Here is a 56,709-nt window from a genome sequence, read left to right on the forward strand (position 1 = left end):
GGACGGCTCGACGGACTCGGCCTCGGTCACGTTCTCACTGGTCATCGATGCATCTTCCTTGATCAGGAGTTACACCGATCGTTTTACAGTCCCCCTAGGGGTGGTAGATCTCCTGCATGGCAGTGATCTGGCGCTGGCCGTTGAGACGGTAGTAGAAGTGCGGGCTGTTGGTGAGTTTGTGGTTCACCAGCCACTTCGGGGCGACCGACTTCACGGTTGTGGTGTCGATATCGCTGAAGACCTTGACAGAGGCGCCTGCGGCGAAGACATACGACCGGGCCGCTCCCGTTGGGGTGTAGACGACGTCTTCGTCGTTCTCCGTGTTCACGCTGCACGTCTCCGGGGTGACGCGAACGACGATGCTGCCGTGGACGTTCTTGGCGGAGTCCAGCTCGAAGAAGTGCTTGTACCCCGCGGGCAGGTAGCACGGCTGCCAGGCCGTAGCCCCCGTGGCCCTGGCCTGCGCGTCGGCGGTGGTGGGCGTAGCCGAACCGCGGGTGACTGTACCGGCCGTGGTGGACACGGCCGCGGTGCTTGCCGCCGGGTTCGGGCTGGCGCCGGAAGGCCCGCCCGCGGCGGCGAGGAGCGCGGCGGCGGAGGTGAGGACGACGGCGGCGGAGACATAACGGTGGTTCATGAGCATCCTCTGCGACGAAGATTGGCTGACACCAAGGGAGATACCGGACCATAGGTAAGGGTTTCACCGACCGCCGACCGTGACCGCACAGTGACAACCGTCACACCGCGGAGACAATCGGCCGGCCCAGCACTCCTGGACCGGGGCGCCCTGCCGCCCGCCCAGAAGCGGATGGCGCCGATCCCTGCCTCTGTGGTCGCCGCCACCGTCACCGCAGCCGCGGTTGACCTGGCCCGGCTCGACGCCTGGGCCGGGGACAGGCTCAGAACCCGGACCCGTACCTCCCGCCTGGCAGCACTTCGCCCCGCCGAGCATCAAGTCGACTCGACGGGGCAAATTGACCAACCGCATCTCTTACCGGAGTGCCCGGCCTTCGGCCGGTCCGTCAGCGGCCGGCTTGCCCTGCCGGCCAGGCCGCCGCGCGAGTCCGCACCCCGAGTCAGATGCTGAGGCGACAGGAGCACCGGCAGTGGCCGGTGCGGCTGATCAGTCAGCGGGCTCGAAGCGGCCGAGCCGGTAGGCGACGGAGCTGGTGCCGGACAGACCGACCCGATCGCCGATCTGCCGGGAAGAAGGGCTCTCACCGGTCTCGGTGATCCGGCCCGGGATCGTGCGCAGGATCGCTTCCTGCCGGGCGGACAGGACGTCCGGCAGGGTTATGCCGCTCTCGTCCCGCGCTGCTCCTGGCAGTGAGCGAGCCGCCGCAGCTCGACCCGGGCAGCAGGCGTGCCGGGCGGGGTGGACCAGAACGGATGCCACAGCAGGTAGACGGACAGGTCCAGGAGGCGGCGGCGCAGGGCGGTGGTGTGGCGGGGGCCGGGTGCGGCGAGCTGCCGATAGGTGGCGAGCCAGTCGCGCTGGGCCCGGACCAGGTCGTCGGGGAAGGGGGAGGCCGTACCCCAATTAGAGCACTTGTTCGATTTTGTGTGCGACTCGATCCGCGGCACTCCGCACGGACGGATGACGTCGCCGGGCGGCCGGTGCCGGCCTGATCGCATGACTGGACTACCGCGGCGACGGGTGCCGGGTGTACGGATCCCGCTACGACGACCCGACCCCTACGCGCGGCCCGACCACGAGTACGTCGAGCTCGTCGGCGGGGCCCTGGACCCGCTCGTCGACGTCACCCACTGGACACCTGAGAAACGGGCCACCGGGGCCACGCTGATCACGAACGGGATCACGAACGGGAGCACGTACAGGAGCGCGTACGAGGGGCAACGACCGCGCCGACTCCGAGGCCCGCCCCGACGAGCCCGGCCGATGGGACTGGGCCGGCGACATCCCCTGAACCCGCTCGCCCTCCGCTTCCTGCCCTCGCCATAGGGTGATCTCCCACCCTGTCCCTCTGCTACCTGGAGGAGTGCATGCACGACACCCTTTACGACCAGCCGCCCCGCAGTCGTCTTGATGCCGGTGAACTCGGAGTGACACTGCCCGCTCAGTTACCGGAGGCGTCATGACTCAGGCCGCCCGTTGGGGGCACTGGCGCCCGCAGTTCCGCTCCGGCGAAGCGGTGAAGCGCGTCCGGGCCTGGAACCGGCGCGTGGCCTGCCCGAACTGCAACGCGACCATCGGCCGCGCCTGCCGCACCGCCGCCGGCCATCCCACCGACCACCACCGCGCACGCCGTGACGCCGCAGGACCGCCTCCGTACGAGGAATGGCGGAAGGAAGGACTGTTCCAGACCCCCGGACCGGCATCGATCCCGGCGATCCTCGTGGACAGCCACACGAGGTGCACCGATTTCCGCATCGACCAGCCCCTCGGTGACGCCGTGGCGATCGTCTCCCACGTCCTGGCAGACCGGCTCGGCATCAGCCTTGGCGACGAACCCGCCCTCGACCGGCTTGATGACGCGGCCCGTGCTCTGGCCCTCGCACGTGGGCCCATGGGGAGCGCCGATCTGGTGACGGTCCTAGCCATGCAGGTGGCCGTCCTCGCCAGCACCATCGCCGGGCCGCACGGCGACCCGGAGGCGACTTTCACCGGCCTGTTCCGCGACCAGGTCGACCGTGTGCGCCGACAACAGAACCCGCCGAAGAGTACCTCCGAGTAACCGACTGGTCCCAAGCGGCAGTCACCCAGGCTGCCTTCACCCAGCAGCAGGTACCGCGCCCTCTCCGAACAGCGGCACGTCGGCCGCACGACGGCGCTCCGCACCCCGACACCGGGCGTGGGCAGGTGGCGCCGTCAACCACCGCCCCGCCGGGCGGGGCCTCCACTCGCTCGTACGGATGGCGGCACGGATCCGGCGAACCCGGCCGGGTAATGGCCGAGCTGGCGAGCACGGGCACAGGCACGGGCACAGGCACAGGCACCAGCACAGGCACAGGCACCAGCACAGGCACAGGCACCAGCACCAGCACCAGCACCGATGGGAGCCGCACATCACCAGCCTGCTCTGACCTTGTTCTTTAGCCGAAGCAGCGGGGACGGTCCCTACCGCAAGGCCCAGATCTGGGGTCGGTACCTGAGGGCCGAGCCGGTACGCGAAGGGTAAGGATGCCGCAGCGATCCCTGGGGCAAGTCATGTTGCCGTGCTCGAATCGTCCGTCGAGCCAGGCCGTGTATCGAAAGTGGATCTTGGCGATGCACCGGCCCTACTTCAGAGGTAATCGTCTCGGCCTGCCTGCGCCGGCAGAATTGGCGATCTCTCCGCGTCGGAGGACGCGGACCAGGACGGAGAGGTCAGCCATGTCCATAGCCGCATCTACGAACACGCGCACTGTGGTCGAGGAGTTGCTGCGCAGAATCGGCGAGGGCGACCCCGAGCGCATCGCCGAACTGTATGCCGAGCAGGGCGATTGGAAGCTCAACTGGCCGGAGACCGAGCACGGCCGTACTGCCACGCCGTGGATCCGTCACCGGTCCACCCGGGCCGACGCGGCCGCCCACTATCGCGAGCTTGCCGAGCACCACTTGCCGGAGCACGTGGCGACTGAGGTCGAGCGCATCCTCATAGACGGAAACGACGCGGTCGTGCTCGGCGAGATCCGCCAGACCGCCCGGCCCACCGGACGTGCGTATCGCGCGCGGTTCTCGCTGCATCTCACCATCGAAGACGGCCTGGTCACCCGGCACCATGTCTACGAGGACAGCCTCGCCGTCGCCCAGGCATTCGACGAGGAGCATCGGTGAAGGCCCACCAGGTCACTTGCGAAGATGCTGCCCACAGCCACTCACTGATAGCCGCTACGAGGCCAGTGGCCTCGTAGCGGACGGCGAGTCTCTCGTAGCGGGTGGGTATCGCCCGGTGCCTCTTGAGGCGATTGATGCCGCACTCCGAACAGGCCGCACCGTAAGGCAATCGGCCGGGTAGGAGTGCACGGCATCGTCGGCGCGCGGACCGGTGCGGGGAGAGTGAGTCTTCGCCAACTTGAAGGCGCAGGTCAAAGGGCTGGCGTGACGGTCTTCCGGGTGCTCCCGTTGGTCGTGGGCGGCAGTCTGCGGGGTAGATCGTCCGTCAGAGTGGTCGGCTATAGACCCGGCTTGGCGGGGTCGTGGGTGATCAGGTCTCCCGGCTGGCACCGCAAGACCTCGCAGATCCTCGACAGGGTCGAGAAGCGGATGGCCTTGGCCCGGCCGTTCTTCAGTACGGACAGGTTGACGACGGTGATACCCACCTGCGCGGACAGCTCGGTAAGTGTCATGCCGCGCTCGGCGAGAAGGTGGTCGAGGTGGATCCGGATCGCGTGAGGTTCCTCTTCGGGCATCAGATGGTCCCTTCGAGGTCCTCTCGCATGCGCACGCCCTCACGCATGATCCTCCCCATGATCACTGCGGCGAGGCCGGCGAGGACAAGCACCAGCGGCCCGGAGACCGTCGGCTCAGAACCCACGATCGGTGCCATGCTCCCGACGAGCCAGGACTGCGACCAGCCGACGATGAGGCCCGCCAGCGGCGTGCCCACGGTGACGAACCAGCCGAGAACGGAGAGCCGTTGCGCCACCGCCTCGGTGAACGGCCCCTGCAGCAGGACGGCCTTGAGCACCCGGGAGAAGAGCAGCAGCGCGAACGCACCGAACAGCAGCCAGGGCAGTTCGCCACCGAGATCGGCGGCGCGCTGCCCCCCAGAGGGACTGTCCTGGCAGAGGCGCGTGGCACTGCTGGACACCTTCACGTCCGTGCCCACCGGCAGTGGGTCTGCCAGTGAGGCGTTGTGCCAGAAGTCCGTCTGCACGCAGACCGTCCCGTCGTCGAGCATGTGCGTGACCCCCGTGCCGATGAAAACGAGCCCGCAGAGCGCCGCCAGCGCAAAGGTCACCGAGGCCAGGGTCCTCGTGAGTCGCGTATTCATTGCATCCCTCCCCATCGATTTTCGATATGCCCAAGATAGAGGAGCATATCGATATTCGACAAGTACATGGCCGCTGTGAATGAGCCAACAGCTCGCCGACGAACGCGCCTCGGCCGTGCCGACACCCCCGGGCAGGTGGGCGGACGAGCGGTGACGCTGATCCCGCACCGCACGTCAGGCACGGAGGAGACCACACTCCCGCCGGACTACCAGCGCATTCTCGCCGCCGTGCAGAAGGCCGCCGGGCCGGTCATGGCCCGGCAGGTCGGCGACACGCTGGGAGTCGACGTCAGCATGCGGGCCAAGCTGGAACCGCTGCGCGGGAAGCTGGTCGGACCCGTCGATCGCGGCTGGCTGCGCGCCGGCCTGCGCGGCGAACAGGGCGATCAGCTCGTCGCGCCAGCGGCGGACGGAGGAATCGGACACGTTGTTCCCGCCGGCCATGTCGGCCAGGCGCTGGTCGTGACGCAGCACGGCCAGGACGATCACCGCGATCCGCCCGGGCGGCAGGATCCGCCACCTGAACCGTATCGCCTTCAGGTGGCGTCGTAGCAGGTCGGCGAGACGGTTGACGTGTGCGTGGACAGCGGCAGACGGCACTGGTAGATAAGCGGGGCAGGTGTCCTCGGCGCGTTCCTTGGTTCTCGTCACACAGTTCCAACGGCCGTCGGGGGCAACCCGGTTACGCCCGCGCCGCAGTGTTGAGGCTCTCTGGATTGGTTCTGACCTTATTTTCGTGAGTCCAAAGTCGGCTGGTGAGGTGTAGTCCCCGGCTTGCTCCCAGTGGACCCCGGCCGTGATCGCCGGGGCCTGCTACGTCAGGGATCTGATCGAGGACTGGGGGTGGTGGGGCTCAGTCGCCCTTCCAGTTCGGTCATCAGACGTGTCGTGAGCGGCACGTGGATGCCGTGTCGCTCTGCCGCTCGGAGCAGGGCTCCGCCGATCGCGTCGAGTTCCAGCGGGCGGCCCGCTTCCGCGTCGCGCTGCATCGACGATTTGCTGCTGGATGGGAAAGCGTCATAGCGCGCCAGGATTCGGGTGGCATCCGCCGGCCCACCGCAGGCCCTGCTGACAGCGGTGGTCTCCTCGACCAGGGCCGCCAGCTCCTTGCGTCGCTCGGACCGGATTTCGCCGATCGGCAGGCCGTAGCGGGTGGTGAGGAGTGCGAAGGGGGCCAGGAATGCCAGCTTGGCCCAAAGTACAGCGTTCTCGTCCGGGATGACGCGGGTGTCCGCGCCGGCGGCGGTGAGCAATGCGGCGAGCGGGATGAGGGGCTCGTGCCGGACGGCCAGGTCGATCTCGAGGAACGGGCTGCCGTGTTCGATGACGCCTGGGGCGGTGCGGGTGGACTCGACGCGGATCACGGCTGGTGCCACCCGTTCCGCACCGAAGCGTGCCTGCAAGGTGTTCAGGTGCTCGATGCCGTTGAGCAGGGGCAGAACGAGGCCGTCATTGAGGAGATGAGGCGGGATACGGTCGAGCGCCGCGTCGAGCGCGGTCTGCTTGACCGTCACCAGACACAGGTCGACGGGCTCACGCAGAACGGTGTCCGCCTCGACCGCAGCGGTGAAGTCGCCGAATTGCCCGCTGCGCACGCGGATGCCATCGCGGCGCAGGGTGTGTGCGGTCTCCTCGCCGGCGATGCAGATCACGCGGTGTCCGGCGCGGGAGAGCAGCGCGGCGAGCAGGCCACCGATCCCTCCGGGGCCGAGCACTGCCACCTTTGAGCGAGGCGGGACGAGACCGGAGCCGCTGATGAGCGGTGCGGTGTGGGGCATGGTGGTCCTCTCAGTTCATGGGTCGGCACCCGTCCCGCTGCCTCGGCCTCGTCCGGACATGGCAGGAGGGGCGGGACGGGTTGCCGCCTTGGGCCCGAGGTGATCATCGATGGGATACGAAAGGCAAGTCAATCCTCAGATTTCCTTAGGCACCCCCAAGGAAATTCTTAGGTGTGGGGTGGCCTACCTTGGTCTCGTGCCCATGACCTTCGAGGACCTGCGAATCTTCGTGGCGGTATGTCAGGCCGGAAGCCTGAGCGCCGTCGCCCGCGACCTGTCCTGCACCCAGTCCGCGGTCAGCCAGCACGTGAAACGGCTGGAACAGGCGACAGGGGTGCGGCTACTGGAGCGCCGGCCTCGGGGAGTCGTGCCCACTCCGGAGGGGCGTGTGCTCCAGAGCGCGGCCATGGAAGGAATCACCGGCCTGGACCTGGCACTGCGCCGGCTCGGCGAACTCGCCCGTGGCGAAGCCGGATCGGTGAGGGTGACGACTGGCGCCACGTCGGTGCGCCACTTCATGTCCGAGGCCGTTGTCGCCTTCCGTGAGCAGCATCCGGGGGCGGTCCTGGAGTTCCGGACGGAGACCTCCAGCAGGAGTTGCTTCGACGCGCTCGCCGAGGGTGCTGTCGATCTGGCCTGGGTCACTATCGGTCCTCCAGTGCGGGGCATCGAGCAGCGGCCCGTGGTGGAGCTGCCCTGGGTGCTGGCGGTCCGGGCCGACGATCCTCTCGCCCGCCGGACGCGGATTACGCCTGCTGACCTCTCCGGTGTTCGGCACATCCGGTTCCCGGAGGACTCCTCCTCCCGTACCCATGTGGACACGGCCTTCGCCCGCCTGGGCGTCCACCTCACGTCGGACACCGGTGTCGCCGACTGGGACACCGCCATCTTGCTGGCCGGACTCGGCGTCGGGCATGCGGTCGTCCCTGCCCTGCCCGGACAGGACTCCGCCGGTACGTCCGCTGGCCCGCTGAGGTTCCTGCCCCTCCCGGACCTGCCACCCCTCCCCGTCGGCTGGGCGGCCCGACGGTGGGAAGCACTCACCCCACTGGCCCGCTCCTTCGCCGACCTGGTCGGACAGCAGCGCGGGGCGGCCTCCGGGAACACCGACGTAGCAACAGTGGCCGGCGAGTGACCGGTCTTGGCCCAGTGAGGGCGGCATAACACCGGCTTTCGACCGGACAGCACACCGCAGGGTCCGGTGACGTTCTCCAGCAGCTCGCCTCATCGGCATCGGGGCCAGAACTCAGCGCCGAGCACGCCCAGTCCTTCGTACGGCGCAGGCGCAGGCACAGGCGCAGGAAGATCGCGCGCCGCGGCTCTGGGAATTCACGTAACTCCGGGCAGAGCCAATTGCAGGGAGCCCCAACAGCACCGCTCCGGGCAGCGGCATGCCTGGTCACATGCGGGTGGTGAACCGGCCGTCGGGCAATTTCCGCGACCAGCCGCGGTCGGCCAGTCTGACCAGCCTCCCGCGCAGCGGTTCCAGCCTGACCCGAACGCTGACGTCCACCCCCCTAGCATCTCGCCCACCTGCCGGGCCATGACCGGTCCTGCGGCCTGTCGCACGGCGGCAAGGATGCGCTGGTACTCCTCCTCCACGCCCGGCGTGCGCCGGCGAGTTGCTCGCTCACCCGCACAAGGACCCGTTCGGCGACAGCGATTTCGTCCCGCTCGGCCCGTACCTCCGCCAACTGCTCAGCCAGTTGTCTCTCGAGTTCGTCCAGTTCCGCACGCCGCGCGGTGATCCGTTCCAGCAGCTCGGGATCCAGCATGCACCGGATCGTAGAAGACCGGCTGGCCGCAGCGAGCAAGAACCGGCGAACTGACCGCTCCGTCAGACGATCTACTCCACAGACTGCCGCCCACGACCAGCGCGAGTACGACGCGGGCGCGGCCCCGGGAGGCCAAGCAGCAGGGCGGCCCCGGGCGGTCGGCCCGTGGCGGGCCGAGCGGCCCTGCCGAGTAGTGGTGAGCTGGCCCGCGCCGCGCGGCGTAGCGGAGTGGGCGGAGATGGTGGCACCTGCTCCGGCATGGACGGCGGCGGTCCGCGTTGCCGGGGCGAGGGAGGCGGCTGCGCGCTACACCGACTTAAGAGCAGGCAGTGGTCTCTTCTGTGCTCGATCGGACATTCCCGCCGCACCCGGGTCGGTGGAGGACCCCGGCCTGGTCGTGGCTAGCGGTGGTGCGGCGGGTGGGGTGGCGGTGGCTGCGGCGGTGGCGGCGGCGGTGGCGGTGGCGGTGGCGGTGGCGGTGGCGGTGGCGGTGGCGGTGGCGGTGGCGGTGGCGGTGGCGGTGGCGGTGGCGGTGGCGGTGGGATGGTGGTCGTACTGGGTGCGGTCTCCGGCCAGACCAGCAGGACGGGGCAGGGGGCGTGGTCGACGATGAAGCGGACGGCGGGGCCGAGGCTGCGGGGTCCCAGGTGGGTGCGGTCGCCGTCGCGGGCGAGGATGAGCAGGTCGGCGTCTTCTGCGGCAGTCACGACTTCCCGTTCGACGCGGCCCGAGCGTTCTTGCCGGGTACACGGTCGTCCCAGCCGCTCGGCCGCTCTGGCCAGGAGCTGTTCGGCGGAGGCGGCGGCCAGGTGTTCCACTGCGGTGCCGGGGTCGCGGTCGGGGCGTGCGCGGCCCAGCAGTCCGGCGTAGGCACCGTGCGCGGCGCCCGGCACCTCGTGGCCGGTGACGTGGAGCAGTACCAGGTCGGCGTCCGCGGGCGCGTGGGTTCGGGCGGCGTCGACGCAGGCGGGCCAGGTGCCCTCCACGATCCAGACGATGACGGTCACGGTGTTCAGCCTCCGATCGCTTGGAGCGAGACCCACAGTGCCACCACCGAGAGCAGCAGGGAGATGGGCACGGCGAACAGGCCGAGTCGGGTGAACTCGCCCAGGTCCACGTCGGTGTCGTGTTCGCGCAGGATGCGCCGCCACAGGAGGGTGGCCAGCGAGCCGGCGTAGGTCAGGTTGGGACCGATGTTCACGCCGAGGAGGACCGCCAGGACGGCACCCGGGCCGGTGGGGGCGGTCAGGGGCAGCAGGACCAGGACGGCGGGCAGGTTGTTGATGACGTTCGCCAGTACGGCTGCCAGTGCCGCGAGGGCGAGGAGGGCCGGGAGGCCGGTGCCGCCGGGCACCAGGTGGCCCAGTGCGTCCGCGAGGCCGTTGTCGACCACCGCCCGGACCACGATGCCCAGCGCCAGCACGAAGGCGCAGAACGGCAGGGCCGCGGCCCGGACGATCGCCGTGGGGGTGGTGCGGCGCTGGGCCAGGGCGCGGGCCGCCAGGACGGCCGCGCCCGTGGCCGCCGCCCATGCCGGGTTGATGCCGAGCGCCGAGGTCAGCACGAAGCCCGCCAGGGTGCCCGCCACCGTGAGCAGGGCGAACAGCGGCAGTTCGCGGGGCTCGTCGGTGGGCGGGGCCTCGGCGCCCGCGTCCAGGTCGGTGGCGAAGAAGCGGCGGATCACCACGTACTCGGCGCCGATGGCGACCATCCAGGGCAGGACCATCAGGGCGGCGAAGCGGGTGAAGGTCAGGCCGCTGGCGGCGAACGCCAGCAGGTTGGTCAGGTTGGATACCGGCAGCAGCAGCGAGGCGGTGTTCGACAGGTGGGTGCAGGCGTAGACGTGCGGTTTGGCGCGGGCGCCCAGCCGGGCGGCGGTGGCGAACACCACCGGGGTCAGCAGCACCACCGTGGCGTCGAGGCTGAGGACCGCGGTGATCAGTGAGGCGGCCACGAAGACGAGGACCAGCAGGCGGCGGGGGCGGCCGGCCGCTCTGCGGGCCATCCAGGCGCCGCAGGCGTGGAACAGGCCCTCGTCGTCGCACAGCTGGGCCAGGACCAGGACGGCCGCAAGGAAGCCGATCACCGGGCCCAGCCGGGTGGCCTCGGCCGCCGCGTGGTCGAGCGAGATCACGCCGGTGGCGATGACCACGCCGGCGGCGGGAACGGCCACGACCGCCTCCGGCCAGCCCCACGGCCGGATCACCGCGCAGGCCAGCACCGCCAGGAGCAGGACGATGGAGAGTGCTTCTGCGAGTGAGGCGTTCAGGGTCTGAGCCTTTCCGGAGTGGAATCCTGGCGCCGCAGCATGGGGAGCCGGGCAGCGGCACTGAGAAGTTCGGACCATCCGGCTTCACCCAAGTTGATCAGGGACACCGCGTGGACCACGTTGCCTCCTGGCCCACAGCAACGAGCCGACGGCCTGATGGCCGTCGGCTCGTCCACGTGCCCGTCTCGTCGTCGTAGCGAAACGGCAGCACCTTTACGACCAGGGCTGGAGCGATGGTTGGCCACTGCTCCAGGATGCTGCCACCGAAGTCAGCCATCTCCCACCTCACGCCCTGGGTCCGGTTCGCGCGCCGGGGAGGATCGCATCGGTTGGGCCGGTGCGGGACGAATGGGAGCGATGGCGGCGGGCGCGGGCCACGAGCAGCGGCTGGAAGAAGCCCGTCTCCTGCGGCATCCGCCACTCGGGGTCGACGAACCCGGCCTCGGCTGCGAGGCCGGCCAGTCGGTCCCGGCCGAGCGCCCAGTAGGTGGTACGGCGGACCTGGACGCGCCATTCTCCGCCTGCCGGAAGGAGTTGGAAGTGCTCCAGGTCGTAGTGCTCGCCGTCGTCGTGCCAGTGCCAGAGCTGGAAGGTGACGGTTCGTTCTTCTCCGTCGGCGCAGTCGACGTTCCTGTGGACTTGTGGAGGCGTCGAGGCCGGGTGGTCGCGCAGCAGGTCGTCGTAGTGGCGAGTGCTGACCAGCAGCAGGCCGTCGGGACGCAGCACGCGGCGCATCTCGGCCAGGGCGGCGTGCACATCCTGCTCGGTGAGCAGGTGGGGCAGCGAGTTGTCGGCGCAGACGACCGTGTCGAACCGGCCATCAGGAAACGGGAGGCGCCGCATGTCGGCGGCAGCCGTGCGCAGGCTCAGGTTCCGACGGGCGGCCTCACGGGCAGCGCGGGCTGCGGCGCGGGGGCTGAGGTCGGTCCCGGTGACCTGGTGCCCACGCAGCGCCAGGCCGATGGCCTGCGTGCCGATGCCGCAGGAACAGTCGAGGACCGCCGCGCGGTCCTGGCCGATCAGGGCGTCCAGAGCATCCCCCTGCCGGCGGATGCTCATATCCCAGTCCGGGTAGATCAGGTGGTAGTCGTCGGCCAGTTCGTCGTAGAAGTGCGCCACTGATGTCTCGGGCATGGCTGAGACTACCGTGCCTGATTCCCCGGAGGTGCCGGTCACCCCGGTGCCTCGACCCGCTCCGCACCGCTCTCTCGCCTGGGAGACCCACTGCGCGGCGGGGAGCCCCGCGCGAGGCAGACACCGGTCCTCGGCGTCACGTAATTGTCATGCTCTGTGGTTTCCCGACCTCTACCGCGCACCCGACCTCTACCGCGCAACGGATTGGCTGCACACCTGGCCGACAAGCTGTAAAGGTTCCGGGGCTTTCTCAGATCGCCGGAGCATTCATCGAGGCGCGAGTTGCGGCGGAGATGAGAATGCCGCGGGGCACCCGCGCTGCGGAGGCAAGGGCGCGACCCACCGGGTAGGCGTGGGCGCCTGCTGGGAGATCTCCGCGGCGCCCGCTGAGTACCACGTCGATGGAACCCGTGGTGCTGTGCGATTCTGTGGTTCGGTCCAATCGCCGAAGTGCTTGGCGGGCGACTGCCTCCGCGCTGTCGTACAGAGTGGTTCCGGTGGGCAGGCTCTGCAGAATCTCTTGTGCCACCAGGGGATAGTGCGTGCATCCCAGCACCACGGAGTCGCAATTCCGGGGGGTCCGCTTGGCCGCGTCGGCGGGCGCGGCTGGCGAGCTGCTTTGCGGCAGGCGTGGAGCGGTCCGCGATGGGGGCGATCTCCCTGAAGGGCACGGCGAAGACGTCGTGCAGCACGAAGGCAGCCCGCGCGTCCGGAGCCAGCCGATCCAGCACGACCAGAAATGCGCGTCCGCCCGATTCGGCCAGCACCGCCTCCTGCTCCGGGTCGCTGCCGGCACGGGGTTTCGAGTGGTCGTCCACTTGGATTGGCGACGCTGTCGACATCCGTGCGTGCCAGGCGCAGCCAGGTCTCCTGGACCGCATCGTCCGCCTCAGGCAGGGAACCGAGCATCCTCTGTGCCACCGCGTGCAGTCGATCGCGGTGGGTCTCGAACAGATCGGCAAGTCCGTCGTGCTGATCCACCTGTCACCTTCTTCGACTGCCAACCGTCACCACGATAGAGAACGCGGAACTGCGGGTGGCTCAGAAGGCCCGCACGAGCAGATGGGATGCTGCTGCTCCGCGCCGAAGGTCTGCACAGCTGCCCACAAATGGCGTGGTCGGTGTATCACCGAACCGTCGCCGAGGTCGTGTCGCCGCCGAAGGAGCTGATCCTTTTCGGCGGCCTGTCAGTCGGCTTCGAGGACGCGTCCGCGGCGTACGCCCGTATCGACCGCGCCCCACTCGCCGAGACCGTTACCTTCCTGGGCGGTGCAGGTTCTTAGCTGCGCAGCTTGTTGACCGCGTCGGCCACGCGTTTCCCGAACTGGGGGAGTTTCATGGGTCGTCCTCGTTCAGCCCGTTCGGGGAGGAGCTGGCCCCACGTCACTTTCGGGTCGGGTGAGCTGTCCTGTCAGGGCAGCCTGTGTGGTGCCGAGAGCTTGGGTTGCCTTTCCGAGTGTGGGGTGGGACAGGGCGGCAGCGAAGCGTTCGGCGGAACGTACGCCACGGCGGTGCCTGTCCGCTCGCCGCTCGCCGCTCGCCGCTCGCCGCTCGCCGCTCGCCGCCACAACCAATCCGCGATCGGAAGCATCAAAGCGAGCCCAATATCCAGGAATGAGACAACCGAAGGGCCGCCAACCACAACCATCGGTTGTACCCATAGGGTATCGGCATGGACCTCGACACCGTCCGGACCTTCGTCGCCGCCGCCGACGCGGGACAGTTCCGAGAGGCCGCCGCCGAGCTGGCGGTCACCCAGCAGGCCGTCTCCAAGCGCATCGCCGCGCTGGAGCGCAACCTCGGCGTGCAACTGTTCACCCGCACCCCGCGCGGCGCCGAGCTCACCATCGACGGGCAGGCGTTCCTGCCCCACGCGCGCGAGCTGCTGCGCGTCAGCGAGCGCGCGGTCGCGTCCGTGCGCACCGGCCGCCGCCCGCTGCGCGTCGACGTGATCGCCTCGCGCAGCGCGCAGTCGGGCCTGATGCGCGACTTCCACCGCGCGCACCCCGACATCGAACTCGACGTGCTGATGCTGTTCGACATCGAGGCGGCCGTCGCCGCCATCCGGTCCGGTGCGATCGACGCGTCCTTCCGCGCCGTCGCCGTGCCCGGCCGGCCCCTTCCCGAGGACATCGAGTCCGTCCGGGTGCTCGACGAGCCGCTCCAGCTCCTCACCGGGCCCGCCCATGCGTTGGCGGGCGCCCGGTCGGTGACCGTCGCCCAGCTCGCCGGGCACCGGATCTGGATGCCCGGCATCGTGCCCGGTACCGAGTGGGCCGCCTACTACGACGACCTCGTCGCCGAGTTCGGCCTCACCATCGAGGCGACCGGCCCCAACTTCGGCTCCGACGCGCTCCTCGACACGATCGCCGACACCCCGGCCCTGGCCACCTTCATGGGCGGGCAGACCCGCCTCATCTGGCCCGCCGACCACGGCCTGCGCCGCATCCCGGTGACCGACCCGATGCCCGTCTACCCGCACTCGCTCCTCTGGCACCGCGACAACCCCCACCCGGCGCTGGCCACCCTCCGCGCCCACCTCGCCGCCACAGCGGCCGGCCACGACGCCGCCGGGACCTGGACGCCGGGCTGGGTGATTCCGCGCTGAACGCCGCCGCGTCTACGATCATCGCGGCCGGATCCACGGACGAGGTGATCGCGGAGGAGGCGGTGGCCGAGCTCGCCGACGTGCGAGTCGCGGACCGGGTCACAACACGTCCCGGGATGCCGCCGTGTTGGCATCCGTACGTTCGCGTCCCGAGGACAGCCGACCGACGAGTTCCGCGGACCGGGTCCTGTATCGCGCCACTGATGCCATCTTGATCTCCTCGTAGCCGCGCACGGTGTCGGGCAGTGAGGCGATCTCTACGGCCAAACCGTGGCTGCCTTCGTCGAGATTCCGGCAGACCTCGGTGATCGTGGCCTCGTACTCGACGACCAGGGCCCGTTCCGTACGCCGCACACGTGCCGCTCCGAAGGGGTCCAGGCGTGTGCCACGGAGCCTGCGCATCGCGGCGAGTGCTTGGAAGGCGGGCTTGAACCAGGGGCCGAGTTCGATCTTGCGGTTCATGCCGAGTGCCCGCAGAACGGGCGGGTGGAGACGGTAGGACATCCGCGCGCCGTCCCCGAAGCGTGCCTTCACCTCCCGCTCGACCTCGGGGTCGAGGGAGAGCCGGGCCACCTCGTACTCGTCCTTGTACGCCATCAGCTTGTGCAGGTGCCTGGCCACGGCCTCGGTGAGTGCGGTCGAGCCGGGGACACGCTCGCACTCTGTTTGACGTACCTGTGCGACGAAACGTGCGTACCTCGTGGCGTAGGCGGCGTTCTGGTACGCGACGAGGTCCGGTACACGGACCTCCAGGAGCCGGGCGAGCTCCGACCCGGGGGCGGCCCCGACCAGTTCGAGGGTGTGCCGGGCCGCGGCGGACAGACCGCGCCCCGGCTTCGGTGCGGCGGCACGCCCCTCCAGGAGGGCGGCGAAGGCCTCGGGGTCGGCGACGGCCTGGCGGCCGAGACGGAACGCCTTGAGGTTGGCCTCGACCTTCACTCCGTTGAGGGTGATCGCCTCCTCGATGGCATGGGCCGGCAGCGGCAGCCCACCGCTCTGGTAGGCCACGCCCGTGAGCAGGAGATTGGCGGACTGGTCCTCACCCAGGAGGTCGTTGGCGAGCCGGCGCGCGTCGAGGAAGACCGCGTCCCTGGACTCTGCCCGGATCCGTTCTTTGAGATGTTCGGCAGGCGGGAACGACACCTCCGGGTCGATCACCATCTGTCCGGTCGGGACCTCTGCCGTGGAGACGACCGCCACTGTTCGCGCCGGGGCGGCCGTCGTCAGTTGTCCCGGTTCGGCGGCGACGAGCAGGTCACAGCCGAGGTAGAGATCGCACTCGTCCAGGGCCGCCTTGCCGGCCTGTTCCGTCGCCACCTTGGTGATCTTGATGTCGGAGACCACCGCGCCGCCCTTCTGGGCCAGTCCGGTCTGGTCGAGGGCCCGGACGTGCAGGCCCGCGAGTGAGGCCGCGGTACTGAGGATCTGGGCGAGGGTGACCACGCCGGAGCCTCCGACGCCGGTGATCCGGGTGGTGTGGGTGGTGTGGGATGCCGGTACGGCAGGCTCCGGATCGGGCAGGGCGGCGCCGTCCGGCATCGGGACGGGGGTGAAGGCGGGCTTTCCGCCGGCGGGGACGACGGTGAGGAAGGAGGGGCAGTCCCCCGCCAGACAGGCGTAGTCCTTGTTGCAGGAGGACTGATCGATCCGGGTCTTGCGGCCGAACTCGGTGTCGACGGGCTGCACGGAGAGGCAGTTGGACTGCTGTCCGCAGTCGCCGCATCCCTCGCACACCCGCTCGTTGATCATCACGCGCTCGGTGGGTTCGGGCGCGAGGCCGCGCTTGCGCTTGCGTCGGAGTTCCGTCGCGCATTCCTGGTCGTGGAGAAGCAGGGTGACGCCGGGGGTGCGGGCGAGCGCCTCCTGGGCCTCGGTCAGCCGGTCGCGGTGCCAGACGACGACGCCCTTCGGAAGCGTGACCTTCCGGTAGCGCTTGACGTCCTCGGTCGTGACGATGATCCGCTTGACGCCCTCCGCCAGGAGGCCTTGGGCTATCGCGGGCACGGGCATGACGCCGACGGGCTGCTGTCCGCCGGTCATGGCCACCGCAGAGTTGTAGAGCAGCTTGTAGGTGACGTTCACCCCGGCCGAGACCGCAGCGCGGATGGCGAGGCTGCCGGAGTGGTGGAAGGTGCCGTCGCCGAGGTTCTGGATCAGGTGGTCACGTTCGAGGAACGGCTGCATGCCGATCCACTGGGCGCCCTCTCCCCCCATCTGCGTCATGCCGATCACGTCCCCGGCCTGGGCGGGGTCCATGAGCGTGACCATGGCGTGGCAGCCGATCCCGGCCCCGACGGCGGCGCCCTCGGGTGCCTTGGTCGAGAGGTTGTGGGGACAGCCGGAACAGAAGTAGGGGGTGCGGGTGAGCAGGGGCAGGAGTGGCAGCGCCCTGCGCCGGGTCGTTACCCGAGTGGTCTCCAACCAGCCCTGTACGGTGGGGAATTCACCCAGTGCGTTCAGCGGGGGCGCGAGCCGCGCGGCAACGGTGTCGGCATCGAGTTCTCCGTCGAGGGGAAACAGGGCCGAACCGTCGGGTGCGCGCTTGCCGAAGACAGCCGGCCGGTCGCGGCGGCCGTAGAGCAGGTCCTTGAGGGCGGTCTCGATGACAGGCCGCTTCTCCTCCACGACGACGATGTGGCGCAGTCCCCTCGCGAACCGTTCGACGACCGTGGGTTCCAGCGGGTGGATCATGCCGAGGTGCAGCAGGCGCACACCGCACCGCTCCAGTTCGGCGTCGTCGAGTCCGAGGATGCGCAGGGCCTGGCGGAGATCGAGGAAGGTCTTGCCCGCCGCGACGATGCCGATGCGGTCGTCAGGCCCCGTCCTGACGATTCGGTTGAGGTTGTTCGCGACGGCGTAGCGACGGGCGATCTCCAGACGGGCGCCGTCCCGGCTGCGTTCCAGATCGCCGAGGACCGGTTGCACCATCCGGCTGCCTACGGTGTGGCGGTACGGCACCCCGTCGACCGCGAGGTCCGGAACGATCGGTGACACCCGTCCGGCGCTCACGTCGACGGTGCCGGAACCGTCCGCGACGGCCGTCACGATTTTCAGCGCCACCCACAGTCCGGATGCCCGGGACATCGCCACACCGTGCAGCCCGAAGTCGAGGGCTTCCTGCGGGTCGGACGGATAGAGCGTGGGCAGGCCCAGGTCGGCGAGGAGCAGTTCGGAGGCGCCGGGAACGGTCGACGACTTGGCGGCGGGATCGTCGCCGACCAGGGCCAGTGCGCCGCCGTCCGGGTGGGTGCCCATCAGGTTGTTGTGCCGGATGGCGTCCGAAGCGCGGTCGAGGCCCGGGGACTTGCCGTACCAGATGGCCGTGACGCCGTCGACGCGCTTGTCCGGCTGCGCCGAGGCGAGTTGGGTGCCCTGAACGGCCGTCGCCGCGAGTTCCTCGTTGACGCCGGGGCGGAAGACGATGTCGTACTCGTCGAGAAGGGAGCCGCAGCGCGCGAGTTCCATGTCGTATCCCGCGAGCGGCGAACCCTCGTATCCGGAGACGAATCCCGCGGTGTCGCGGCCCTCGCGACGGTCGGCGCGACGGATGTCGAGCGGCAGGCGGGCGAGGGCCTGGATGCCGGTGAGGTGAAGGGTGCCTTCTTCGCGTACGTATCGATCCTGGAGCGTGGGGCGGGAGCCGGTTGCTTTCTGGGGGTTCACCACTGCGTTCCTCCGGGTGGGCATCTGTGGTCGTCGGGGCGGACGAGGAGTCGGCCCGGTACGGCAAGGGCGGGCGCCCGAAACGGCCGTGTCGGCAGGGCGCGGCCATGGTGCGCGTGTCGGCTCCGGTCGGCGGCGGGCGGCGCGGGCGGCGTTGGTCGCCGGCGGGCGGCGCGGATGGATAGCGGCCGGGACCATTCGGCGTCGGCCGGAACTGTGGCATCCGTGAGGCAGGCGGGGCAGACCGAGGCCGCCGGACCCGGCCTTCCGGGTGTTTCGGGCGGGAACGCCGGAGCGTCGGAACGCCGCGGTGAAAAGGACGCCGAGCGGGGCCCGTTGGGCGGACGGGCCGTGCCGCCCAACGGGCCAAGAGGCCGGGACGAGGACGGCCGGGAGCAAGGTCCTGGACCAGGGCCGGGAGGGCGCCGGGCACGCGGCCCGGCGCCCCTCACGCGCCCCGCGCCGGGCTAGGCGGACCGCTCGGCGGCGTTGACCAGGGCGGCGAGTGCGGAGGCAGGGGATGATCCCTCGGCGCTGTGCCAAGCGATGTGGCCGTCCGGCCGGACGAGAAGGGCTCCGTCCTCACCGATCCCGAGCAGCTCGGGGCAGTGGCCGTCCGGGCTGGTGACGTCCCGGCCGATCACGACGGTCCGCTTCGCCACGCCCTCCCCGGTCGCCGCGAAGGCATCGGCCCAGTCGGCTCCCCCGGGGGCCGCGATGAGGGTGAAGCCCGGGATGAGGAGGTCGTGTGTGGACACCCGCTCCCCGTCACGTTCGATCCAGGCATGCGGAAGTCGTGCTCCGGGGACGGCGGTCGGTGTGTGGTCGGTGGCCGAGAGCGGGGCGTCGTCGGCGTGCCGGGCTGCTCCGTAGATGTATCCGATCTCTTGGTTGAGCGCGTCGAAGTGCGGGCGCTGTGGAGGAATGGCCTGCGCGATCCGTCGGCGTTCCGCCTCGGCGACTGCCGGGTCGGGGCTTTCGAGGAGGGCGGCGATCCTGGTCGTCTCGGGCCCTATCCCGACCTCGGCCATCTTGATGGCGTTGAGCATGCTGTGGCGGGCGTTGTCGACGGCGACGGGACGGCGTTCACGCTCGTAACTGTCGAGCAGGGCGTCGGAAGCACCGTCCCGCAGCACGGCGGCGAGTTTCCAGCCCAGGTTGTCCGCGTCGGCGAGGCCGCTGTTCATCCCCAGGCCGCCTGTCGGCGGGAACTGGTGCGCCGCGTCGCCCACGAGGAACACACGGCCGCTACGGTACGTCTCGGCGGTCCGGGCCGTCATGGTCCACGGCCCCACGGAGCGGATGTCCAGGTCGAGTTCGGTGGTTCCGACGGCGTCCCGGATGATCCGGGCGCACCGTTCGGGCGGGTAGTCCTGCGGTGATTCGACAGCCGGGTCGAAGCTCCGCTGGAAGGTCCACCGGCGAACACCGTCCATCCCGATGAGGAGCCCCGGGGAGGCACTGTTGATCAGCCAGACCAGCAGGGCGGGGTCCTCGCTCGTCCACGGGGACAGATCGCCGTGGAAGTAGATGTTCAGCTGGTGGCCGAGAACCGCGGAGCCGTCCATCGCGATGCCGAGCGTGTCGCGAAGGCCACCGGTCGCCCCGTCCGCCGCCACGGCGTAACAAGTGCGCAGGATCCGCCGCTCGCCCGCGCCTTCCACGGTGACGTCGACGTGATCGCCGTGGTCCGTCACCTCCACGACGGTGGTGCTGTAGTGCACGGTGGCCATGCCCTGGGCGAGAACCGCGTCGAGGAGGTGTTGCTGCACACGGTCCTGGGCGCAGGAGATGAGCTGCTCGGCGGAGGCGTGGATCCGGCGCAGGAGCTGGTCCTCCGGGCCTTCGAGGAGGTCGATCCGGCCCAGTGGTTCCCCGGCGAGGGTCTGTTTCCACAGGATGGTGCCGGCCGACACCGGGTCGACCGCGTCCGCACGGACAGCGTCCGCGATGCCCCAGGTGCGGAACAGTTCCATGGACCGGGTGTTGACGACATGGGCCCGGGGGTGCGGATTGATCCCGTCGTACTGTTCGAAGACCACGCTGCGGACGCCGTGCCGACCCAGGACGAGCGCGGTGGCGAGCCCCACGGGGCCGGCTCCGACGATGACGACCGGGGTGTCGATGCCGGTCATGCGCGCCTGACCAGTTCGGCGAAGGACTCACCCGAGTTGAAGCGGCGCACCAGGTCATCGGGGTCGAACGCGACGCCGATCGGATTGGCTTCGAAGGCTCCGGACCGGAACCACTCGTCGAGGGCTTCCTCGGTGGCGAAGTTGTCGATCTGGAGTTCGATGTGATTGCCGTCGGGGTCCTCGTAGTACATCGAGGTGGTCGGACCGTGGTTGATGCACCAGAAGGGGAGGATGCCGTCCCCCTTCAGCCGCTGGTACGTGCCGAGCAGATCGCCGATCGTGGCGTAGGTGAATGCCGCGTGGTGCAGACCGGTGTGTGTATCCGCCGGGCGTTCGGACGCTCCGGTGGCGACCAGCGCGACACGGTGGTGCTCGTCGTCGTAGGTCAGGAAGGCGAGGGCGTCGTTGGCGAAGGTGACGCGGCCTTCGAGGACGCGTATGTACCAGTCGGTCATGGGCGACAGGCTGCCGGTGCGCAGAACGATGTGGGCGAGTTTGTGCGGAGAAGCCATGGGGCGACGACCTCCTCGTAGAGGGCATGGCAACCCTCTTGGCTGCCATACAAGAGAACAGTAGACAGGCTCTTGTATGGCAGTCAAGAGATCGCGTCAGCGCGCCGCCGCGACGGCCACCAGCGCCTCCATGAGGAGATCGACGAACGCCTCGGTCGACCGGTCCAGCTCCCGGGCACTGACCAGCAGACCCTCGAACAGCACATGGGCCATGTCCGCCACGGGCGCGATATCGGCCCCCTCGGGCAGCCGGCCTGCAACAGCGGCGAGAAGGCGGCCCTCCAGCCACTCCCGCATGCGGGAGTAGACATCGGCGAGCGCCGGCGACTCGTCCATGCGGTCGTACGCTTCCCGGTGCAGCCCGCGATACGACTCCAGGTCGGCAAGGAACGTCACCAGCTGACGCCGCGGATCACCTCCGATCACGGGGTCCGCCTCGACACGCTCCCGCTCACGCAGGAAGAGGCGGTCCAGCGCGGCGGCGAACAGGTCGTCCTTGGTCGGGAAGTACCAGCGCACAGCATTGGCCGCGACGCCGGCCGCCTTGCCGACCTCGGCCAGACTGGTCCCCTTGTATCCCTTGACGGCGAAGAGCTCCCAGGCGCTGTCGACCAGGACGGCCTCGCGCTCGGCTTTCGGGATCTGTTGACGGTTCCGTGGCATAGCAGCCCAGCCTAAGGGCTGCCCCGTAATCCCTGGTGGGTCAGCGTGCGGCGTCGGATGCGGTGCATCGCAAGGCGGAGGAACGCCCGAATACTGGGTGTATTCGGGCGTTCCAACAACGCGGCGAGGTGCCGTAGCTGTCGCCGCACGCCCGCCAGGGGTCACGGGACAGCCCTCGGGCGGCGCGGCCCCGCCCCCATCCACCGCGTTCGAGAACAGCGACTCGGCAACCGACGAGCTCTTGACTCCGGAACAAGGAAGCTCTTGACTTCAGAACAAGAGAACGTGTCGCCAACATGTGGGAGTCCGTGATGCGCCTGTACAGCACAGCCCTGGGCATCGCCAGGGAGGAGAGCCCCGGCGAGCTCTCCGTACTCGACCTCCCCTTCGCCGACCTGGGCGCCCTCCTGCATGGACCGGGTGTCGACGCCGCACGCGCGGCGCCGGTCGTCCGGCGGGTCGCCCTCGACGAGGTCCGGGTGCACGCCCCCGTCCCCCGGCCCGGGAAGATCCTGATCGTCGGCCTCAACTACCCCAGCCATGCGGAGGAGGCCCTGGAGATGTTCGCTGCGATGGGGCGGCCCGACATCGCCCTGCCCACGGAGCCGAATTTCCAGCTGGTCGCCGGATCCGCGGTCACCGCACCGGGCGACGACATCCGCCTGCCGGCCGGCGCGGCCGACCAGGTCGACTACGAGGGCGAGGTGGCCGTCGTGATCGGCCGGCCCGCGAGCGCCGTCTCCGCCGCCGAGGCCGCGAGCCACCTCGCCGGCCTGACCATCGCCAACGACGTCTCCGCGCGTGACATTCAGCAGCGCGCGATGTCGGGCGATCCGACCGCGTCCATCGGCGTGGCCAAGAGCTTCGACACCTTCAAACCGCTCGGCCCCTGCCTGGTCACCCCGGACGAGTTCACCGCCCCGCTCGACCTGCGGCTGCGCACCCGGGTCAACGGCGAGGTACGCCAGGACGACCGCACCAGCAGCTTCGTCCACGGCGTGGCCGAGCTGGTCTCCTACCTCTCGCACTACCAGACCCTCGAACCCGGAGACGTGATCCTCACCGGAACACCGCGCGGTGCCGGCGTATTCTCCGGTCGCCATCTGCGCCCAGGCGATGTCGTCGAGGTCGAGGTCGAGCACATCGGCACGCTCCGCAACCGCGTGAGGGCCGCCCCCGAGGGATGCCGCCGAGGCAGGTCGCGGACTTCCGCCCGGCCTGCTTCATCGGCAACGGACCACACGGCAAACGCGGTCTGACGCGGCACCAGGGTCTTTCGTCCGGATCATGCCGGGCCCCGCGAGCCCGGCATGATCCACACGAGAGGATCCACGTCGGGCCGGGGCCGTCAGCGCAGTGCGGCCGAACCATGTCGATCAGTGCGTCGACGCCGGCATCGACCATCGGCTCGCCGGTCCTGCCCATCCGGTCGATACCTCAGGCAGCGAAATCATGTCGCAAGGAGCGACCATGAGCGAGGCCACCGTTGGACAGCGGCCGCCGGAGCCGGACTGGTTGGCGATGACGACCCAGGACCTGGTCGCCAACCGCGGCGCGGAGAACCGCTTCCGGGCGTCCAGTGCGGCGCGACACCCCGCTGGTACGGGCCATCCCTCGCCCGCCATCCGCGAACGCCGCTCCCTGCACGCCGCGGCACGGTGCCGTGCGTCGAACCGGACCGACCGGGTGCGAACTCCCTGAGCAGGCCTTGCCGTTAGGGCTCGACCGGCCGGAGTCCGACACCCTCCGACCTTGACGGCTAACACCGTTAGCCCTAACGTGACACCACGTGGCTAACACCGTTAGCCATTGTCGGTCAGTGGCAACGCGAGAGGGCCGCAGTGAACACCGCCCCAGTCAGCAGCACCCCGTGCGGCAGTGTCCCGACCCAGCCCCTCCGGGGTACGTGGGAGGCACCAGCGCTCCCCTCCGGGCCATTGGCGGCCTCCGGGGAAGAGCACCGACCGCCGGCCGTCGCCGCGCTCCTGTTCCTCGCCGGGCAGGGCCCGTTCCCACCGAACACCGCGAAGCGCACCGCGGGAATCCGGTGTCCCGGGCTCGCCTCGTCCCGGGTCCCGCCCACTGTTCGGATGCCGGCTTCCGGATCCGGACGGCCCACCGGCATCCCGATCGCGCGGACGGCCCGCCGTGGCTGACCGCGTGCAGCAGATCATGGCCGCCGCCCGGGAACTGCTCGACGCCGAGGGGCCGGATGCGTTGTCGATGCGGCGCATCGCCGAGCGTGTCGGTATCCGGGCGCCTTCCTTGTACAAGCACTTTCCTGACAAGGCAGCTGTCGAGGCCGGGCTCCAGACGCAGGGGATGATCCAGTTGGCGGAGGACCTGGAGGCCGCCGTGGCCGAGATCGGCGTCGAACCGCCCCTGTGTGTGCTCGCCCGCGCCTACCGGCGGCACGCTCTCGCCAGCCCGCACCTCTACCGCATCACCCATAATCGTCCGCTCGCCCGCACCTCGCTCCCCGAGGGACTCGAAGATCGCGCGGCGATGCCGCTGGCCCACGCGGTGCACGGCGACAGTGACGTCGCGCGCTCGTTCTGGGCATTCGCGCACGGGATGGTCGTGCTCGAACTCGACGGCCGCTTCCCGGCCGGCGCGGACCTGGACTCCGCTTGGCGCACCGGCTGCGAGGCGTTCGCCCAGGCAATCCGGACCAAGACCGGGGGAGACAACGCATGACCACCATCGCCAAGGAACCCGTTACCGGCACCTCCGCCCGCGCCGCCGGGTACACGCACGCCGTGGGATGGGTTCTCGGCCTCGCCGCCGCATGGGGAACCACACCCGAAGTCGGTGACACACCGGCCAAAATCATGACCGCGTACGCCGACCGGCCGGTCCAGACGGTCGCCCAGGCACTGCTCGTTCACGGTGTGGCGGCTGTCTGCCTGGTGGTCGTCGGATCCGGACTCCTCGACCGGGCCCGCCGTACCAGCAGCACTGCGGCTCGCTCGGCCGGATGGGCGGGGAGGGTCGCGGGGGTGCTCGCATTCGTGCAACTCGTCCTGGAACTGGTCGCAGTACGTGGAGCTGATCCAGCGTCACCGGGCAGGACCGGCTCTCTGTTCGAGGCGGTCCAGCGTACGGACGGTGCCAAGATGTTCGCGCTCGCCGTGCTCGCCGCGGCTGCCTGTGCAGCCTCCCGGCACGGCACACTGCTGCGGCGTTGGGAGGTCGTCGTGGGCTGGGTCCTCGCCGCCACGATCACCGTGTCCGGCATCGGTTACCTGCTTCTGTCCACGGCCTTGACCCCTGCGGCATTCATTTCTCTGCCCTTGTTGCTGATCTGGATCTCCGTACTCGGCGCAGCCCTCAAGCGCCGTGCCTGAGCCCGGAGTTCCGGGACCCGGACCGGCCGGGCACCGGCACCTCATCGGCAACTCGCCGGGAAGCGGCCCGAGTCACGGGTGGGGCCCGCCGCACAGTGCACCATCACCAGCCGGGCTTCCGATCGACTGAGACTTCTACGGAGCGACCATGGATCTCGCTTACCTTCCCAGTCCTTCGACCGGGGTCCTTCACCTCGGCCCCGTGCCATTGAGGGCGTACGCCTTCTGCATCATCCTGGGCGTGTTCGTGGCCGTCTGGCTCGGCAACCGACGCTGGGTCGAGAGGGGCGGGGATCAGGGCGTCATCGCGGACGTCACCATCCGGGCAGTGCCATTCGGCCTCGCCGGTGGACGGCTGTACCACGTGATCACCAGCCCCGACGCGTACTTCGGCGAACACGGCGAGCCGATCCGAGCCCTGTACGTGTGGGAGGGCGGGCTCGGCATCTGGGGCGCCATCGCCCTGGGCGGGGTCGGCGCGTGGATCGGCTGCCGTCACCGCCGCGTCCCCTTCCCCGCCTACGCGGACGCGGTCGCCCCTGGCATAGCCCTGGCCCAGGCGATCGGTCGCTGGGGCAACTGGTTCAACCAGGAACTCTACGGCCGCCCCACCACGCTCCCCTGGGGCCTGGAGATCGACCGTGCGCACCGTCCGTCCGGCATGCTCGACATCGCGACGTACCACCCCACCTTCCTCTACGAGTCCCTCTGGGACATCGGCGTCGCCGCACTGGTTCTCTGGGCGGCCCGCCGGTTCGCGCTCGGTCACGGCAGGACCCTCTGCCTGTACGTCGCCGCCTACACGGCCGGCCGGTTCTGGACCGAGTACCTGCGCATCGACGAGTCCCACACGTTCCTCGGCCTGCGCCTGAACAACTGGACCTCTGTCGTGGTCTTCCTTGGCGCCATCGCCTGTCTTGTCGTGTCGGCCCGCCGCCACCCGGGCATCGACGACGTGTCGCAACCAAAGAACGAGGGCGGCAACGAGAGGGCCGTCGAGCCGCGCCTGGACGCCGCCGTCAAGACAGGAGGCAGCGACGCACGATGAGACGAGAGACAGCCGGCGGCGCGGAGTGGTTCTCTTCGGGGTCATGGTGTGTCGCGGCATGCGAGAGCATGCCGGATCGCCGCGAGGGTTTCCTCGTCAGTGGATGGAGCTGCCTGGCGGCGGCAGCGCAACTGCTCGCGTGTTCCGCGAGCTTCGCTTTGATGTCGGTCGTGGCCTCAGGGGCGATGACCTGGGTTCCAGAACCTCGGCGGCTCTTCACCAGACCCGCGGTCTCCAGTTCGCGGTAGGCCCGCACAACGGTGTTGTTGGCCCGCCCGAGGTCTGGAAGCGAGCTGGCGTACGGACGGCAGCCTGTCCCCCTGAGTCAGTCGGCCGATGGAGATCGAATCGGCTCTACGCCGCCCGCCTGCGCACCGTCTTCGCGGTGACCGCGATCCCGGCCGGCACGGCGGCCAGCAGGGTGCCGAGGACGGCGGTGGTGATGGCACCGGTGTTCAGGTGCAGGCTCACATCGGACGAGGTGGCCTGCGAGAGACCGGAGGCCAAGCCCGCCAGCGGCGGCAGCGTCACCACGACACCGAGCGCGGCGCCGATCGCGACGACCAGGGCGGACTCACCGGCCGCGAGGAGGAGCAGCTGGCGGACCGTGCCGCCGGCGGACTTCATCACCGCGAAGTCGCGGCGCCGTCCGTGGGCGGCCATGGCCATGCTGTTGGCGACGGCGACGACGCTGTAGCCGACGGCGATCACGATGAGCATGGTGGCGAGGCTGTCGGTGAGTTCGGCGTCGGTGTTGTAGTCGGCGAGGGCGTACTCGGCGGCGTCGTGCAGGGCTGTGCCGGGGACCGCGTCGGTGGCTTCGGCATCACCGGGGACGAAGATGTCGTCGGTGAGCGCGGCCGGGTCGTGGGCCCGGACCAGTTCACGGGCGACCACGAAGTCACCGCGGGCCGGGTCGTCGGGCAGGACCGCCCCGACGCGCAGGGGGACGAGGATGCCGTCGGCGAACCGGACCGTCACGGGTCGGCCCTTGCGCAGGCCCAGGACCTTGGCGGTGCGCTCGCCGAGTACGGCCTCGCCCGGCTTGTTCCACCGCGGGTCCCGGGTGCCCAGGACGTCCAGGACGGTGGCGCTGTCCGAGTGGTCCGGGCCCTTGACCACGAAGGCGCGGGTCGGCAGGGCCGCCTTGCCCACCGGGTTGGCGGCGACCACCTCGTCGGTGTTGCCGGGGGTGCCGTCCGGCGTAACGATGGTCTGGCCCGCGACCTTGAGCGCCTCGCCCGCCGGGTAGGCCACCCGCATGGTCTCCACCATGCCGCTGAGCAGGACCGCGAAGCCGACGGCTGCGATCACCGGGGCCACCAGCGATGCGGCACGGCGGGGGTTGGCGATCAGCTCGGCCCGGATCAGGACCGGCCCGGCCGAGCCGCCGCGCTGGAACGGAGCGGTCAGGAACCGGCCGACCGGCCCGATGAACACGGGCGTCAGCAGGGCCGCCGCGACGATCAGTGTCATGGTGGCGAAGATCGCCATGTTGATGCGGTTGTCGGCACTGGAGGTGGCGGTGCCGATGGCGAGGAGTACGCCGAGGCCGAGGACGGCGAGGCCGGCGATCCAACGTCCGTGGCCCATACCCTTGTTGGCGGCGCGGCTGTCCAGCAGCGCCTCGATGGGGGCCACCCGGGCGGCCTTGCGGCCGGCGGTCCAGGCGCCGATCACACTGACCCCGACACCGATCGCGGAGGCGGTGAGCAGCGGCCAGGCGGCGACGGTGACCTCCATGCCCGGCGGGGTCACGTCCAGTCCGTCGAGGACGGAGCGCAGCAGCGGGGTGGCTGCCACGCCGACGACGGAGCCGGCGATCGAGCCGAGCAGGCCGACGACGGCGGCCTCGCCGAGGATCATGCGGCGGATCTGGGCGGGGGCGGCACCGATGGCGCGCAGCAGGCCGATCTCGCGGCGGCGCATCCCGGTCGCCAGGACCAGCATGGAGGCGACCACGAACACCGTGGTGAACAGGCCGAGGACGGCCATGGCGCCGATGAGCTGGACACCCAGGAAGCGCTTGTGCTCGATGTACGCGGGCTGGAGCTCGGCCCGGCCGTCGCCGGAGACCACGCTGCCCCTGTCGCCGAGCAGCTTCCGGGCGGCGGTGACGATCGCGCCGGTGTCGGCTCCCTCGTCGGCGATCAGGGCGATGGCGCCGACACCGGGCTGCTGCCGCGCGGCGAAGGCCTCGCTGAAGTAGTAGCCGGGGCCGTCCACCGTGCCGACGACGGTGAACCGCTCGCGGCCATCGGTGATGTTGACGGTCAGTTCGCTGCCCACGGCCGCGCCCAGGCCGCGGTCCGCCACGACCTCGTTCGCGCCGCTCGGGGCCCGGCCGGAGACCAGCTCGTAGGGCGCCATCCGCGTGCTGCCCCAGCCGTGCCCCGACACCGAGGCGCCCTCGTCGGCGACGGGCTCGCCGTCGCGGATCGCCTGGGCGTAGAAGGAGCGGTCCACCACGGCCTCGGTCACGCCCGGAACCCTGCCGAGGCCGCCCAGCAGCGGCTCTGCCTCGGACTTGCTCCATGGCATCCGGTCCTCGGGGCTGCCGTCGGCGTCGACGGCCTGCTCGGGCAGGGCCAGGGCGGCGGCGCCGGCGTATCGGGGCTGGACGTCGGGGCGGGCGGAGTCGTAGATGACCAGAGTGGTGGTGATGAGGCCGACGCCGACGAGGACGGCGATGAAGGCCCCGAGGAATCCGGACCAGCGTTCACGTACGTTCGCGAGGATCAGCATCACGCCTCCAGCCGGGCCATGCGGGTGGCGATCGCGGTGGCGTCGGAGCCGTCGGCGTGCCGGCCGAGCGGCATGCGGTCGGCGATCCGGCCGTCCTTGAGGAAGACGACGACGTCGGCCACGGCCGCCGCCACCGGGTCGTGGGTGACCATCAGGGTGGTCTGGCCCTCGCGGTCCACCAGCATCCGCATCATGCGCAGCACCTCGCGGGAGGTGACGGTGTCCAGGGCGCCGGTGGGCTCGTCCGCGAAGAGGACGTCGGGGCGGGTGACGAGGGCCCTGGCGAGGGCGACGCGCTGCTGCTGTCCGCCGGAGAGCTCGCTGGGGCGGTGCCCGGCGCGATCGGCCAGACCGACCGCGGAGAGCGCGTTCGCGACCTGCTCGCGGCCGACCCTGCGGCCGGCGAACCGGAACGGCAGTTCCACGTTCCGGGCCGCCGTCAGGGACTCCACCAGGTTGAAGGCCTGGAAGACGAATCCGACGTGGTCGCGGCGGAACTCGGTGCGCTCCCTCTCGTTCTGCCGGCCGATGTCCACGCCGCCGAGGACGATCCGCCCGTCGGTCGGATGCTCCAGCCCGGCCGCGCACTGCAGCAGTGTCGACTTGCCGGAACCGGAGGGGCCCATGATCGCAGTGAAGGTGCCACGGGGGAAGGCGATGGAGATGCCGTCCAGCGCGGTCACCCGGCGGCCGTCCGCGCCGTGGACCTTGCGCACGCCGTGGAGTTCGACCGCGTCCTGTACGGGGGGCTGCCTCGTGGTCGTCAGGGTGTGCCTCGTTGTCGTCATAGGGCGATTCCACTGCTCAGGAGGTACCCGGAGCACTGGTCCGCGCTCTACCTCGGAGGTAGAGGCAGCTCTACCGCGGCGCCCGAACGGGCCGTACTACGGTGGCTCCATGCGTCCCACAACCGCCTGGCAGGCCATGGCTCAGGGTCCCTTGAGCTTCCTGACCTCGAGTTGGCCCTGGCGGTCGCTGGCCTATCTGAGCGGGGGCGTCGTGGTCGGCGCCGCGGCCATGCTGGTCCTCGCCGCGGGCCTGGCCGCCGGGCTCGCCCTGCTGATCGTGCTGATCGGTGTGGCGCCCCTGGTCGGCACGGTACTGGCCGCCACCGTGGTGGCCACGGTGGAGCGCCGCCGACTGCGGCTGGTGGACCTCGACCAGCTGCCCGACCCGCACAAGGCCCCGGACGGGCCCGGTCTGCGCGCATGGGTGGCCACCCGGCTCAAGGAGCAGGTGACGTGGCGGGAGCTGATGTTCACGCTGCTGTCGGCGGCGGCGCTGTGGTGGCTGGACCTGCTGGTCCTCGGCTTCTCCTTCGGCGTGCCCGCCCTGACCTTCGCCTCGCTGGACAGCACGACCTGGCCCTGGGCGGTGTTCGGAGGGATCGTGCTGCTCGCCTCGCCCTACACCGTGACCTCGTGGGCGGGCGCGCGTGCCGCCATGACACGTTCCTTCCTCGCCCCGCGCGACCGGGAGCTCGGGGAGGAACTGCGCGAGGTGCGCGCCTCGCAGTCGCGGCTGCTCGACTCCTTCGACGCCGAGCGGGTGCGTATCGAGCGCGATCTGCACGACGGGGCACAGCAGCGGCTCGTCTCGTTGGGGATGACCCTGGGACTGCTGCGCCTGGAGACCCGGGAAGGCTCCCCGCAGGCCGAGCTGCTCACCCGGGCGGAGAGTCAGCTCTCCACCGCCCACCAGGAGTTGCGGTCCTTGATCCGGGGCTTGAACCCGCCCGTGCTGGCCGATCACGGACTGGTCGCGGCGATCGAGGACTACGCGGGCCGGTTCCCGATCCCGGTGACGGTGGACCTGCGGCTGCCCGAGCGGCTGCCCAGGAAGCTGGAAACGACCATGTACTACCTGATCAACGAGGCCATGACGAACATCGCCAGACACAGCGGGGCCACGACCGCGCAGGTACGGGGCCGGTACCATTCCGATCTGTTGATCCTCGACATCACGGACGACGGTCACGGCGGGGTCGCCCCGGAAGCGGGCAGCGGCGTGACCGGGCTCGCGGACCGCGTCACGGCGCTCGACGGCCGGATGCGCGTGTCGAGTCCTGCCGGTGGTCCCACCCTGCTGCATGTGGAGGTTCCGTGTCGCTTCGCCTGATCGTGGCCGAGGACGCCGTTCTGTTGCGCGAGGGCCTGGTCGGGCTGTTGGAACGGGTCGGCCACGAGGTGGTGGCAGCCGTCGGGGACGCCGACGCCCTGGTCGAGGCGGTACGCGCCGACCGTCCCGACCTGATCGTCACCGACGTACGGATGCCGCCGTCGCTCAGTGACGACGGGCTGCGGTCCGCGGTGAGGCTGCGCGAGGAGTTCCCCGGCCTGCCCGTGCTCGTCCTCAGCCAGTACGTCGAACGCTCCTACGCCCTTCGCCTGCTCGACTCGGGCGGCGGGGCGGGTGTGGGCTACCTCCTCAAGGAGCGGGTGAGCGCGGTGACCGACTTCGTGGCCGCGATCGAACGAGTCGCCGCCGGCGGAGCGGTGGTGGACCCGGAGGTCATCCACCAGCTGGTCCGGCTGCGCCAGGACCCGCTGGAGCGGCTGAGCCCTCGGGAGCGCGAGGTGCTCGGGCTGATAGCGGAGGGCCGCACCAACGCCGGCCTCGCGGCACACCTGTTCATCAGCGAGGCGGCCGTCAACAAGCACATCGGCAACATATTCGCCAAGCTGGACCTGCCCGTGGATACCGAGGGCCACCGGCGGGTGCTGGCAGTCCTTGCCTTTCTGCGGGCCTGACACACGCCCCCGGTCCTTCCAACCATCGCGGCGGACGGAGTCAGCCTGCCTCCCTGGTCTTCACGGCGCACAGCGCGATACTCCCGGCACGGGTGACCCGCCCCGGCGGGTGCCCTTCGTGCTGTGGACGCGTGCCTTCACGTCGCTGGGGGGTCAACGCGTCGGGGTGCCGGGGACCCCGGACACACGGTCAACGGCGCGCACCGATCCCGAGGCCGTGGTTGCGTGCGACGGCGCCGTCGCGCTTGAGGGTGCGGATGATCGGGGCGGTCTCGACCGTGTCGACGCCCAGGAGAGCACCGATGCGGTCGGAGAGGTACGCGTAGAGGGACTCGTCGTCGGAGCAGAGGACGTTGGCCAGGAGGTTGGTCCGCCCCGTGGTGGCGGCGGCGTACGCCACTTCGGGGTGGCCCGCCAGCGCGGCGCCGGCGGCGGCGAGCTGCGAGGGCTGCACCGACATCCAGATGGCGGTGCCGTCCGGGTTGCCCAGTAGACGCTCGTCCACGTCCAGCACGAAGAAGAGTGCTCCGGCCGTGCGCAGGTGCGCGATGCGGCGGCGCACCGTCGACTCGTGGCAGCGGGCCTCGACGGCCAGCGCGGCGTGCGGCGCGCGGCCGTCGCGGTTCAGCGCGGCGAGCAGGACGTGGTCGAGATCGGTGAGTTCGACCGGCGCCGCCTGGGAGTGAGGGGTCGGGTAGGAGGGCGCGAGTGCGTCCATCTGTTCCCGGCTCAGCGCGGAAGTGGGACCGTCCCAGGTGGTCGGGCCGCCCTTGAACAGCCTCAGCATGCGGTGCGCGGTGATCGAGCTGACCCGGCGGCTCGAAGGGAGCCTGTCCATCAGCAGCGCGTCCCGGTCGCTGTCGCTGTGCACTGCGAGGTGGCAGATGATCTCGGTTCCGCCGGAGGCGAGCTGTACCCATCGCGTGTCCTCGCGCTCGGCCAGTGCCTGGGCCAGGCCGAGCGAGGCGCTGGGGACGCACTGCAGCCGAAGTGCCCACACGGTCTGCCCGACGGGGCGGGGATTGAGTCGGCCCACGACTCGGAGCCCGGCCGTCTCGCGCAGCCGGGCGTAGCGGCGGGCGACCATCTGGTCGGAGATGCCCAGTACTGAGGCAATCCGGCGCAGTGGTGCGCGACCATCAATCTGTAGTGCATGAATGAGCTGGAGATCGATGCATTCCACGCATCCAGACTCTAACTTGCGCAATATCCGGCATCCGTGTCCGGGCTCGTTGCACCCGGTCCGGGCCGGTCCGGATCCTGGCGATGCAGGCCCGCGCGGTGACTGCCCTCGCGAAGCTGCCCCCTGTGGGCAACTGCTCCATGCGCAGCCGCCGCCGTCACGCAAGAGAAGAGGAGGACGGGAGGCACGGGTGTACTGCCCGGCTCCCCGACGACACATGAACGCATTCCGTGACCTTCGGCACTACATCGACCACATGACGGAGACGCTCGGGAAGGACGAGGTCCTCCGGATCGACGGCGCGGACCGGGACCTGGACATCGGCGGTATCACCGAACTGATGGCGGAGAAGGAAGGCCCCGCGCTGATGTTCGACAACATCCCCGGCTACCCGGCGGGGCACCGTGTGTTCACCAACTTCATGGGGACCGCTGCCCGGACCGCAGTGGCGCTCGGGCTGCCCCACGACACCCCGAAGCTCGACATCGTGCGGGCCTGGAAGGACCTGAGCAAGCAGCTCGAACCCATCCCTCCGGTGGAGGTCGCCACGGGCCCGGTCCTGGAGAACGTCCTGGTCGGCGACGACGTGGATCTCGGCATCTTCCCCACGCCGCAGTGGCACGACGGGGACGGCGGCCGCTACATCGGCACCGCTTGCATGGTCATCACCCGCGACCCCGACAGCGGCTGGGTCAATGTCGGCACCTACCGGGCCTGTGTCCAGGGCCCGGACCGGCTCTCGTTGTGGATGCTCGGCAACCGGCACGCCAAGGCGATTGCCGAGAAGTACTGGAAGCGTGGCCGGACCTGCCCGATCGCGGTGGTGGTGGGCCAGGACCCGATCCTGTCGACCGCCGCGGCGATCGCCGCACCGTCCGGGATGTCGGAGTACGACCTGGCGGGCGGACTCCGCGGGCAGGGTGTCGAGGTCCTGTACGCACCGGGCAGCGACCTTCCGGTCCCGGCGTACGCGGAGATCGTGATCCAGGGCGAACTGCCGCCGGTCGAGGAGGAGTCCGTGCTGGAGGGACCCTTCGGGGAGTGGACCGGCTACTACACGCACTCGGGCCAGGAGACCGTGGTCCGGGTCGACCGGATCATGCACCGGAACGACCCGATCATCCTGGGCGCCCCGCCGATGCTCCCGACCGTCCCGGCCGGTGACCAGGCCGTCCCGCTGTACTCGGCATCGGTGACCTGGGATCATCTGGAGGCCTCCGGCGTCCAGAACATCAAGGGCGTGTGGGCCTACGCCCGCCAGCTCATGATGGTCGTCTCCATCGAGCAGACCGGCGCGGGCGACGCCATGCACGCACTGCTCGCGGCGGCCGGGCGCAAGCGCACCGGCGGCATGGAGCGGTACTTCGTCGTGGTCGACGAGGACATCGACATCACCGACGTCAACCACGTCCTGTGGGCGATGTTCACCCGCGTCGACCCGTCCGAGTCCATCCAGGTGCTGCGCGCGCCCACCACCGCCATCGACCCGCGGCTGTCGCCCGACAAGCGCGCCGCCGGCGACCTGTCGATGGGCATCGTGCTGATCGACGCGTGCAAGCCGTTCGCATGGAAGGACCAGTACCCGGCAGCCAACCGCGTCGACGAGACGACCCGCGACGAGCTGCGTGAGCGCTGGGCGGGCGTCCTGTCGATGTAGCCCGGCACCGCAAGGGAGGGGGCGGCGCGCCCCCTCCCCCCAGTCCGTCCTCTTCCGCCGCAACAGGAGCCCGCCGTGACAACCGTTTCCCCCACCCGCCTCATCGTCGGAGTCACCGGCGCCACCGGGGCCCCGATCGCTGTCCGCCTGCTGGAGATCCTGCGGGAGGTGCCGCAGGTGGAAACCCATCTGGTGCTGAGCACCTGGGCCCGCTCCACCATCGAGGTGGAGACGTCCTGCACCAGCAGGCACTGCGCCGAACTCGCCGATGTGACACACAAGTTCGGCGATCTGGGCGCCACGATCTCGTCCGGCTCCTTTCCGGTCACGGGCATGGTCATCGTCCCGTGCAGCATGAAGACGCTTGCGGCGGTACGGCATGGCCTGGCCGACAACCTGATCGCCCGCGCAGCCGACGTCACACTCAAGGAACGCCGTCCGCTGGTCCTCGTCCCCCGGGAAACACCGCTCAACGAGATCCATCTGGAGAACATGCTCGCCCTTTCCCGCATGGGAGTCCGCATCGTCCCCCCGATGCCGGCCTTCTACGACATCCCGAACGGCATCAGCGACCTCGTGGACCACATCGTCATGCGGATCCTCGACCAGTTCGATCTCCCCGTGGGCACCGCGGACATCGCGGCGCGGTGGCAGGGCCTGGCCCATACGCGCAGTCGCGGACCCATGTCAGGAGTGGACCGGATGCAGCAGCTCAGCCCAGGAGACGGCGAACGCCAGTAGCCCGGTGGACGGGGCTCGGGCCACCCTTGGGCTTTGGCACGGAACGAAGTCTTTCGCTCCGCATACACACGGATTTCATGTTCGCGGCCGATCTCCGGCCCCACCTTCCACGGAAGATCATTTCACTGCCCGTCAGATCGCTTTTCAGCCGTTCGACACCGGCCTGGAACGCCGTTGACGGAGGTTTCGGCGGCGTGGATGATCCGTTGGAGCCGCGTCGGAGCTCGTGACGCGCGCCCGGCCGGCCGCGAGACCCGACAGGAGTCCACATGCTCAATGAGTTCAGTTACGACGTGGGGCAGTGGGACCTCTCCCGTTTCCGGGAGCGTCCGCCGCAGGACACCTTCACGGTCTTCGACCTCGAATGGCATCTGCTCCCCGACGTGTGGCCGGGAAACGCGGTCGCCACGAAGCTCTTCACGTCCTGGCTGCCCTACGAGGAGGTCGACAGCTTCCTCGAAGTCGGCTGCGGCGCCGGCGTGACGGCCGTCATCGCGGCGATGCGGGGCTGTTCGCGGGTCTGTGCCCTCGACATCAATCCGGCGGCGGCCGAAACGGCCGAGCTGAACGCGACGCGGCACGGTGTGGGCGACAAGGTCACCACGCTGACCAGCGATCTGTTCTCCGGGCTCGACGAGGGCACGACGTTCGACCTGATCTACTGGAATTCACCGTTCGTCGAGGCGCCGGTCGGGCACGACTACCGAAGCCAGATCGACTACGCGGCCTTCGATTCCGACTACAAGATGCACGGCGCGTTCTTCGCCGGCCTCGAACAGCACATGTCCGACACCACGCGCGTCTTCCTGGGCTTCAGCGAGACCCTCGGAAATCCGCAGCGCCTCCACGAGCTGGCCGCGCGGTCGGGGTTCACCGCGTCCGTGTACCGCAGGGAGGAGATCGCCCTCCCTGCGGACTTCTCGGGCCCCCGCAGCGGCGACGGCAGCGGCCTGACGTCGTTGGTGTACGTGCTCTACGAGTTCCGGCGCACCGCTGCCTAGAGCCTGTCCGGCTCCCCCGGCCTGAACTGTGGATCGGCGGTGCCCGCGGCGAGGATCGTACGGAACTGTTCGGCGATGTCCCGTGCTGTCGCCGCCTCGAAGAGGTCGGTGTTGTACTCAAGGCGCCCCGAGCAGCCCGCGCCCGAGCGTGTGACGGTCAGGGAGAGGTCGACCTTGGCCGTCGCGGTGTCGCCGAACTCCCCGCGCACCGCGCAGCCGGACAGCGTGAGGCCACCCCCAGCACCCTTCTCACGGGCGGCCTCCTGGTAGCCCAGCATGAGTTGGAAGACGGGGTTGAAGCCCGGGTCGCGTACGGGCTTCAACTCGTCCACGAGCAGGTCGAACGGCACGGCCTGGTGCGCCATCGCTCGGCGGCTCTCGTCACGGGCCCGGTGCACGAGCTCCTCGAAGGTGGGCTGCCCCGACACGTCGACGCGGTGGACGAGCGTGTTCACGAACATGCCGATCATCCGGTGGTGGCTCTCGCGCTGCCGGGACGTCACCGGCGCCCCGATCACCACATCGGCGCCGCCGCCGCGCAGCCGCACGAGGGCCGCGTACACCGCGAGCAGCACGGCGAACGGCGTCGCCCGGCACGCCTTGGCGAGCGTCACCGTCCGGTCGGTCACCGCCGGCTCGACGGCGAAGCGCACATGTCCGCCGAACACCCCCTGGACGGCGGGGCGTTCGCGGTCGGCCGGGAGGGTCGCGGGGGCGGGGAGTCCGGCGAGGTGGGTGCGCCAGTGCTCGACCAGCGGCCCGGTCCTCGCCTGCGTCAGCCGGCTCGCCTGCCACGCGGCGAAGTCGGCGTACTGCTCGTCGAGGGGCCGGAGCCCGGACGGCTCCCGCCGTCGCGCCGCCCGGTAGCAGACGGAGAGTTCGTGCTCCAGGATCTGCAGCGACCCGCCGTCGCAGGCGATGTGATGGAGGGTCAGGCACAGCAGATGCCGGTCGGGGGCGGCGCGCAGGAGCAAAGGCCTGATGACCGGTCCTGCCGCCAGGTCGAACGGCTGCCTGCCCTCCGCGTCGGCGCGGCGGCGCGCCTCGGCATCCGGGTCCGCGTGCCCCGAGACGTCCACGACAGGGACGTTCACCGTCCCGGCCGGACGGACGACCTGACGCACGGCGCCCGCCCGCATCCGGTAGACGGTCCGCAACACCTCGTGTCTGCGGACCACCTCGCTCAGGGCACGGTCGAGCGCCGCGACGTCCAGGTCGCCGTCGACGCGGTAGATCAGGGGGACGGTGTAGACGGCCGATCCCGGGCGGAACCGGTCGAGTATCCACACCTTCCGCTGGGCGGGCGAGACCTCGCGGTCATCGCTCACGGGACACCTCGGCGGCCAGCCTGAGCACGGTCGGGTCGTAGAGGAACTCCCCGAGGTCCACATCCGCGTCGAACGTGTCGTTGACCCGGGAAACCAGCCGCATGGCGAGCAGCGAGTGCCCGCCGAGCGCGAAGAAGTCGTCGGTCAGGCCGACGGACGCGAGGCCCAGGATGTCGGCGGTGGTTGCCGCGAGGCGGCGTTCGAGGTCGGTGCGGGGTGCTTCGGCACCGGCGTCGGGGGCGGCCACCGGCAGCGCCTGGAGAGCGAGGCGGTCGACCTTTCCGGCGACGGTCAGGGGCAGTTGGGGCGTGGCGAGGAACGCGGCCGGGATCATCCACTCGGGCAGCGTGCCGGCGAGGAACTCGCGCAGTCCGTCGGGTGCGCCGTCGGTCGCGGCGGGCACCACATGAGCCACCAGGCGCCGGTCGCCGGTGGACTCGTCCACGGTGACCGCCGCCTGCCGGATGCCGGGGTGGGTGGTGAGGACGGCTTCCACCTCGCCGGGCTCGACGCGGTAGCCGCGGATCTTGACCTGGTGGTCGGCGCGGCCGACGAAGTCGAGGGTGCCGTCGGCGCGGGCGGTGACCAGGTCGCCGGTGCGGTACATCACGGCTCGGTCCTCGTCGGCGAAGGGGTCGGGCAGGAAGCGTTCCCGGGTCTCGTCGGGACGTCCCACGTAGCCCCTGCCGACGCCGGGGCCGCCGATGAAGAGTTCGCCGGTGGTGCCGTCGGGCACCGGCTTGAGGTCCTTGTCGAGGACGTAGCAGGAGGTGTTCGCGACGGGTCCGCCGATGGGCACGGCGGTCGCGTCGGCGGGGACGGTGTCGACCTGGCCGCGCACCGCGAAGACGGTCGTCTCGGTGGGGCCGTAGCCGTTCACGAAGCGGTCGGGCCGGTCGGCGGGCGCGCCGGAGGTGAGCCGGCGGGCTCGGGCGACGTTGAGCACGTCGCCGCCCACGACGAGGTTGCGCAGGCCGCCGAAGCTGTCGGGCCGGTCGGCCATGACCTCGGTGAACAGGGCCGAGGTGAGGATCAGGGTGGTGATGCGGTGCGTATCGAGCGTCCGCTTCAGCTCGCCGGGTGCGAGGACCACCTCGCGGGGGACGACGACGAGGGTGGCGCCGTTGAGCAGGGCGCCCCAGACCTCGTAGGTGAAGGCGTCGAAGGACGGGTCGGCCACCTGCGCGATCCGCTCGTCGGGGCCGAGCGGGACGACGTCGCCGCCGCAGACGAGCCGCAGCACGGACCGGTGCTCGATCATCACGCCCTTGGGCCTGCCGGTGGACCCCGAGGTGAACAGGACGTACGCGAGGGAGCGCGGCCCCGCCACCGGCTCGACGCCGCCGTCCGTGTCCCGCGCGGCGGCCGCCCGGACGTCCTGCGCGCGCACGACGACGCTCGCGCCCGCGTCGGCCAGCATGTCGTCCTGGCGGCGGCGTGGGTATCCGGGGTTGACGGGGACGTAGGCGCCCCCGGCCTTGAGGACGGCGAGGAGGGCGGTGATCATCTCGTGGCCGCTGTCGAGGAGGACGCCCACCCGGGTCTCGTCGCCGACGCCGCGCTCACGCAGCAGGTGGGCGAGCCGGTCGGAGCGCCGGTCGAGTTCGGCGTACGTGAGGGAGTGCGCGCCGTCCACGACGGCGACCTCGTCGGGGCGGGCCCGCGTCTGTTCGGCGAAGCGCTCGGGGATGGTCGAGTCCGCGGGGTAGGGGGTCGCGGCGCCACGCAGCAGGCCCATGTCAGCTCCTCCAGTTACTGGTTCGGGTGGTCGCTCCGGTCCCGGTCGGCCGGGGTGGTGGGGGTTCAGGGCATCCCGGCACGCGCGGCCCGGTCGGCGAGGGCCCGCAGCGCCTGCCGGTCGGTCTTGCCGTTGGCATTGAGGGGCAGGGTCGCCAGGTGCAGGAAGCGCCGCGGCACGAGATGGACGGGGAGACTCGTGCGCAGGGCGCGGACCAGGTCGCGGGGCGGTACGGCCTCGCCGGTGTAGCAGGCGACCAGTTCGGCGATGTCGTCGCGGCGCACGGCGGTCACGACGACGTCGTGGATCTGGGGCAGTCGGCGCAGGGTCGCCTCGACGTCGCCGGGTTCCACGCGCAGGCCGCGGATCTTCACCTGGTCGTCGAGGCGTCCCAGGTGGACGAGCCGGCCGTCCTCGACGCCGACCCGGTCGCCGGTGCGGAAGAAGTGCTCGGGCCCCGGGCGTCCGCCGTCCGCGGGTCCGTGGAAGCGTCCGGTGTCGTCGCGGGGGTCCACGTAGCCGTCGAAGCGCTGGGGTCCGCGTACGCACAGCTCACCGGTGCCCGCGTCGTGCAGCGGCTCCAGGTGGTCGAAGACCTGGCCGATGGGGACGGTGCCGTTGGAGGTACGGGGCCAGTGGGCGGGGTCGCGGGGCAGCCGGTAGGCGGCGCAGGCGACGGCGGCCTCGCTGGGTCCGTAGGCGTTGTCGATACGGGAGCCGGGGGCGACGGCGTGCCAGGCGCGCGCCTGGTCGAGGGTGAACTGCTCGCCGCCGAAGACGCTGTAGCGCAGGGCGGTGATCGCGCCGGGCGGGGTGGCCCCGGTGGTCGGCCCGGTGGGCAGCCGGCCGAGCTGGGCGCTGACGGAGATGGCGGAGGGCACGGAGAACCAGTGGGTCAGGGCGCGCCCCGCCGCGTAGTCGACGGGGCTGAACATCTCGCCGCGGCCGGGCACGACCAGGACGGCGCCGCCGGCCCAGGTGACGAAGAGGTCGTAGACGGACGGGTCGAAGCTCAGGTCGAAGGTGTGCGACATACGGCATCCCGGTCCGACCTCGTACCGGGCGAGGCACTCGCGGACGAAGGGCAGGACGTGCCGGTGCCGCAGTGGCATGCCCTTGGGGCGTCCGGTGGTGCCGGAGGTGAACAGGACGTAGGCGGTGGCGTCGGGGTCGGGACGGTACGGCGGCAGCGTGCCGTCCGGTGCGGCGGCGAGGACGTCGTCGTCGGTGAGCGAAAGGACTGGGAGGCCGTTCGCCCAGGCGTGGTCGCTGCCGCGCACGGCGGCGGCGTCGGCCACGACGACGTCCACGGCGGCCTGTTCCCGGACGCGGGCGAGCCGGTCGTCGGGGTGCTCGGGGTTGAGGGGCACGACAGCCGCGCCGAGCCGGAGCGTGGCCAGATAGCCGGCGAAGGCGACCGTGCTGCGGGTGGCCAGCAGCCCGACGCGTGCGACGGTCGGCCGCACGGCCCTGATCCGCTGTGCGAGGGCGTCGGCGGCCTGTCCCAGCTCGCGGTAGGTGAGGGTGCGACCGGGCAGCTCGACGGCCGGCGCGTCCGGCCGGCGCTCGGCGGTGTCGGCGAACACCTCGTAGAGGGTGCTGCTCACCGGCCACCCGCGAGGAGCTCCGCCTGGGCGCGCACGGTCGGGTGCTGGAAGAGGTCCGCGACGGGCAGCGGGTGCCCGGCGACGTCCGCGAGCTGCTCGGAGAGCATCACCAGGAGCAGCGAGTTGCCGCCGGCGTCGAAGAAGCCCACGTCGATCGGTACGTCGTCGGGGTCGAGCGCCAGGGTCTCGGCCCAGGCGTCGCGCACCGCGAACAGGGTGTCGTCCTCGGTCATCGTTCCTCCGGTGGCGCGGTCAGGGTGGCGAGGCGCTGGTGCGGGTCGGCGGCCACGGCGGCCAGGAGGTCCTCGTAGCGGCGGGCCGCCTGCGCGACGGTCTCGGCGTCGAACAGCTCGCGGTCGTACTCCCAGATGAGCTCGACGTCCCGCTCGGTGTTCTCGCCCTTGCCGATCGCCTGCTCGGCGCGGGGGATCGCGACGACGCTGAGGTCGAACTTGGCGCTGCCGTTGGTGACGCCGACGGTCACCGCGACGTCGAGTCCCGGCATCGTCACGGCGCCCAGCGGCGAGTCGTGGAAGGCGAACGCGACCTCGGACAGGGGCTGTCGGCCGGGGATGCGGGGCGGACGCAGCGCGGTGACCACCTGGTCGAAGGGGAGTTCCTGGTGCTGGACGGCGCCGAGCGTGGTCGCGCGAACGCGTGTGAGCAGTTCCTGGAAGGTGGGGGCGTCGCGGAGGTCGGCGCGGAGCGCGACGGTGTTCACGAGCATGCCGAGGAGGTTCTCGGTCTCGGGGCGGCCGCGGCCCGCGATGCCGGTCCCGAGACAGAAGTCGTCCTTGCCGGACCAGCCGTGCAGCAGGACCTGGAAGGCGGCGAGCATCACCGTGAACAGGGAGACGCGTTCGCGCCTGGCGAGGTCGCGGACCTGGTCGGCGACGCGGGCCGGGACGGTGACGCGCAGGGTGTCGCCGGTGAACCGGCGGCGCGCGGTGCGCGGCCGGTCGGTGGGCAGGTCGAAGTAGGGCGGCACGCCGTCGAGTTGGCGTGTCCAGTACGCCAGTTGTCGCTCGGCGTCCGCCGACCGGAGCCACTCGCGCTGCCAGACGGCGTAGTCGGCGAACTGGAGCGCGGGTTCGGGCAGCGGTGACGGCAGGCCCTGCGCGTAGGCCCCGTACAGGGAGCACAGTTCCTCGACGAAGACGTTGAAGCCCCAGCCGTCGTGGATCAGATGGTGTTCGAGGTGGAGCAGGACGTGCCGGTCGGGCCCGGTGCGCAGGAGCCGCCAGTCGACCAGCGGGAGCCGGTCGAAGGGGAGGTCGACGCGGACGGCCTCGCGCACCGCCGCGCGGGCGGCCTCCTCGGGGTCGGCGGCGTCGCGCAGGTCCTCGACGGGCAGCTCGACGGGGAACGGCGGGTGGACGATCTGTCGCGGTCCCTCGCGGCCGGCGGCGAAGGTCGTGCGGTAGACCTCGTGGCGCCTGACCACCTCGGTGAGTGCTTTCGCGAGGGCGGCGGCGTCGAGCGTTCCGGTGAGTTCGAGGGTCGCCTGGAACTGATAGGCGCGCATGCCCCGGTTGAGGTGCAGCAGGAACCACAGCCGCTCCTGCGAGCACGACAGCGGAACGGGCTCCGGGTGGGGGCCGGTGCGGAATGCGGGCGCTGTTCTGCCGGTGCGCGTGGTCCGACCGCTCACTGGTGCGTTCCCTTCTGCTCTCGGCGGCGCGATGTCGTTCACTCCCATCGCACGGCACTCCAGTCGATCTCGACTCCGGCGGCCCACAGCCGGCCTGCCGCGCCGAGCAGCAGTTCGCGTTCGGTACGGCTCTCGAACTGGCCCGGCATCGTCTGCACCACCCGGGCGGCGGCGTCCGCGGGGCGCCCCGGATGGGCGAGCGCGAGACGGGAGAGTGCCTGGCCCGGGCCCAGTTCGACCAGCATCGGGTCGGGCAGCCGCCACACCTCGGCCAGCTGGTCGGCGAACCGGATGGTGCGGCTCAGCTGCCGGGCCCAGTAGCCGGGGTCGGTGGCCTCGTCGGCGCGCAGCCAGGTGCCGGTGGCGTTGGAGAGTACGGGCAGGCGGGGGGCCGCGATCGGCATCGTCGCGAGGAGCGCTTCGAGGGGTTCGGTCAGTGGCCGGGTCATCGTGGAGTGGAAGGCGTGGGTGGTCGCGAGGCGGCGGCAGGCCACGCCGCGTGCGGCGAGGGTCCGCGCGCTCTCCTCGACGGCCTCGACGGGGCCGGACAGCACGGTCTGTCCGGGGCTGTTGAGCGCGGCGAGCGACACGCCGGGCGCGAGGTGCGGGGTGACCTCGTCGGCTCCGGCCGTGACGGCGAGCATCGCGCCCTGCGGCAGCGCCTCCACGAGCCGGGCGCGGCTTGCGACCAGACGCAGCGCGTCCTGAAGGGAGAAGACCCCGGCGACGCAGGCGGCGACGTACTCGCCGACGCTGTACCCGGCCAGCGCGGTCGGTTCGGCGCCGAGGTCCGACAGGGCCTTCGACAGCGCGTACTGCATCGCGAAGAGCAGCGGCTGGGCGACGACCGTGCGATGGATCTCCTGGGGCTTCTCGCGCCGCTCGAAGAGGGCCGCGAGGTCGGGGCGTGCGTCGTCGGCCGCCGGGTCGGCCTCCGGTGGGAAGAGCACGGGGCGCAGGTCGAGGCCGTGGTCGGTGGCGAGCGGACGCAGACAGCGGTCGAGTTCGCGGCGGAAGGCGGGCACGCACCGGTACAGGCCGGCGCCCAGGCCCGGGTACTGGTCGCCGACCCCGGAGAACAGGAAGACGCGGGAGGCGCAGGTTCCGGGGCCCGCGGTGAAGACGCGGCGGGGGTCGCGTCGGCGCAGCCACCGTGCCGCGTCGGCCGCCGAGGTGGCGACGAGCACGCGGCGTACGGTTCCCGGGGGCGCCGTGGCCCCGGGGAGGTCCGGTGCCGGGGCGGCGGCGCCGTCGTCCAGGGTGTGGAGCCGGTCGGCGAGTGCGTCGCTGGCTCGCTCCAGGGCGTCCGGTGTCGGTGCGCTGAGGGTCAGCAGGCGGGGCGGTCCGCTCATCGGGCCACCGCCTTGCGCACGTGGGCGGGCCAGCGTGCGGGGTCGACGCCGTGCCGGCAGAGGAAGGCGTAGGTGAGGCGTTCGAGGCCGAAACCGGCGCAGCCGGTGAACACGGGCCGCTCGCCCGCGTCGCGGATGCCGAACGACTTCCCGAAGAACTGCTCGTGGTAGTTGAAGGAGGCGACGGCCACGTCCCGCTCGTCGTCCAGGGGCAGCCGGAGTTCGTACTTCATCTCCAGGAGCCGCTGGGACCAGGCCCGGACGGCCGCGGACTCGTTGAGGAAGAACGGGTCGCCGGCCACCTCGCACCGGCCGCCGAGTCCGAGCGACTCCGTCAGGGCGTAGGCGCGTTCCATCAGCCGGGCGCGGGAGGCGAGGACGAAGTCGGGGGTGCCGAGGAAGACGATCTCGCGGATGGTGAAGTCCCAGAGCCGTTCCAGGGAGCGGCGGTAGCGGGACTCGTACCGGAACGCCTTGCCACGGGAGGTGACCACCGTGTTCGGGGCGGGCGGTGGACCGTCGGCGTACTGGTGGTAGGTGTGGAAGCACATGGTGGGCGGCAGGACGTGGTCGATGTCGCCGGTGTTTTCGCGCAGGGCCGCGGCGAGATCGCCGCCGTCGTCCCCGTCGCCGCCGGTCAGCGTGTCCAGGAAGGCGCGGTAGGTGTCGACGTCGCCGTGCAGCCGTGAGACCAGCATGAGGAGTTGCGGGAAGGACTCGAAGTAGCCGGTGCGGCGCAGCGCGGGGGCGGACATCAGGGTCGGGTAGCGGAACTCGTGGGCGTCGAACTCGTCCAGGACGAGGGCGCGTATCTCGGCGTCGAGGTGGTCCATCAGGGACAGGACGGGTTCGCCGAGCGCGATCTGCCCCTCGCCCAGCTCCGCGGCGACGCCTCGCGCCAGGAGTTCGGGGAAGACGTCCCGGACCGCGCCGCCCTCGGCGGAGCGCCACACCACCTTGGGCTCCACCTGGCGCTGGCTCAGGACGTCGTTGGCGACGACCAGGTGCAGCTTGCGGGTGAGCGCGTCGAGGTCGGCCGCCGCCGCGTCCTGTGTGGTGACGTCGACCGCGGTGACCGTGTCCCCGGAGCGGATCAGGGTGAAGTCGGTGATCCGGTCGGAGACGAAGTAGATCCGTTTGGCGAGTTCGTCGGCGAGTGCGGCGGGGACCGGGGCGTCGAGCGTTATCCGGGTCATCGCGGCTCCCCGGTCGACAACGCGCCGCGCACTCCGATGAGTTCGCCGAGGATGCCGCGCTGCACGGCGTTGGTTCCGGCGTAGATGGGTCCGGCGAGCGCGTCGCGCAGTTCCCGCTCGATGCCCTCGTCGGTGAGGTAGCCGCGGGCGCCGTGCACCTCGACGGCCGCCATGGCGGTCCGCACCAGGCTCTCGCTGACGAAGATCTTGGCCATGGTGGCGTCCAGGAGCGCGAGCCGGCCCTCGCGCTTCAGCCAGCCGACCCGGTAGAGGAGCATCCGCGCCAGTTCGAGACGGATCTTCATGTCGGCTATCTCGTGGGAGACGGCCTGGAAGTTTCCGATCGAACGTCCGAACTGCTCACGGGAGTTGGCGTGCCGCACGGACGCGTCCAGGAGCCGCTCCATGGCGCCGACCTGCGGCGCGAACATGAAGGAACGCTCCCACTCGATGGACGAGGTGAAGACGCCGTAGCCGCCGCCCTCCCGGCCGAGGACGTTCGCGGCGGGCACCGGCGTCCCGTCGAACTCGATCACGCCCATCGGGGTGGACCGCAGGCCCATCTTCGACAGTTCGGCCTTCTTGACGACGCCGGGCAGGTCGGCGGTGACGACGAACGCGGTGAGCTGGTTCTGCTTCCTGCCCTCGTCGCCGGTGCGGGCGAGGACGACGAAGACGTCGGCCACCGGTCCGTTGCTGATGAAGCACTTGGTGCCGTCGAGCCGGTACACGTCGCCGTCGCGGCGCGCCACGGTGGTGATGCCGAGCAGGTCGGAGCCGGCCTCGGGTTCGGAGAGTGCCTGGGCGCCGATGAGGGTGCCGGCGCACAGGGACGGCAGGTAGGCGCGCTTCACCTCGTCGCTGCCGTGGAGCAGCAGATGAATCGTGCAGGCCCACAGGTGGTTGTTGACGGCGAAGACGAGGCCGTTGTCCCGGCATCCGTAGCCGAGTGCCTCCAGGGCGATCATCGTGGTCAGCGGGTCGAGGCCGGCGCCGCCGTACTCCTCGGGCACGGGCCAGCCGAGCACGCCGAAGGCGGCGCACCTCTCCCAGTCGGCGCGCGGGAAGCGGGCTTCGCGGTCGTCGGCCGGGGTGTCCTTGCCGAGCTCCCGCTCGGCGAAGGCGATGACGTCCTTGCGCAACCGGCGCTGCTCCGGGCTCAGTTCGAAGTCCACGCCCCACCTCCGACGGTGGCGCGCTTGCCGTCCACGAAGGCCGCGACGGCGTCGACCGAAGAGAAGTTCGCGAAGTCGAGGTCCTCGCCGCCCACCACCAGGTCGAAGGTCTGCTCGACCCACATGACGAGCTGGACGGCGAAGAGCGAGGTCGCGTATCCGCTCGCGAAGAGGTCCACGTCGTCGTCCACGGACTCCTCGCCGACGTGCGAGCCGATGAACGCGCGGATCAGGTGCTTGTCGTCCTCAACCATGCCGTCGCTCTCCCGACTCGTCGGACTCGTGGGTCTGGTGGGTGTCGTCGTCGTTCCGGTGGGTTTCGTGGCGCTGGTGGGGGTCGTGACGCTGTGGCGTGGGGCGGCCCCGGGGGGTGTCGTAGCGGTGGAAGCCCTGGCCCGTCTTCCTGCCGAGGAGCCCCGCGTCGACCAGCTTGCGCAGCAGCGGGCACGGGCGGTACTTGGGGTCGTCGAAGCTGTCGCACAGGACGTCGAGCGAGAGCAGCACCGTGTCGAGGCCGATGAGGTCCGCGGTCTCCAGCGGCCCCATGGCGTGCCCGAAGCACTCCTTGAACAGGCGGTCGATCTCGGCGGCTCCGGAGACGCCTTCGTGGAGCAGGAAGATCGCCTCGTTGAGCGTGAGCATCAGGACCCGGTTGGTCACGAAGCCCGGTGAGTCCCCGACCACGATGTGCCGTTTGCCCGCACGGTCCAGGAGGTCCTGGGTGCGCGCCAGGGTCTCGTCGGACGTGTGGTGGCCGCGGATCAGCTCGACGGTGGGTTTGGTGGGCGCCGGGTTCATGAAGTGCGTACCGATCACCCGGTCGGGCCGCCCGGTGGCGGAGGCGACCCGGGTGATGGGGATCGCGGAGGTGTTGACGCCGAAGGGCACGTCGGGGGCGCACAGGGAGTCGAGTTCGCCGTAGAGAGGGCGCTTGAGGTCCCAGTTCTCGGTGGTGTTCTCGAAGAGGAAGTCGACCCCCCGCACCTCCTTGAGGTCCGTGGTGAACCTGATCCGCCCCACCACCTCCTCCGGCACCCGGTCCGGTGTCCCGGGGCGCAGCAGCCGCGCGAAGCGCACGTCCCGGCCGATCTCCGCTCGCGCGGAGTCGAGGACCTGGTCCGCGACGTCCACCAGAACGACCTCGTGCCCCTGCTCGGCGAAGAGCTGCGCGACTCCACGGCCCATGGTGCCGGCGCCCACGACGCCTATCCGCTCCACTCCGGGCCTCCTTTCGTCTCGTCGAGAACTGCTCGGGAATGCGTCAGGACGGTCTCCCGGACGACGCTCATGGCTGCGGTCCGGCTCGTGCGGAAGTAGAAGTGACCGCCCGGCACGAGCCGGATGTCGGTGGGCCCCGTGGTGTGCCGGGACCAGGCCGCGACGGTGTCGGCGCCCGGTTCGTCCGTCCCGGCGACCGCGGTGACCGGGCAGGTCAGCGGGGCGTCCGGGGTGGGCCGGTAGCTGTCCAGGAGCGCGAAGTCGGCGCGGAAACTGCTGAGGGCGTCGGCGCGCAGGTCCGGGTGGCCGCGCAGATGGTCGAGGGGCTCGCCCCAGCGCCGTTCGATCTCGCGCAGGAGCGCCGCGTCGGGCAGCAGGTGGAGGGGCTCACCGAACGCCGGCAGGGGTGGCGCCGGGCACGAGGAGACGATCAGGCGGTCGGGGCCCCGCCGGCCACGGCGGCGCAGCTCCTTCGCCGTCTCGAAGGCGAGCAGCCCACCGAGGCTGTGCCCGAAGAGGACGAACGGTCCGTCGCCGTCGAAGGGGACGGCGGTCACCAGGGCGTCGACCAGCGGTCCGACGCGGGTGAAGGGCGGTTCGGCGTTGCGGGTGGTGCGGCCGGGCAGGTGGACTCCCCAGACCTGGACATCCGGCAGGTCGTCGGCCCAGCGCACGTACTCCCCCGGCGATCCGCCGGCGTGCGGGAAGCAGAAGAGGGAGGTGGCGGCGTCCGGTCGGCGGTGCCGGCGCACCGTCCAGCCGCTCATCGGGCGCCCCGTGCGGCCAGGCGCTCCGCTATGAGGGCGGCGAGCTGCTGGGCGGTGGGGGCCTGGAAGAGGGCGCGGGGCACCAGTTCGACGGGGAAGACCTCGCGGGCCCGCGCGACGAACTTGGTGGCGATGAGGGAGTCACCGCCGAGGTCGAAGAAGCTCTCGTCGGGCTCCACGTGGGGCAGTTCGAGGATCTCCGCGAAGAGGGCGGCCACCCGGTCGACGTTGTCGCCGTCCCCGGTCGGGGCCGGGGCCGGCTGCGGGGGTGCGGCGGGAGACGGGCCGGGCCGCTGTGCGAGGGCGGGGTCGTCCGTCTCCACCGTGTAGCGCTGTCCCGCGAAGGGGTAGGCCGGGAGGGCGACGCGCTCGGGGGCGGCGTCGTGCAGTACCGCCCAGTCGACGGGGGCGCCCGCGAGCCACAGGCGTCCGACGGCGTCGAGCACGGCCGGTTCGTCGGTGGGGGTCCGCTCGGCGCGCAGGTCGAGGGAAATGCCTCGCGGGCGGCGAGCGCCGGTTCGGTCCTCCGCGTCGTACGGATCCGGCACGTCCGTCGAGGTGTCCGACCGGCCCAGGAGCGCGGCCCAGTACGCCGGATCGACCGCCTCGTCCGACGTGACCCGCCGCACCTGCGTCCCGCCCCTCGCGACCCGGAGCGGCAGTACGGGCGCCCGGGGGCCGGCCCGCCGGACCGACTCCTCCCACGCGGCCCGCTCGTCCTCGGATTCCACAGGCCCTCGCTCCGCCGCTTCCGCCACCAGCCGTCCCGCCTCAGCCGCCCCGAACACCCCGGCCACCACGGCCGCCGCCAACATCCCGGCCACGCCCTCGCCCGAGACCGACGCGGGCGCGACACCGCGCCGCTGCCACAGACGGGCGAGCGCGTACCGAGTGGCGAACGTGACGGTCCGCGCGGGGGCGGACCCCGCGAAGACGTCGCCCGCCGCGCACGCGTCCACGGCGCTCCGGAACGTCGGCTCGGCCGCGTACAGCCGGGCGGCGGCATCCCGCTCCCGCGCCACGTCGGCGCCGGTCACCGGCGTGCACCGGAAATCCACCGGCCCCGGCACGGTGCCGGTGGCGGTGTCGGTGGCGGCGCCGACGAGCCGTTCGGGCAGTTCCCCGGAGAGCACGCGGACGGCGTCATCGACACCGTCCACGACCGCGAACCGCCGTCGCGCGTGCTCCGTACGCCCTGTCTGGAGCGTCCGGGCCAGACCGGCGGCCGGCGTCCCGGGGCGGGCCCGCAGATGCGCGGCGAGGCGGGCGACGGTCTGTTCCAGCGCGGCCGGGGTCTTCGCCGACAGCGGGAGAAGGTGCCAGGAGCGGCCGGACGGCGGCGCGGTCTCCCGGGCGGGGGGCTGCTCCAGGACGACGTGCGCGTTGGTGCCGCCGAGGCTGAAGGAGCTGACTCCGGCGCGGCGCGGCATCCCCTCGGGCCGCCACTCCCGCGGCTGCGTGACGACGCGGAACGGGCCCGCCCCGAAGTCGATCTGCGGGTTGGGGGTGGTGAAGTGCAGGCTCGGCGGGAGCAGGCCGTGTTTGAGGGCCAGGACCGTCTTGATCAGTCCGGCGGCGCCGGCCGCGGCGTCGGTGTGCCCGATTCCGGTCTTCACGGAGCCGATTCCGCAGGGGGCGCGGCGCTCGCCGCCGCGCCGGAACGCCTTGGTGAGCGCCGCGATCTCGACGGGGTCGCCCAGAGGGGTGCCGGTGCCGTGCGCTTCCACGTAGGTGCAGGTGGCCGGGTCGATGTCGGCGGCGCGATGGGCCGCTTCGATCACGGCGGCCTGTCCTTCGACGCCCGGGGCGGCGAAGCCCATGCGGTCGGCGCCGTCGTTGTTGACCGCGCTGCCCAGGACGACCGCGTCGATCCGGTCGCCGTCGGCCAGGGCCCGGTCGAGGCGTTTCAGTACGACGAGACCGACGCCGTCGGCCCCCACCGCCCCGCGCGCGTCCGCGTCGAACGCCCGGCAGACGCCGTCCGGTGCCTGGATGCCTGCCTCGGTCGCCTCGTCCGGCACGAACGGGAAGCGCACCGTCGCTCCCCCGGCGAGCGCCAGGTCGCAGTCGCCCGAGAGCAGGCCCTGGACCGCCAGATGCACGGAGACCAGGGAGGTCGCGCAGCCCGCCTGGACGGCGACGGTGGGGCCGCGCAGGCCGAGCTTGTAGGCGACGCGGCTGCACAGGAAGTCGGCTCCGTTGCCCATCCGTATCTCGTACGCCGACACCGGTGGCTGCCGTGCCCGCTGGGCGGTGAGGACGTGCCCGTAGGCGTTGTCGCTGCTGCCCCCGTACACGCCGACGGTTCCCGGGTGACGGGCCGGGTCCACGCCCGCGTTCTCCAGGGCCTCCACCGCGCACTCCAGGAAGACCCGGTGCTGCGGATTGACGAGGCGGGCCTCGCGCGGGGACATACCGAAGTAGCCGGCGTCGAAGCGCTCGGGATCGTCGAGGAGTCCGCGGGACGCGATGCCGCGCGGTCCGGTCACGCGGGTGACCACGTCACGTCCCTCGACCAGATTGTGCCAGAATTCGTCGACGTTCCGCGCTCCGGGAAAACGGCAGGCCATACCGATGACGGCGACGGGGACGGTCCCGTTTCCCCGGTGCGACCGGGACGGCTGACGCGCCTGGTGCGGCTGGTGCACGACATCGGTGTTCCGGCCCTGAGTTGTCACTGACCGCCCAATCTCTTGTTGGTGAGATCAACCCGCCTCGCGATCGGCACCATACCTTCGCGTGCCGGAGAAATAGAAGTGATTCCAAGCCGCCCGAACACTTCCCGGGACGTGCTCGGAGAGCCCCTGAAAACCTCTTGAAATACTTCCCGAGGGGCCTGGAAACGTTGCCACACACCGTCCCTGACGTCACATCGGCACCACGCTCCGGTGAAAGCTGGACACATCGGCGCAGGACGGGTAGACCAACAAATCGACGCCTCTGGAAGACCGGAAAGATCTACTCCGCGCGTCGAACTCTGTTTTGGAGGAAGATTACTGGTGTTCGCAGATTTCATCGCTCCGCTCACTCCGGAGCAATTCTTCTCGGACCACTGGCCCGACTCCCCGTACACGGGACCGCCGACCGCGCTCCCCGGGCGGCTCCTCGGGGCGGTACCCGAACTGGGCAGCGCGGAAGAGGTGCTGAGGTCCTTCGGCGGCCCGGTCTCCCTCATCCAGCGCAACGGCCCGCACGCGCGCGTGCCGCGCGGCAGCGACGCACTGCCGATGTACCGGGCGGGGTTCACCTGCTACATGCGCCACGCCGAGCGGGAGTTCGCCGGCCTCACCGGGCTCATCGACGAGGCGGCGCTGCGGCTGGGGCTGCCGCCCGACCGGATGTCCTGCGAGATCTTCTGCTCGACGGGCACGAGCGGTGTCCCCCTGCACAGCGACTTCGACGTGAACTTCGCGCTGCTCCTGTCCGGCTCCAAGCGGTGGCGACTCGCCCCGAACACGAGCATCGAGAACCAGACGACGATGTGCTTCGCGCGCGACCGCAAGCAGGCCGACGAACGTCAACTCGGCTATGCGCACGCGCCGTTCCCCGAGCGGATGCCGGACGACGCCCGTGAGGTCACGATGGAGGCCGGCGGGCTGCTGTTCCTGCCGCGCGGCTGGTGGCACGAGACGTACTCGACCGGCGCCTGCATGCAGCTGAACCTCGTGGTCAAGGGCCCGCACTGGGCGCGGGTGTTCAGCGGCGCCCTGGAGGAACGGCTGCTCGAAGCCGCCGACTGGCGGGAGTTCGCGTACGGGGTGTCGGCGGCCGACGGCCCCGCGCACGACGCGGCCGTGGACCGCCTCGCCGACCTGATCACCCGCTTCCAGAAGTCCCTGGCCGGCGAGGACCCCCGTACCCTGGCGGCCGAACTCGTCACGTCGTTCCGCGCCACCAACCCGCGCCCGGCCGGCGGCTGACCCCGGCCGCGAACGCCCGATGGCCCACCGCATGCGCGCGGTGAGCCATCGGGCGTTCGAGGGTGCCGCACGACGGGCGCGCGGCGCCTGGTCAGCTCTTCACGGTGCCCGCGCGCAGCCGGTCGATCATGTGCCGGGTCATCTCGACCGGGCTGCCCTCGCGGACGGCGGCGCGGCTCTGCGGCAGCTCCTTGTTGCGCAGCTCCACCGTCGCGTTCCATTCCTCACGGCCTGCGAAGGGGATCGTCTCGCCCTCCTGGTAGGCGGGGAAGGGACGGTAGCTGTTGAGGGCGGCGGGGTCGCTCCCCCGGACGAGCAGCGGGTCGAGGTAGAGGCCCTCGCTGCGGATCCGCGTGCTGGTGGAGATGTAGCCGATGTCGAGGCCGCAGCGGCGCTTGGCGGAGGTGTTCGCCTCCGAGCAGTGCAGCAGGCTCGGGTGGTGGATCGAGACGTCGCCCGGCCGGAGCTCGATGTCCACGACGCCGCGCTCGTCGGCCCACTCCCGCACCACGGTCTCGTCGGCCGTGGAGAACAGCATGTTGTCCTTGTCGGTCCGCACCGACGGCTTGTGCAACGGCAGCCGGTGGCTGCCGGGGATCATGCGCAGGCAGCCGTTCTCCGTGGTGCTCTCGTCGATGGCGAGCCACACCGTCAGGGCTTCCATCGGGCTCAGCGTCCAGTAGGCGCCGTCCTGGTGCCACAGGACGGGCTGGCCGTCGTAGGGCGGCTTGCAGATGTAGTGGGCGGTGAAGCACGCCAGGTTCTCGCCGAGGAAGAACTCCCCTATGTCCACCAGCAGGGGCTCCGAGACCAGGCGCGCCCAGAAGGCGTCGTTGCGGATCAGGGGATGGTGGAAGTGCTCGGGGCGCAGGTCCGGGTATTTGCGGGTCAGCCACTCGACATGGGCGCGGGCCTCGTCCAGGAGATCCGGTGGCAGGACGTCACGGATGATGGCGAACCCTTGGTCGGCGTACTCCGCCGCGGCCGTCTCAAGGACACTCCGGTTGAGTGTGGGCATGTGTCAGCTCCTCGTGAGATGTGCCAAATATTGCTTTCCGTGCCGGACCAGTTCGTGGACCCGCCATGGTGTCCCGTCCGCCAGTGATTCGAGTTCCGCCGCGGACGCGTAGAGGTAGTCGAACCAGGGCGTCGACGTCACACCGTCCCTGATGCGCAGCCGCTGCTGCCCGGCCAGCCGGCCCGCGGCGAGGTTGCGCTCCTGGTAGGCCCGGTTCCAGGCGCTGGTCAGGGCGTGCGGGTCGACACTCACACCGAGGAGTGAGCCGCCGGGGCGGGTCACGGCGGCGAGGCGGCGCAGGATGTCCCCGGCCTTCTCGCGGTTGCCCAGGAGCCCGATGTTCTGGCCGCCGAGCAGCACGGTGTCGAAACTGCCGATGTCGGGCGTGAGGGTCTCGACGGTGGTGGTGAGCGTCTCCACGCCCCGCCGACGGGCGATGTCGGCGGCGCCGGGCGAGGACTCGACGCCGAGCACCTGGCGGCCCTGTTCGAGCAGGTGGGTGGCGTGCCGGCCGGGCCCGCACCCGACGTCGAGGACCCGCTGTCCGGCCCGTTCGCAGAGCTGTTGTTCGAGCGGGGCCCACTCGGCGTAGGGCGCGAAGTACCGGTGGACGTCGTTGGCGGTGATCAGGCCGTCGTCGCGCTCGATGATCTCGTAGGAGACGCCCGGCCGGGCACCTGCCTCCCAGACCTCCCGGACGGCGTCGCCGAAGGGGTCCCCGCCGGTGGCGAGATCGAGGGTGGTGGTGTGAACGCTCACGGTGAGTCTCCCGCGTGATGGGGTCGGTTACGGGGGCGGGGTGCTGCGGGCGTCGGGCCCGTCAGACCTCCCACTCCGGGGGAAAGGTCCGGTGCGAACGGAGCGGCGAGCGCAGCAGGATGACGACGGGGATCGCCGTGACGACCACACCGACCCAGAGGGCGACCGTGGTCGACCAGGTGCCGGCGAGGACACCGCCGATCAGTCCACCGAGCGGGGTGGCGCCCTGGGTGACGACGCCGTTGGCGGCGGTGACGCGTCCCATGTAGGTGAGCGGGGTGGCGCGGGCACGCAGTCCGGCGACGGCGACGGCCCGGCCGACCACGACGAAGCCGATGAGGATCTGGGCGGTGGCGACGAGGGGGACGGCCGCGCCGCGGAAGACGGCGGCGAGGGGCGCGGCGACGAGGGCGAAGGGGGCGAGCGCGGAGAAGACCATCGTCATCCGGATCTCGCCGAACCGGCGCCGCAGCCGCGGGCAGAGCAGCGAGGCGACGACACCGGCGACGGCGCCCAGGGTGGACAGCAGGCCGAAGGCCCAGGAGGAGACGCCGACCTCGTCGAGGAGGAAGACCGGCAGCATCGCCAGCATGATGCCGGCGCCGAGGTTGTTCAGGGCGGCCTGGCAGACGATCAGGCGGAGCAGGGGGTGCTTGAAGAGGAACCGTACGCCCTCGACGATCTCGCGGCGGAAGTTGCGCTTCTCGACGGGGGGCCGGTCCATCTCGGCGGGCTTGATGCCCTTGACCATCAGGATGGACACGAGGTGGCAGACGACGGCGAACAGGTACAGGAGGGGGGCGGGGACGGCCCGGGTCGCCAGGCCTGCCGCGCCGGGTGAGACCGCCATGATGGTGGTGGAGGAGGTCTGCAGCCGGGCGTTGGCGTCGGCTATCTGGCGCTTGGGCAGCAGTTGGGGCAGGACGCTGTTGTGCGCGACGTCGAAGAACACACCGCTCACGCTGCCGACGAAGGCCGTCGCGATGAGATGCGGCACTGTCAGGGCGTCGAGGGCGTAGGCGAGCGGGATGCCGGCAAAGGTGACCGCGTAGATCGCGTCCGACCAGAGCAGGACGGACTTGCGGTTCCAGCGGTCGACCCAGACGCCGGCGGGCAGCCCGACCAGCAGGTAGCCGAGGCGGCTGAAAACGAAGACCAGACTGACTTCGAAGGGGCTCGCGTGCAGTGACGTAACTGCCGTGATAGGGAGTGCGAAGCTGGCGATCTCGGCCGCGGAGAACCGGAACCCGTTCGCTCCCCACAGTCGTCTGAAGCCGGGTACCCGAAGGACTTCGGACTCGGGTTCGACCTTTCCCTCGGTGGTCACCACAAGAGCGCTCTCTTCCCCTAGCCGAAGATCGTGAAGCCACTCATTATGGGCAGTCGCGGAGAACTCGCCAGGTCAGAGAGCCATTTCCGGTCGACTTTCCCATTGCTGAGCCTGGGGAGTTCGCCGTCGACGTGCACGACGTGGCGCGGAAGCATGTAGGGCGGCAGGTATTCCGGCAGCCGTCCGCCGAGGGTGCGGGCCGCTTCGGTTTCGGCGGTGACGAATACCGTGATCAGATTGGAGAAGACGGGGTCCGGGGTGGCGACGGCCACCGCTTCGTGGACGCCCGCGCAGCGCCGTACGGCCTTTTCCACCTCGCCGAGCTCCACGCGGTAGCCGCGCGACTTGATCTGCGCGTCCACCCGCCCGATGAACCGCAGGTCGCCGTCGGGGTTCTCGCAGACCTGGTCGCCGCTCGCGTACCACTCGCGGCCGTCGGCGGTGCGCACCATCGACCGTGCGGTCTGCGCGGCGTCGAGGTAGCCGGTCATCAGCATCGCGCCGCGCACGAGAAGTTGGCCCGGCTCTCCCGGTGCTACGGCGGTCAGGTCGTCGTCCACGACCAGGATCTCCGCGCCGGGCAGTACGCGCCCGATGAGCACTTCGTCCTCGGGTCCCAGAGGGGGCTTGATCTCGTGGAAGGTACACACATTGCTCTCGGTGGGACCGTACACGTTCAGGAGCCGCATCGCCGGCAGGGCGTCGTGCAGGGTGTTGACGTCGACGGGGTGCAGGATCTCGCCGCCGGTGACGAACGCGCGGAGCCCGGCGAGGCGGGGCAGCAGCGAGGTGCCGTGCCGCACCAGCCACACGAGGGTCGATGTCACCGCGTACAGGACGGTGCCGCCGGAGCGTCGGCAGAAGTCGATGTACGCGGCGGGGAAGGGCGCTGCGGCGGCGGGCATCAAGGCCACCGCGGCTCCCGACCTGACGGCGGCGAACAGGTGCAGGGTGGTGGGGTCGAAGTGGAGCGGGGCGGAGTTGACGATGACGTCGTCGGGGGTGAGGGCGAGTTCGGCCACGGCCCAGTCGACGAACGCCGATGCGCTCGCGTGGGTGTGGACGACGCCCTTGGGGATGCCGGTGCTCCCGGAGGTGTGCAGGACGTAGGCGAGATCGTCCACCGGCGGGCGCGGGTCGCCCTCGCGCAGGTGGGCCCACAGCCCGTCGTCGGCGCCGGGCGGCGCGGGCAGCGGGGTCCAGTCCAGGCCGGGGGTCAGCGCGTCCCACTGGGCGCGGGCCGCGCCGTCGGCCACGACGGCGCGGGGGGCGCAGGCGCGGGTGATGAGGTCGGCGCGGGCGATCGGTCCGTCCGGGTCGAGGGGTACGTATCCGCCGCCGGAGCGCAGGATGCCGTGGACCGTCGCGACGCCGGCGGACGACTTGGGGCCGTGCCACACCACGCAGTCGCCGTCACGCACCCCGAGGTCGCGCAGGGCGAGCGCGACGGCCTCCGCCGCCTCGTCCAGCTCGGTGTAGCTGAGGGTCACGTCGCCATCGATCACGGCGGGCCGGTCCGCGTGCAGCTTGGCCGCGGCCCGCAGGTCGTCGCTGAGAGAGGTGCCGACGCCCATCAGCGCCCCTTCGCGGTCAGGAAGGAGCGGATCGCCGTGATGGTCTCGAAGTGGGTCGGCAGGATCTCCGTGTCGTCGATCCTGATGTCGAACGAGTCCTCGAGCCGGGACACGACGGTCAGGAGGGAGA

At 70.9% G+C, this 56,709-nt stretch carries 49 protein-coding genes and 2 pseudogenes (1 of these 51 only partly in view); 17 read left to right on the forward strand and 34 right to left on the reverse strand.

Annotation, left to right across the window (positions count from 1 at the left end; genetic code table 11):
• Window positions 1-94: 94 nt before the first annotated feature.
• From ACFVX4_RS32230 to ACFVX4_RS32240, 3 genes are all read right to left on the reverse strand, one after another.
• Window positions 95-637 carry a hypothetical protein gene (locus ACFVX4_RS32230; protein ID WP_389984081.1) on the reverse strand — a complete coding sequence of 181 codons (543 nt, stop codon included), beginning with the start codon at window positions 635-637 and terminating at the stop codon, window positions 95-97.
• A 486-nt stretch (window positions 638-1,123) separates the two neighbouring features.
• Window positions 1,124-1,396 (reverse strand): hypothetical protein, encoded by a 273-nt coding sequence (locus ACFVX4_RS32235; RefSeq protein WP_389984084.1) that lies wholly within the window; start codon window positions 1,394-1,396, stop codon window positions 1,124-1,126.
• On the reverse strand, window positions 1,294-1,575 hold the full coding sequence (locus tag ACFVX4_RS32240; RefSeq protein ID WP_389984241.1) for a hypothetical protein: 282 nt from the start codon (window positions 1,573-1,575) through the stop codon (window positions 1,294-1,296). Before ACFVX4_RS32240 ends, ACFVX4_RS32235 begins: the two co-directional genes overlap by 103 nt.
• 521 nt (window positions 1,576-2,096) lie before the next feature.
• Between ACFVX4_RS32240 and ACFVX4_RS32245 the strand changes: the two genes are divergently transcribed.
• Both ACFVX4_RS32245 and ACFVX4_RS32250 read left to right on the forward strand, forming a co-directional pair.
• Window positions 2,097-2,696, forward strand: coding sequence for a hypothetical protein (locus ACFVX4_RS32245; RefSeq protein ID WP_389984087.1), 600 nt, complete (start codon window positions 2,097-2,099; stop codon window positions 2,694-2,696).
• A gap of 638 nt (window positions 2,697-3,334) precedes the next feature.
• A complete protein-coding gene (locus ACFVX4_RS32250) occupies window positions 3,335-3,778 on the forward strand; it encodes a nuclear transport factor 2 family protein (protein ID WP_389984090.1) in 444 nt (147 codons plus the stop codon).
• Between the two features lie 338 nt (window positions 3,779-4,116).
• Here the strand turns inward: ACFVX4_RS32250 and ACFVX4_RS32255 are convergent, their stop codons facing one another.
• Complete coding sequence (locus tag ACFVX4_RS32255; protein ID WP_389984092.1) at window positions 4,117-4,353, reverse strand: helix-turn-helix domain-containing protein; 237 nt, start codon at window positions 4,351-4,353, stop codon at window positions 4,117-4,119.
• Window positions 4,353-4,937 carry a DUF2975 domain-containing protein gene (locus ACFVX4_RS32260; RefSeq protein ID WP_389984095.1) on the reverse strand — a complete coding sequence of 195 codons (585 nt, stop codon included), beginning with the start codon at window positions 4,935-4,937 and terminating at the stop codon, window positions 4,353-4,355. The genes ACFVX4_RS32255 and ACFVX4_RS32260 overlap by 1 nt, the downstream gene beginning before the upstream one ends.
• A 150-nt stretch (window positions 4,938-5,087) precedes the next feature.
• Here ACFVX4_RS32260 and ACFVX4_RS32265 point away from each other — a divergent pair, with 150 nt between their 5' ends.
• Window positions 5,088-5,489 carry a hypothetical protein gene (locus ACFVX4_RS32265; protein WP_389984098.1) on the forward strand — a complete coding sequence of 134 codons (402 nt, stop codon included), beginning with the start codon at window positions 5,088-5,090 and terminating at the stop codon, window positions 5,487-5,489.
• Window positions 5,490-5,755: 266 nt separating this feature from the next.
• Here the strand turns inward: ACFVX4_RS32265 and ACFVX4_RS32270 are convergent, their stop codons facing one another.
• Window positions 5,756-6,715: a ketopantoate reductase family protein gene (locus tag ACFVX4_RS32270; RefSeq protein ID WP_389984101.1), complete on the reverse strand. Its 960-nt coding sequence runs from the start codon at window positions 6,713-6,715 to the stop codon at window positions 5,756-5,758.
• A gap of 202 nt (window positions 6,716-6,917) precedes the next feature.
• Here ACFVX4_RS32270 and ACFVX4_RS32275 point away from each other — a divergent pair, with 202 nt between their 5' ends.
• Window positions 6,918-7,850 (forward strand): LysR substrate-binding domain-containing protein, encoded by a 933-nt coding sequence (locus tag ACFVX4_RS32275; RefSeq protein WP_389984244.1) that lies wholly within the window; start codon window positions 6,918-6,920, stop codon window positions 7,848-7,850.
• Window positions 7,851-9,005: 1,155 nt separating this feature from the next.
• Here ACFVX4_RS32275 and ACFVX4_RS32280 read toward each other — a convergent pair.
• The 4 genes and pseudogenes from ACFVX4_RS32280 to ACFVX4_RS32295 all read right to left on the reverse strand — a co-directional run.
• Window positions 9,006-9,497 (reverse strand): annotated as a pseudogene (locus ACFVX4_RS32280) (universal stress protein); the annotation flags it as partial.
• A gap of 5 nt (window positions 9,498-9,502) precedes the next feature.
• Window positions 9,503-10,759 (reverse strand): SLC13 family permease, encoded by a 1,257-nt coding sequence (locus ACFVX4_RS32285; RefSeq protein WP_389984247.1) that lies wholly within the window; start codon window positions 10,757-10,759, stop codon window positions 9,503-9,505.
• A 285-nt stretch (window positions 10,760-11,044) separates the two neighbouring features.
• The gene (locus ACFVX4_RS32290) at window positions 11,045-11,893 is read right to left on the reverse strand and encodes a class I SAM-dependent methyltransferase (RefSeq protein WP_389984104.1); all 849 of its coding nucleotides are present in this window, start codon (window positions 11,891-11,893) and stop codon (window positions 11,045-11,047) included.
• 575 nt (window positions 11,894-12,468) lie between these two features.
• Window positions 12,469-12,874 (reverse strand): annotated as a pseudogene (locus ACFVX4_RS32295) (sigma factor); the annotation flags it as partial.
• Between the two features lie 86 nt (window positions 12,875-12,960).
• Here ACFVX4_RS32295 and ACFVX4_RS32300 point away from each other — a divergent pair.
• Both ACFVX4_RS32300 and ACFVX4_RS32305 read left to right on the forward strand, forming a co-directional pair.
• Complete coding sequence (locus tag ACFVX4_RS32300) at window positions 12,961-13,176, forward strand: hypothetical protein (RefSeq protein WP_389984107.1); 216 nt, start codon at window positions 12,961-12,963, stop codon at window positions 13,174-13,176.
• Between the two features lie 389 nt (window positions 13,177-13,565).
• Window positions 13,566-14,501, forward strand: a complete 936-nt coding sequence (locus ACFVX4_RS32305) for a LysR family transcriptional regulator (RefSeq protein ID WP_389984110.1) — start codon at window positions 13,566-13,568, stop codon at window positions 14,499-14,501.
• A gap of 99 nt (window positions 14,502-14,600) precedes the next feature.
• On the opposite strand, the gene ACFVX4_RS32310 is transcribed toward ACFVX4_RS32305, so the two are convergent.
• The 4 genes from ACFVX4_RS32310 to ACFVX4_RS32325 all read right to left on the reverse strand — a co-directional run bounded on the left by ACFVX4_RS32310 (window position 14,601) and on the right by ACFVX4_RS32325 (window position 21,474).
• Window positions 14,601-18,164, reverse strand: a complete 3,564-nt coding sequence (locus ACFVX4_RS32310; RefSeq protein WP_389984113.1) for an indolepyruvate ferredoxin oxidoreductase family protein — start codon at window positions 18,162-18,164, stop codon at window positions 14,601-14,603.
• Between the two features lie 467 nt (window positions 18,165-18,631).
• On the reverse strand, window positions 18,632-20,299 hold the full coding sequence (locus ACFVX4_RS32315) for an FAD-dependent monooxygenase (protein ID WP_389984116.1): 1,668 nt from the start codon (window positions 20,297-20,299) through the stop codon (window positions 18,632-18,634).
• A complete protein-coding gene (locus ACFVX4_RS32320) occupies window positions 20,296-20,811 on the reverse strand; it encodes a VOC family protein (protein ID WP_389984119.1) in 516 nt (171 codons plus the stop codon). The genes ACFVX4_RS32315 and ACFVX4_RS32320 overlap by 4 nt, the downstream gene beginning before the upstream one ends.
• A gap of 96 nt (window positions 20,812-20,907) precedes the next feature.
• Window positions 20,908-21,474, reverse strand: coding sequence for a TetR/AcrR family transcriptional regulator (locus tag ACFVX4_RS32325; RefSeq protein WP_389984123.1), 567 nt, complete (start codon window positions 21,472-21,474; stop codon window positions 20,908-20,910).
• A gap of 311 nt (window positions 21,475-21,785) precedes the next feature.
• Here ACFVX4_RS32325 and ACFVX4_RS32330 point away from each other — a divergent pair, with 311 nt between their 5' ends.
• From ACFVX4_RS32330 to lgt, 5 genes are all read left to right on the forward strand, one after another.
• Window positions 21,786-22,733, forward strand: coding sequence for a fumarylacetoacetate hydrolase family protein (locus ACFVX4_RS32330; RefSeq protein WP_389984126.1), 948 nt, complete (start codon window positions 21,786-21,788; stop codon window positions 22,731-22,733).
• Window positions 22,734-22,944: 211 nt separating this feature from the next.
• Window positions 22,945-23,175, forward strand: a complete 231-nt coding sequence (locus ACFVX4_RS32335; protein ID WP_389984129.1) for a hypothetical protein — start codon at window positions 22,945-22,947, stop codon at window positions 23,173-23,175.
• Between the two features lie 471 nt (window positions 23,176-23,646).
• On the forward strand, window positions 23,647-24,171 hold the full coding sequence (locus ACFVX4_RS32340; RefSeq protein WP_389984250.1) for a TetR/AcrR family transcriptional regulator: 525 nt from the start codon (window positions 23,647-23,649) through the stop codon (window positions 24,169-24,171).
• A complete protein-coding gene (locus ACFVX4_RS32345; protein WP_389984132.1) occupies window positions 24,168-24,821 on the forward strand; it encodes a hypothetical protein in 654 nt (217 codons plus the stop codon). The genes ACFVX4_RS32340 and ACFVX4_RS32345 overlap by 4 nt, the downstream gene beginning before the upstream one ends.
• A gap of 148 nt (window positions 24,822-24,969) precedes the next feature.
• Window positions 24,970-25,869 (forward strand): prolipoprotein diacylglyceryl transferase, encoded by a 900-nt coding sequence (lgt, locus tag ACFVX4_RS32350; protein ID WP_389984139.1) that lies wholly within the window; start codon window positions 24,970-24,972, stop codon window positions 25,867-25,869.
• Window positions 25,870-26,223: 354 nt separating this feature from the next.
• Here lgt and ACFVX4_RS32355 read toward each other — a convergent pair whose 3' ends face one another.
• Both ACFVX4_RS32355 and ACFVX4_RS32360 read right to left on the reverse strand, forming a co-directional pair.
• Window positions 26,224-28,614 (reverse strand): ABC transporter permease, encoded by a 2,391-nt coding sequence (locus ACFVX4_RS32355; protein WP_389984142.1) that lies wholly within the window; start codon window positions 28,612-28,614, stop codon window positions 26,224-26,226.
• Entirely contained in the window at window positions 28,614-29,402 is a 789-nt protein-coding gene (locus tag ACFVX4_RS32360; protein ID WP_389984145.1) for an ABC transporter ATP-binding protein, read from the reverse strand. The genes ACFVX4_RS32355 and ACFVX4_RS32360 overlap by 1 nt, the downstream gene beginning before the upstream one ends.
• 109 nt (window positions 29,403-29,511) lie before the next feature.
• Between ACFVX4_RS32360 and ACFVX4_RS32365 the strand changes: the two genes are divergently transcribed.
• Together ACFVX4_RS32365 and ACFVX4_RS32370 are read left to right on the forward strand one after the other, a co-directional pair.
• Window positions 29,512-30,732, forward strand: coding sequence for a sensor histidine kinase (locus ACFVX4_RS32365; RefSeq protein WP_389984148.1), 1,221 nt, complete (start codon window positions 29,512-29,514; stop codon window positions 30,730-30,732).
• Window positions 30,732-31,364, forward strand: coding sequence for a response regulator (locus tag ACFVX4_RS32370; RefSeq protein WP_389984253.1), 633 nt, complete (start codon window positions 30,732-30,734; stop codon window positions 31,362-31,364). The genes ACFVX4_RS32365 and ACFVX4_RS32370 overlap by 1 nt, the downstream gene beginning before the upstream one ends.
• A 190-nt stretch (window positions 31,365-31,554) precedes the next feature.
• Here the strand turns inward: ACFVX4_RS32370 and ACFVX4_RS32375 are convergent, their stop codons facing one another.
• Window positions 31,555-32,547: an Lrp/AsnC family transcriptional regulator gene (locus ACFVX4_RS32375; protein ID WP_389984151.1), complete on the reverse strand. Its 993-nt coding sequence runs from the start codon at window positions 32,545-32,547 to the stop codon at window positions 31,555-31,557.
• A gap of 217 nt (window positions 32,548-32,764) precedes the next feature.
• Here ACFVX4_RS32375 and ACFVX4_RS32380 point away from each other — a divergent pair, with 217 nt between their 5' ends.
• The 3 genes from ACFVX4_RS32380 (at window position 32,765) to ACFVX4_RS32390 (ending at window position 35,946) form a co-directional block, all read left to right on the forward strand.
• Complete coding sequence (locus tag ACFVX4_RS32380; protein WP_389984154.1) at window positions 32,765-34,204, forward strand: UbiD family decarboxylase; 1,440 nt, start codon at window positions 32,765-32,767, stop codon at window positions 34,202-34,204.
• Window positions 34,205-34,279: 75 nt separating this feature from the next.
• Window positions 34,280-34,945, forward strand: a complete 666-nt coding sequence (locus tag ACFVX4_RS32385; protein WP_389984156.1) for a UbiX family flavin prenyltransferase — start codon at window positions 34,280-34,282, stop codon at window positions 34,943-34,945.
• A gap of 269 nt (window positions 34,946-35,214) precedes the next feature.
• Window positions 35,215-35,946, forward strand: coding sequence for a methyltransferase (locus ACFVX4_RS32390; RefSeq protein ID WP_389984159.1), 732 nt, complete (start codon window positions 35,215-35,217; stop codon window positions 35,944-35,946).
• Here ACFVX4_RS32390 and ACFVX4_RS32395 read toward each other — a convergent pair.
• The 12 genes from ACFVX4_RS32395 to ACFVX4_RS32450 form a co-directional block, all read right to left on the reverse strand.
• Window positions 35,943-37,274, reverse strand: coding sequence for a condensation domain-containing protein (locus ACFVX4_RS32395; RefSeq protein ID WP_389984162.1), 1,332 nt, complete (start codon window positions 37,272-37,274; stop codon window positions 35,943-35,945). The genes ACFVX4_RS32390 and ACFVX4_RS32395 overlap by 4 nt on opposite strands.
• Window positions 37,264-39,012, reverse strand: coding sequence for an amino acid adenylation domain-containing protein (locus ACFVX4_RS32400; RefSeq protein ID WP_389984165.1), 1,749 nt, complete (start codon window positions 39,010-39,012; stop codon window positions 37,264-37,266). The genes ACFVX4_RS32395 and ACFVX4_RS32400 overlap by 11 nt, the downstream gene beginning before the upstream one ends.
• 65 nt (window positions 39,013-39,077) lie before the next feature.
• On the reverse strand, window positions 39,078-40,619 hold the full coding sequence (locus ACFVX4_RS32405; protein WP_389984168.1) for an AMP-binding protein: 1,542 nt from the start codon (window positions 40,617-40,619) through the stop codon (window positions 39,078-39,080).
• Complete coding sequence (locus tag ACFVX4_RS32410; RefSeq protein ID WP_331748334.1) at window positions 40,616-40,852, reverse strand: acyl carrier protein; 237 nt, start codon at window positions 40,850-40,852, stop codon at window positions 40,616-40,618. The genes ACFVX4_RS32405 and ACFVX4_RS32410 overlap by 4 nt, the downstream gene beginning before the upstream one ends.
• Window positions 40,849-42,270 (reverse strand): condensation domain-containing protein, encoded by a 1,422-nt coding sequence (locus ACFVX4_RS32415; protein ID WP_389984171.1) that lies wholly within the window; start codon window positions 42,268-42,270, stop codon window positions 40,849-40,851. Before ACFVX4_RS32415 ends, ACFVX4_RS32410 begins: the two co-directional genes overlap by 4 nt.
• Window positions 42,271-42,308: 38 nt before the next feature.
• Window positions 42,309-43,622: an acyltransferase domain-containing protein gene (locus tag ACFVX4_RS32420; RefSeq protein WP_389984174.1), complete on the reverse strand. Its 1,314-nt coding sequence runs from the start codon at window positions 43,620-43,622 to the stop codon at window positions 42,309-42,311.
• Window positions 43,619-44,818, reverse strand: a complete 1,200-nt coding sequence (locus ACFVX4_RS32425; protein WP_389984177.1) for a hypothetical protein — start codon at window positions 44,816-44,818, stop codon at window positions 43,619-43,621. Before ACFVX4_RS32425 ends, ACFVX4_RS32420 begins: the two co-directional genes overlap by 4 nt.
• Complete coding sequence (locus ACFVX4_RS32430) at window positions 44,815-45,993, reverse strand: acyl-CoA dehydrogenase family protein (RefSeq protein ID WP_389984180.1); 1,179 nt, start codon at window positions 45,991-45,993, stop codon at window positions 44,815-44,817. The genes ACFVX4_RS32425 and ACFVX4_RS32430 overlap by 4 nt, the downstream gene beginning before the upstream one ends.
• Window positions 45,978-46,247: a phosphopantetheine-binding protein gene (locus tag ACFVX4_RS32435; protein ID WP_389984183.1), complete on the reverse strand. Its 270-nt coding sequence runs from the start codon at window positions 46,245-46,247 to the stop codon at window positions 45,978-45,980. The genes ACFVX4_RS32430 and ACFVX4_RS32435 overlap by 16 nt, the downstream gene beginning before the upstream one ends.
• Window positions 46,240-47,211, reverse strand: a complete 972-nt coding sequence (locus ACFVX4_RS32440) for a 3-hydroxyacyl-CoA dehydrogenase family protein (RefSeq protein WP_389984186.1) — start codon at window positions 47,209-47,211, stop codon at window positions 46,240-46,242. Before ACFVX4_RS32440 ends, ACFVX4_RS32435 begins: the two co-directional genes overlap by 8 nt.
• Complete coding sequence (locus tag ACFVX4_RS32445; protein WP_389984189.1) at window positions 47,199-47,978, reverse strand: thioesterase II family protein; 780 nt, start codon at window positions 47,976-47,978, stop codon at window positions 47,199-47,201. Before ACFVX4_RS32445 ends, ACFVX4_RS32440 begins: the two co-directional genes overlap by 13 nt.
• Window positions 47,975-50,656: a type I polyketide synthase gene (locus tag ACFVX4_RS32450; protein ID WP_389984192.1), complete on the reverse strand. Its 2,682-nt coding sequence runs from the start codon at window positions 50,654-50,656 to the stop codon at window positions 47,975-47,977. Before ACFVX4_RS32450 ends, ACFVX4_RS32445 begins: the two co-directional genes overlap by 4 nt.
• A 321-nt stretch (window positions 50,657-50,977) precedes the next feature.
• On the opposite strand from ACFVX4_RS32450, the gene ACFVX4_RS32455 reads away from it, so the two are divergent.
• The gene (locus ACFVX4_RS32455) at window positions 50,978-51,898 is read left to right on the forward strand and encodes a cupin-like domain-containing protein (protein ID WP_389984195.1); all 921 of its coding nucleotides are present in this window, start codon (window positions 50,978-50,980) and stop codon (window positions 51,896-51,898) included.
• Window positions 51,899-51,989: 91 nt separating this feature from the next.
• Here ACFVX4_RS32455 and ACFVX4_RS32460 read toward each other — a convergent pair whose 3' ends face one another.
• The 5 genes from ACFVX4_RS32460 to ACFVX4_RS32480 form a co-directional block, all read right to left on the reverse strand.
• A complete protein-coding gene (locus tag ACFVX4_RS32460) occupies window positions 51,990-52,916 on the reverse strand; it encodes a phytanoyl-CoA dioxygenase family protein (RefSeq protein ID WP_389984198.1) in 927 nt (308 codons plus the stop codon).
• A 3-nt stretch (window positions 52,917-52,919) separates the two neighbouring features.
• Window positions 52,920-53,675, reverse strand: coding sequence for a class I SAM-dependent methyltransferase (locus tag ACFVX4_RS32465; RefSeq protein WP_389984201.1), 756 nt, complete (start codon window positions 53,673-53,675; stop codon window positions 52,920-52,922).
• A 61-nt stretch (window positions 53,676-53,736) separates the two neighbouring features.
• The gene (locus ACFVX4_RS32470; protein ID WP_389984203.1) at window positions 53,737-55,002 is read right to left on the reverse strand and encodes an MFS transporter; all 1,266 of its coding nucleotides are present in this window, start codon (window positions 55,000-55,002) and stop codon (window positions 53,737-53,739) included.
• Window positions 55,003-55,022: 20 nt separating this feature from the next.
• Window positions 55,023-56,579, reverse strand: coding sequence for an amino acid adenylation domain-containing protein (locus ACFVX4_RS32475; RefSeq protein WP_389984206.1), 1,557 nt, complete (start codon window positions 56,577-56,579; stop codon window positions 55,023-55,025).
• On the reverse strand, window positions 56,579-56,709 hold the 3' portion of the coding sequence (locus ACFVX4_RS32480; protein ID WP_331748374.1) for an acyl carrier protein. It continues 112 nt past the right edge of the window; 131 of the gene's 243 nt are visible here — the last part of the coding sequence; the start codon falls outside the window, past its right edge; the stop codon is at window positions 56,579-56,581. The genes ACFVX4_RS32475 and ACFVX4_RS32480 overlap by 1 nt, the downstream gene beginning before the upstream one ends.

Source organism: Streptomyces sp. NPDC058240 (assembly GCF_042882135.1).
Taxonomy (GTDB): domain Bacteria; phylum Actinomycetota; class Actinomycetes; order Streptomycetales; family Streptomycetaceae; genus Streptomyces.

Excerpts from the sequence above, each read along its gene's own strand:
- ACFVX4_RS32260 (WP_389984095.1), bottom strand. The coding sequence starts at position 4,937 with ATGAATACGCGACTCACGAGGACCCTGGCCTCGGTGACCTTTGCGCTG.
- ACFVX4_RS32245 (WP_389984087.1), top strand. The coding sequence starts at position 2,097 with ATGACTCAGGCCGCCCGTTGGGGGCACTGGCGCCCGCAGTTCCGCTCC.
- ACFVX4_RS32320 (WP_389984119.1), bottom strand. The coding sequence starts at position 20,811 with ATGGCTTCTCCGCACAAACTCGCCCACATCGTTCTGCGCACCGGCAGC.
- ACFVX4_RS32315 (WP_389984116.1), bottom strand. The coding sequence starts at position 20,299 with ATGACCGGCATCGACACCCCGGTCGTCATCGTCGGAGCCGGCCCCGTG.
- ACFVX4_RS32435 (WP_389984183.1), bottom strand. The coding sequence starts at position 46,247 with ATGGTTGAGGACGACAAGCACCTGATCCGCGCGTTCATCGGCTCGCAC.
- ACFVX4_RS32390 (WP_389984159.1), top strand. The coding sequence starts at position 35,215 with ATGCTCAATGAGTTCAGTTACGACGTGGGGCAGTGGGACCTCTCCCGT.
- ACFVX4_RS32475 (WP_389984206.1), bottom strand. The coding sequence starts at position 56,579 with ATGGGCGTCGGCACCTCTCTCAGCGACGACCTGCGGGCCGCGGCCAAG.
- ACFVX4_RS32365 (WP_389984148.1), top strand. The coding sequence starts at position 29,512 with ATGCGTCCCACAACCGCCTGGCAGGCCATGGCTCAGGGTCCCTTGAGC.
- ACFVX4_RS32445 (WP_389984189.1), bottom strand. The coding sequence starts at position 47,978 with ATGAGCGGCTGGACGGTGCGCCGGCACCGCCGACCGGACGCCGCCACC.
- ACFVX4_RS32230 (WP_389984081.1), bottom strand. The coding sequence starts at position 637 with ATGAACCACCGTTATGTCTCCGCCGCCGTCGTCCTCACCTCCGCCGCC.
- ACFVX4_RS32340 (WP_389984250.1), top strand. The coding sequence starts at position 23,647 with ATGGCCGCCGCCCGGGAACTGCTCGACGCCGAGGGGCCGGATGCGTTG.
- lgt (WP_389984139.1), top strand. The coding sequence starts at position 24,970 with ATGGATCTCGCTTACCTTCCCAGTCCTTCGACCGGGGTCCTTCACCTC.
- ACFVX4_RS32420 (WP_389984174.1), bottom strand. The coding sequence starts at position 43,622 with ATGAGCGGACCGCCCCGCCTGCTGACCCTCAGCGCACCGACACCGGAC.
- ACFVX4_RS32290 (WP_389984104.1), bottom strand. The coding sequence starts at position 11,893 with ATGCCCGAGACATCAGTGGCGCACTTCTACGACGAACTGGCCGACGAC.
- ACFVX4_RS32425 (WP_389984177.1), bottom strand. The coding sequence starts at position 44,818 with ATGACCCGGATAACGCTCGACGCCCCGGTCCCCGCCGCACTCGCCGAC.
- ACFVX4_RS32410 (WP_331748334.1), bottom strand. The coding sequence starts at position 40,852 with ATGACCGAGGACGACACCCTGTTCGCGGTGCGCGACGCCTGGGCCGAG.
- ACFVX4_RS32270 (WP_389984101.1), bottom strand. The coding sequence starts at position 6,715 with ATGCCCCACACCGCACCGCTCATCAGCGGCTCCGGTCTCGTCCCGCCT.
- ACFVX4_RS32330 (WP_389984126.1), top strand. The coding sequence starts at position 21,786 with ATGCGCCTGTACAGCACAGCCCTGGGCATCGCCAGGGAGGAGAGCCCC.
- ACFVX4_RS32400 (WP_389984165.1), bottom strand. The coding sequence starts at position 39,012 with ATGGGCCTGCTGCGTGGCGCCGCGACCCCCTACCCCGCGGACTCGACC.
- ACFVX4_RS32345 (WP_389984132.1), top strand. The coding sequence starts at position 24,168 with ATGACCACCATCGCCAAGGAACCCGTTACCGGCACCTCCGCCCGCGCC.
- ACFVX4_RS32305 (WP_389984110.1), top strand. The coding sequence starts at position 13,566 with ATGGACCTCGACACCGTCCGGACCTTCGTCGCCGCCGCCGACGCGGGA.
- ACFVX4_RS32275 (WP_389984244.1), top strand. The coding sequence starts at position 6,918 with ATGACCTTCGAGGACCTGCGAATCTTCGTGGCGGTATGTCAGGCCGGA.
- ACFVX4_RS32335 (WP_389984129.1), top strand. The coding sequence starts at position 22,945 with ATGAGCGAGGCCACCGTTGGACAGCGGCCGCCGGAGCCGGACTGGTTG.
- ACFVX4_RS32460 (WP_389984198.1), bottom strand. The coding sequence starts at position 52,916 with ATGCCCACACTCAACCGGAGTGTCCTTGAGACGGCCGCGGCGGAGTAC.
- ACFVX4_RS32255 (WP_389984092.1), bottom strand. The coding sequence starts at position 4,353 with ATGCCCGAAGAGGAACCTCACGCGATCCGGATCCACCTCGACCACCTT.
- ACFVX4_RS32355 (WP_389984142.1), bottom strand. The coding sequence starts at position 28,614 with ATGCTGATCCTCGCGAACGTACGTGAACGCTGGTCCGGATTCCTCGGG.
- ACFVX4_RS32325 (WP_389984123.1), bottom strand. The coding sequence starts at position 21,474 with ATGCCACGGAACCGTCAACAGATCCCGAAAGCCGAGCGCGAGGCCGTC.
- ACFVX4_RS32300 (WP_389984107.1), top strand. The coding sequence starts at position 12,961 with ATGCTGCTGCTCCGCGCCGAAGGTCTGCACAGCTGCCCACAAATGGCG.
- ACFVX4_RS32250 (WP_389984090.1), top strand. The coding sequence starts at position 3,335 with ATGTCCATAGCCGCATCTACGAACACGCGCACTGTGGTCGAGGAGTTG.
- ACFVX4_RS32380 (WP_389984154.1), top strand. The coding sequence starts at position 32,765 with ATGAACGCATTCCGTGACCTTCGGCACTACATCGACCACATGACGGAG.
- ACFVX4_RS32360 (WP_389984145.1), bottom strand. The coding sequence starts at position 29,402 with ATGACGACAACGAGGCACACCCTGACGACCACGAGGCAGCCCCCCGTA.